The 57,107-nt window shown below is 72.0% G+C and carries 40 protein-coding genes, 1 other RNA gene and 1 pseudogene (1 of these 42 only partly in view); 30 read left to right on the top strand and 12 right to left on the bottom strand.

Annotation, left to right across the window (positions count from 1 at the left end):
- Positions 1-251: 251 nt before the first annotated feature.
- A complete protein-coding gene (locus IH48_RS0124815) occupies positions 252-1,448 on the bottom strand; it encodes a DUF7544 domain-containing protein (protein WP_030908796.1) in 1,197 nt (398 codons plus the stop codon).
- A 190-nt stretch (positions 1,449-1,638) separates the two neighbouring features.
- On the opposite strand from IH48_RS0124815, the gene mtnA reads away from it, so the two are divergent.
- The 7 genes from mtnA (at position 1,639) to IH48_RS0124780 (ending at position 10,138) form a co-directional block, all read left to right on the top strand.
- Positions 1,639-2,781: an S-methyl-5-thioribose-1-phosphate isomerase gene (mtnA, locus tag IH48_RS0124810; protein WP_030908793.1), complete on the top strand. Its 1,143-nt coding sequence runs from the start codon at positions 1,639-1,641 to the stop codon at positions 2,779-2,781.
- 15 nt (positions 2,782-2,796) lie between these two features.
- Positions 2,797-3,474 (top strand): two-component system response regulator MtrA, encoded by a 678-nt coding sequence (mtrA, locus tag IH48_RS0124805; protein WP_030908790.1) that lies wholly within the window; start codon positions 2,797-2,799, stop codon positions 3,472-3,474.
- Position 3,475: 1 nt separating this feature from the next.
- The gene (gene mtrB, locus IH48_RS0124800) at positions 3,476-5,530 is read left to right on the top strand and encodes an MtrAB system histidine kinase MtrB (RefSeq protein WP_078849995.1); all 2,055 of its coding nucleotides are present in this window, start codon (positions 3,476-3,478) and stop codon (positions 5,528-5,530) included.
- On the top strand, positions 5,520-7,370 hold the full coding sequence (locus IH48_RS0124795) for an LpqB family beta-propeller domain-containing protein (RefSeq protein WP_030908784.1): 1,851 nt from the start codon (positions 5,520-5,522) through the stop codon (positions 7,368-7,370). The genes mtrB and IH48_RS0124795 overlap by 11 nt, the downstream gene beginning before the upstream one ends.
- 75 nt (positions 7,371-7,445) lie before the next feature.
- Positions 7,446-8,183, top strand: coding sequence for a ComF family protein (locus IH48_RS0124790; RefSeq protein WP_030908782.1), 738 nt, complete (start codon positions 7,446-7,448; stop codon positions 8,181-8,183).
- 315 nt (positions 8,184-8,498) lie between these two features.
- Positions 8,499-9,188, top strand: a complete 690-nt coding sequence (gene hpf, locus IH48_RS0124785) for a ribosome hibernation-promoting factor, HPF/YfiA family (RefSeq protein WP_030908779.1) — start codon at positions 8,499-8,501, stop codon at positions 9,186-9,188.
- A gap of 188 nt (positions 9,189-9,376) precedes the next feature.
- Positions 9,377-10,138, top strand: a complete 762-nt coding sequence (locus IH48_RS0124780) for a response regulator (protein ID WP_030908776.1) — start codon at positions 9,377-9,379, stop codon at positions 10,136-10,138.
- A 25-nt stretch (positions 10,139-10,163) separates the two neighbouring features.
- On the opposite strand, the gene IH48_RS0124775 is transcribed toward IH48_RS0124780, so the two are convergent.
- Positions 10,164-11,354 carry a winged helix-turn-helix domain-containing protein gene (locus tag IH48_RS0124775; protein WP_030908773.1) on the bottom strand — a complete coding sequence of 397 codons (1,191 nt, stop codon included), beginning with the start codon at positions 11,352-11,354 and terminating at the stop codon, positions 10,164-10,166.
- 75 nt (positions 11,355-11,429) lie between these two features.
- A complete protein-coding gene (locus tag IH48_RS0124770; RefSeq protein WP_030908770.1) occupies positions 11,430-12,005 on the bottom strand; it encodes a GNAT family N-acetyltransferase in 576 nt (191 codons plus the stop codon).
- 236 nt (positions 12,006-12,241) lie between these two features.
- Between IH48_RS0124770 and secA the strand changes: the two genes are divergently transcribed.
- Positions 12,242-15,079 carry a preprotein translocase subunit SecA gene (gene secA / locus IH48_RS0124765; protein WP_030908768.1) on the top strand — a complete coding sequence of 946 codons (2,838 nt, stop codon included), beginning with the start codon at positions 12,242-12,244 and terminating at the stop codon, positions 15,077-15,079.
- Positions 15,080-15,185: 106 nt separating this feature from the next.
- On the opposite strand, the gene IH48_RS0124760 is transcribed toward secA, so the two are convergent.
- Positions 15,186-15,701 (bottom strand): Rv3235 family protein, encoded by a 516-nt coding sequence (locus IH48_RS0124760; protein WP_234434371.1) that lies wholly within the window; start codon positions 15,699-15,701, stop codon positions 15,186-15,188.
- A 287-nt stretch (positions 15,702-15,988) separates the two neighbouring features.
- On the opposite strand from IH48_RS0124760, the gene IH48_RS0124755 reads away from it, so the two are divergent.
- The 3 genes from IH48_RS0124755 to IH48_RS0124745 all read left to right on the top strand — a co-directional run bounded on the left by IH48_RS0124755 (position 15,989) and on the right by IH48_RS0124745 (position 22,672).
- Positions 15,989-16,495: a DUF6912 family protein gene (locus tag IH48_RS0124755; protein ID WP_030908762.1), complete on the top strand. Its 507-nt coding sequence runs from the start codon at positions 15,989-15,991 to the stop codon at positions 16,493-16,495.
- Between the two features lie 71 nt (positions 16,496-16,566).
- Complete coding sequence (locus IH48_RS0124750; RefSeq protein WP_030908759.1) at positions 16,567-17,238, top strand: HAD family hydrolase; 672 nt, start codon at positions 16,567-16,569, stop codon at positions 17,236-17,238.
- Positions 17,239-17,677: 439 nt separating this feature from the next.
- Positions 17,678-22,672: an NAD-glutamate dehydrogenase gene (locus IH48_RS0124745; RefSeq protein WP_030908756.1), complete on the top strand. Its 4,995-nt coding sequence runs from the start codon at positions 17,678-17,680 to the stop codon at positions 22,670-22,672.
- A gap of 562 nt (positions 22,673-23,234) precedes the next feature.
- Here IH48_RS0124745 and IH48_RS0124740 read toward each other — a convergent pair.
- A complete protein-coding gene (locus IH48_RS0124740; RefSeq protein WP_030908753.1) occupies positions 23,235-24,032 on the bottom strand; it encodes an ABC transporter ATP-binding protein in 798 nt (265 codons plus the stop codon).
- Entirely contained in the window at positions 24,025-24,948 is a 924-nt protein-coding gene (locus tag IH48_RS0124735; protein WP_030908750.1) for an ABC transporter permease, read from the bottom strand. Before IH48_RS0124735 ends, IH48_RS0124740 begins: the two co-directional genes overlap by 8 nt.
- Positions 24,949-25,075: 127 nt before the next feature.
- On the opposite strand from IH48_RS0124735, the gene IH48_RS0124730 reads away from it, so the two are divergent.
- Positions 25,076-25,684 carry a TetR/AcrR family transcriptional regulator gene (locus IH48_RS0124730; protein WP_030908748.1) on the top strand — a complete coding sequence of 203 codons (609 nt, stop codon included), beginning with the start codon at positions 25,076-25,078 and terminating at the stop codon, positions 25,682-25,684.
- Positions 25,685-25,737: 53 nt separating this feature from the next.
- Here IH48_RS0124730 and IH48_RS0124725 read toward each other — a convergent pair whose 3' ends face one another.
- From IH48_RS0124725 to IH48_RS0124710, 4 genes are all read right to left on the bottom strand, one after another.
- On the bottom strand, positions 25,738-26,709 hold the full coding sequence (locus IH48_RS0124725) for a carbohydrate ABC transporter permease (protein WP_078849994.1): 972 nt from the start codon (positions 26,707-26,709) through the stop codon (positions 25,738-25,740).
- The gene (locus IH48_RS0124720) at positions 26,706-27,989 is read right to left on the bottom strand and encodes a carbohydrate ABC transporter permease (RefSeq protein WP_030908744.1); all 1,284 of its coding nucleotides are present in this window, start codon (positions 27,987-27,989) and stop codon (positions 26,706-26,708) included. The genes IH48_RS0124725 and IH48_RS0124720 overlap by 4 nt, the downstream gene beginning before the upstream one ends.
- A gap of 70 nt (positions 27,990-28,059) precedes the next feature.
- Complete coding sequence (locus IH48_RS0124715) at positions 28,060-29,472, bottom strand: ABC transporter substrate-binding protein (protein WP_030908742.1); 1,413 nt, start codon at positions 29,470-29,472, stop codon at positions 28,060-28,062.
- Positions 29,473-29,713: 241 nt separating this feature from the next.
- Positions 29,714-32,824, bottom strand: a complete 3,111-nt coding sequence (locus IH48_RS0124710; protein ID WP_420705535.1) for an FtsK/SpoIIIE domain-containing protein — start codon at positions 32,822-32,824, stop codon at positions 29,714-29,716.
- 333 nt (positions 32,825-33,157) lie between these two features.
- On the opposite strand from IH48_RS0124710, the gene IH48_RS0124705 reads away from it, so the two are divergent.
- The 4 genes from IH48_RS0124705 to IH48_RS0124690 all read left to right on the top strand — a co-directional run bounded on the left by IH48_RS0124705 (position 33,158) and on the right by IH48_RS0124690 (position 38,504).
- Positions 33,158-34,801, top strand: a complete 1,644-nt coding sequence (locus IH48_RS0124705; protein ID WP_030908738.1) for a serine/threonine-protein kinase — start codon at positions 33,158-33,160, stop codon at positions 34,799-34,801.
- Between the two features lie 207 nt (positions 34,802-35,008).
- On the top strand, positions 35,009-36,250 hold the full coding sequence (locus IH48_RS0124700) for a serine/threonine-protein kinase (RefSeq protein WP_030908736.1): 1,242 nt from the start codon (positions 35,009-35,011) through the stop codon (positions 36,248-36,250).
- Between the two features lie 58 nt (positions 36,251-36,308).
- On the top strand, positions 36,309-37,415 hold the full coding sequence (gene prfB, locus IH48_RS0124695) for a peptide chain release factor 2 (protein WP_030908734.1): 1,107 nt from the start codon (positions 36,309-36,311) through the stop codon (positions 37,413-37,415).
- 276 nt (positions 37,416-37,691) lie between these two features.
- Positions 37,692-38,504: a hypothetical protein gene (locus IH48_RS0124690; protein WP_030908732.1), complete on the top strand. Its 813-nt coding sequence runs from the start codon at positions 37,692-37,694 to the stop codon at positions 38,502-38,504.
- A gap of 60 nt (positions 38,505-38,564) precedes the next feature.
- Here the strand turns inward: IH48_RS0124690 and IH48_RS0124685 are convergent, their stop codons facing one another.
- Positions 38,565-38,759: a hypothetical protein gene (locus IH48_RS0124685; protein WP_030908731.1), complete on the bottom strand. Its 195-nt coding sequence runs from the start codon at positions 38,757-38,759 to the stop codon at positions 38,565-38,567.
- A 281-nt stretch (positions 38,760-39,040) separates the two neighbouring features.
- On the opposite strand from IH48_RS0124685, the gene ftsE reads away from it, so the two are divergent.
- The 14 genes and pseudogenes from ftsE (at position 39,041) to IH48_RS0124620 (ending at position 55,718) form a co-directional block, all read left to right on the top strand.
- Positions 39,041-39,730 carry a cell division ATP-binding protein FtsE gene (ftsE, locus tag IH48_RS0124680; RefSeq protein ID WP_030908729.1) on the top strand — a complete coding sequence of 230 codons (690 nt, stop codon included), beginning with the start codon at positions 39,041-39,043 and terminating at the stop codon, positions 39,728-39,730.
- A 74-nt stretch (positions 39,731-39,804) separates the two neighbouring features.
- Complete coding sequence (ftsX, locus tag IH48_RS0124675) at positions 39,805-40,722, top strand: permease-like cell division protein FtsX (RefSeq protein WP_030908727.1); 918 nt, start codon at positions 39,805-39,807, stop codon at positions 40,720-40,722.
- Positions 40,723-40,791: 69 nt separating this feature from the next.
- Positions 40,792-41,970 (top strand): S41 family peptidase, encoded by a 1,179-nt coding sequence (locus IH48_RS0124670; protein ID WP_030908724.1) that lies wholly within the window; start codon positions 40,792-40,794, stop codon positions 41,968-41,970.
- 71 nt (positions 41,971-42,041) lie between these two features.
- Positions 42,042-42,521 (top strand): SsrA-binding protein SmpB, encoded by a 480-nt coding sequence (smpB, locus tag IH48_RS0124665; RefSeq protein ID WP_030908722.1) that lies wholly within the window; start codon positions 42,042-42,044, stop codon positions 42,519-42,521.
- Between the two features lie 104 nt (positions 42,522-42,625).
- Positions 42,626-43,012: a transfer-messenger RNA gene (ssrA, locus tag IH48_RS35250) on the top strand.
- Positions 43,013-43,536: 524 nt separating this feature from the next.
- The gene (locus tag IH48_RS34525) at positions 43,537-44,547 is read left to right on the top strand and encodes a hypothetical protein (RefSeq protein WP_051840510.1); all 1,011 of its coding nucleotides are present in this window, start codon (positions 43,537-43,539) and stop codon (positions 44,545-44,547) included.
- A gap of 52 nt (positions 44,548-44,599) precedes the next feature.
- On the top strand, positions 44,600-46,732 hold the full coding sequence (locus tag IH48_RS0124655; protein ID WP_030908718.1) for a bifunctional polysaccharide deacetylase/glycosyltransferase family 2 protein: 2,133 nt from the start codon (positions 44,600-44,602) through the stop codon (positions 46,730-46,732).
- Entirely contained in the window at positions 46,729-48,003 is a 1,275-nt protein-coding gene (locus IH48_RS0124650) for an acyltransferase family protein (protein WP_037843107.1), read from the top strand. Before IH48_RS0124655 ends, IH48_RS0124650 begins: the two co-directional genes overlap by 4 nt.
- 44 nt (positions 48,004-48,047) lie before the next feature.
- Positions 48,048-48,866 (top strand): annotated as a pseudogene (locus tag IH48_RS0124645) (uroporphyrinogen-III synthase); the annotation flags it as partial.
- A gap of 114 nt (positions 48,867-48,980) precedes the next feature.
- Positions 48,981-49,583 (top strand): sigma-70 family RNA polymerase sigma factor, encoded by a 603-nt coding sequence (locus tag IH48_RS0124640; RefSeq protein WP_030908706.1) that lies wholly within the window; start codon positions 48,981-48,983, stop codon positions 49,581-49,583.
- Positions 49,580-50,638 carry a zf-HC2 domain-containing protein gene (locus tag IH48_RS37515; RefSeq protein WP_051840508.1) on the top strand — a complete coding sequence of 353 codons (1,059 nt, stop codon included), beginning with the start codon at positions 49,580-49,582 and terminating at the stop codon, positions 50,636-50,638. Before IH48_RS0124640 ends, IH48_RS37515 begins: the two co-directional genes overlap by 4 nt.
- Positions 50,639-50,811: 173 nt before the next feature.
- A complete protein-coding gene (locus tag IH48_RS0124630; RefSeq protein WP_030908694.1) occupies positions 50,812-53,196 on the top strand; it encodes a HelD family protein in 2,385 nt (794 codons plus the stop codon).
- A 454-nt stretch (positions 53,197-53,650) separates the two neighbouring features.
- Positions 53,651-55,093, top strand: coding sequence for an NAD-dependent malic enzyme (locus IH48_RS0124625; protein WP_030908691.1), 1,443 nt, complete (start codon positions 53,651-53,653; stop codon positions 55,091-55,093).
- Positions 55,094-55,436: 343 nt separating this feature from the next.
- On the top strand, positions 55,437-55,718 hold the full coding sequence (locus tag IH48_RS0124620; protein WP_007382399.1) for an HU family DNA-binding protein: 282 nt from the start codon (positions 55,437-55,439) through the stop codon (positions 55,716-55,718).
- A 116-nt stretch (positions 55,719-55,834) separates the two neighbouring features.
- On the opposite strand, the gene murA is transcribed toward IH48_RS0124620, so the two are convergent.
- Positions 55,835-57,107: the 3' portion of a UDP-N-acetylglucosamine 1-carboxyvinyltransferase gene (murA, locus tag IH48_RS0124615; protein ID WP_030908675.1), read on the bottom strand. It continues 74 nt past the right edge of the window; only the last 1,273 of its 1,347 coding nucleotides appear in the window; its start codon lies beyond the right edge, outside the window; it ends in the stop codon at positions 55,835-55,837.

The following is a 57,107-nucleotide window of genomic DNA, read 5'->3' as shown; positions in this document are numbered from 1 at the left end:
GCTAAGCTCTACTGCGCCGATGGTACTGCAGGGGGGACCCTGTGGGAGAGTAGGACGCCGCCGAACAATACGTTGCAGGACCGGGGAGGCCCGCACCATTTGGTGCGGGCCTTTTCGCATTTCCTCGCCCGCTCCCTGAGTACGTCCCTGATGGCCGACAGCCCAAGAATGTCCGGTGCTGGGGGATTCCGCGCGTCAGGTGCCGCTGCTGCCACCGGGGTTGGGGCGCTGGCCGGCCGTTCAGGTCACGGTCACTGGCCCGGGATGCCGGCGGCACGCGCCAGTTCCAGGTCCAGGGCCTCGCGGCGGATGCGCCGGTCCACGTAGAGCAGGACGGTGACGCCTGCCGAGAAGGGCAGGGTGAGGGCGTTGGCGACGACCGCGCCGACGCCCGTGATGATCAGGTAGGTCCACCCGAAGTCGGGGGTGGTCCCGGAGAGCATGCCGCCGAGATCGGAGCCGCCGTCGGCGATCGTCGCGATGAGGGTGAACGGGATCGCGATGACCATCGAGACGACGAAGCTGAGCACCAGCGTGAGCAGCAGGACGCCGAAGGTGCGCCACCACGCTCCGCGTACCAGCTTCACCGAGCGCCGCATGGAGGCGATGACGCCTCCGCGTTCCAGCATCAGCGCCGGGGAGGCGAGACTGAAGCGGATCATCAGCCAGATGATCACGGCGAGTGCGGCGAGGCTGAGGAGCACGGACAGCGACACGCCGGCGTCCGAACCCGACAGGGCGCCGGGCAGGATCGCGATGGCCAGGATGGCGAAGCTGATCAGTGGCAGCAGCAGGGTCAGCCCGACGAGTTGGGGAATGCGCGGACGTGCTTCGTGCCACGCGTCGCGGAAGCTCACGTCCCGTCCCAGTACCGAGCGGCTGACGACGACGGTCAGGACGGCCGTGGTGAAGAGCGTGCCGATCAGGGTGATGCCGAGCGACACCAGCAGCGTGAGCATCGTCGACTGGAGGACGTCGGCCGTCCGGTGCAGGGTTTCCGTCGGCGTCGCGGACGGGTCGAGCTCGGGCGGGGCGGGCAGCAGGTAGCGCTGCATGAGCAGGTCGGCGACCTGGGAGACGGCCGCGACGGTGACGGTGACGCCCAGGACGGTGCGCCAGTGGGTGCGCAGTACCGACACTGAGCCGTCGAGGAGTTCGCCGATGCCGAGCGGGCGCAGCGGGATCACGCCGGGCTTGGGGGCGGTGGGCCTGCCCCAGGCGGGGCCACCGCCGGGGCCGGGTGCGCCCCAGCCCGTGGCCGGCCGCGGCCCCGGCTGTGCGGGCACGGTCCGCGGCGGGGTGGGGGGCGGGGACCACTGCGCCGGTGGCGGCTGCTGGGCGGACCATCGGCTCGGGGGACCGGTCTCCTCGCCCGCGTGCGGCGTGCCGCCCTCCTGGTCGTCGGACGGGGCGGACCCGGGCGATGCCCAGCCCGGAGTGTCGTTCACGGTCGTCCACCTCGTGGATGTGTCGTCGGGGCTCGGCGTGCCGGTGGTGTTCGGCGGTCCACCGGGAGTGCCGGCGGGCGGTTGGCAGCCATCGTGCCACGCGGTGCGGGAGCACGGGCCGGAGGGCGTATCTCCCGACGCCGGCTCTTCTCGCCTTCATTGTCATTGCCGGAGCAGGCAGACTGGGCGAATGGCTGATCAGCACGCACCATCCCCTGTCGACGCACCGCCGTCCATGGTCCCGGCGCTCCGCTGGGACGAGCCGCCCGAAGGTCCCGTGCTCGTACTGCTCGACCAGACGAGGCTGCCGGCGGAGGAGGTCGAGCTCGTCTGCACCGACGTGCCGGCTCTGGTGGGTGCCATCCGCACGCTCGCGGTGCGGGGCGCGCCGTTGCTCGGCATCGCAGGGGCCTACGGGGTGGCGCTCGCGGCCGCACGCGGGTTCGACGTCGACGACGCGGCCCAGTCGCTGGCCGGGGCGCGGCCCACGGCCGTCAATCTGGGGTACGGGGTGCGCCGGGCGCTGGAGGCGTACAGGCGCGCGCTGGACGCGGGCGGGGACCTGGCGGGCGCCGCCGCGGGCGCGCTCGCGGAAGCCAGGCGGCTGCACCTGGAGGACGCGGAGGGCAGCGCCGCCATGGGGGCCGCGGGGCTCGGTCTGCTCGACGAGTTGCTTCCCGGCGGGAACCACCGCATCCTTACCCACTGCAACACCGGCGCGCTGGTGTCCGGCGGGGACGGCACGGCGTTCGCCGTGGCGCTGGCCGCTCACCGGGCGGGCCGGCTGCGGAGGCTCTGGGTGGACGAGACGCGCCCGCTGCTCCAGGGAGCGCGTCTCACCGCGTACGAGGCGGCACGCAACGGCATGGCGTACACGCTGCTCACGGACAGTGCGGCGGGCTCGCTGTTCGCGGCAGGCGAGGTCGATGCGGTACTGATCGGTGCGGACCGGATCGCGGCGGACGGCTCCGTGGCGAACAAGGTGGGCAGCTATCCGCTCGCCGTGCTGGCCCGCTACCACCATGTGCCTTTCGTGGTGGTGGCGCCGACGACGACGATCGATCCGGACACCCGGGACGGTGCGTCGATCGAAGTGGAGCAGCGTCCTGGACAGGAGGTCACCGAGGTGATGGCACCGCAGACAGCCGGTGCGGAAGTGGTCAGCGGGCTGCCGGTGGCCCCGCTGGGGACGCAGGCGTACAACCCGGCGTTCGACATCACTCCGCCCGAACTGGTGACGGCGCTCGTCACGGAACACGGGGCGCTGTCCCCTGTGACCGGCAGTGGAATCGCGGACCTGTGTGCCAGGTCACGACCGGCAACGATTGGCTGATGGGATGATGTCGATATGAAGGGACGCGTCCTTGTCGTCGACGACGACACCGCACTGGCCGAGATGCTCGGGATTGTGCTGCGTGGTGAAGGGTTCGAGCCGTCGTTCGTCGCGGACGGTGACAAGGCGCTGGCCGCCTTCCGCGATGCCAAGCCGGATCTGGTGCTGCTGGATCTGATGCTGCCGGGCCGGGACGGGATCGAGGTCTGCCGGCAGATCCGGGCCGAGTCCGGGGTGCCGATCGTCATGCTCACGGCCAAGAGTGACACCGTCGACGTGGTCGTCGGTCTGGAGTCGGGTGCTGACGACTACATCGTCAAGCCGTTCAAGCCGAAGGAGCTCGTGGCCCGGATAAGGGCACGTCTGCGCAGGTCGGAGGAGCCGGCGCCGGAGCAGCTGACCATCGGCGACCTCGTCATCGACGTCGCGGGGCACTCCGTCAAGCGTGAGGGGCAGTCCATCGCGCTGACGCCGCTCGAGTTCGACCTGCTGGTGGCGCTGGCACGCAAGCCGTGGCAGGTGTTCACGCGAGAGGTGCTGCTTGAGCAGGTGTGGGGGTACCGCCATGCCGCCGACACCCGGCTGGTCAATGTGCACGTGCAGCGGCTGCGCTCCAAGGTCGAGAGGGACCCGGAGCGGCCGGAGATCGTGGTGACCGTGCGCGGTGTCGGGTACAAGGCAGGACCGAACTGACATGACCGGCGGCAGCACCGCGCCGAAAGCCGGGCGTCAGGGGGCCGGCCGCCGCTTCAAGGGCGGACGGCTGCTTCAGGACGCACCGGCGGGCGGCCCGGTGCTGCGCCTGGTCATCCGGCTGCTGCGGCGCCCGCTGCTGCCGGTGATGCGGCTGTGGCGCCGCAACATCCAGCTGCGGGTCGTCGCCGCGACGCTGCTGATGTCGCTCGGCGTGGTCCTCCTGCTGGGATTCGTCGTCATCGGGCAGGTACGCAACGGCCTGGTCGAGGCGAAGGAGAAGGCCGCACAGAGCCAGGCCGACGGCGGTTTCTCCGTCGCGCAGGAGAAGGCGGACGCCCAGCCGGTGCCCGGCGGCCGCGGCGGCGACGGCACGGACCCCACGGTGGTGGGGACGAACTCCTGGCGCACGGACCTGGTGGAGCAGCTGGCGAGCGGGGGGCCCGGCGCCTTCAATGTCGTGGCGCTGAGCGCCGACTCCACGCCCAAGCGCGCCCCCCGTACGTCGGGGAGCGTGGACCTGGCGTCCATACCGGACGATCTGCGGCGTGCGGTCGCGAGCGGCACCGGCGAGTTCAAGACGTACGGGAAGATCAAGTACACGGACGCGTCGAAGGACCGCAAGGCCGAGCCCGCGCTGATCATCGGCAAGCGGCTCAACGACGTCGACCGTCACCCCTACGAGTTGTACTACCTCTTCCCGCTGACGCAGGAGGAGCAGTCGCTGAACCTCGTGAAGCGCACGCTGGCGACGGCGGGCCTGTTCGTGGTGGTTCTGCTGGGCGCGATCGCGTGGCTGGTGGTGCGCCAGGTGGTGACGCCGGTACGGATGGCTGCGGGGATCGCGGAGCGGCTGTCCACGGGCCTGCTGCACGAGCGGATGAAGGTCACGGGCGAGGACGACATCGCCCGGCTCGGCGAGGCGTTCAACAAGATGGCGCACAGCCTCCAGCTGAAGATCCAGCAGCTGGAGGAGTTGTCGCGGATGCAGCGGCGCTTCGTCTCCGACGTGTCGCACGAGCTGCGCACGCCGCTGACGACGGTGCGGATGGCCGCTGACGTCATCCACGAGGGCCGTGAGGACTTCGACCCGGCGACGTCCAGGTCGGCCGAGCTGCTGGTCGGGCAGATCGACCGGTTCGAGTCGCTGCTCGCCGACCTGCTGGAGATCAGCCGGTTCGACGCGGGCGCGGCGGCGCTCGAGGCCGAGCCGATAGACCTGCGGGAAGTGGTGCGGCGCGTGATCGACGCGGCCGCGCCCCTGGCCGAGCGCAAGGGGTCGGCGGTCCGGGTCGTCGGGGACGAGCAGCCCGTGGTCGCGGAGGCCGACGCACGGCGGGTGGAGCGCGTGCTGCGCAATCTCGTGGTCAACGCCGTCGAGCACGGCGACGGCAGGGACGTGGTCGTGCGGATGGGGGCCGCCGGAGGCGCCGTGGCCGTCGCCGTGCGCGACTACGGGGTCGGGCTGAAGCCGGGGGAGGCGACGCGCGTGTTCAACAGGTTCTGGCGCGCGGACCCGGCGCGCGCCCGTACGACCGGCGGTACGGGCCTCGGCCTGTCGATCGCCGTGGAGGACGCGCGCCTGCACGGCGGCTGGCTCCAGGCGTGGGGCGAGCCCGGCGGTGGCTCGCAGTTCCGGCTGACCCTGCCGCGCACCGCGGACGAGCCGCTGCGTGGCTCGCCGATAGCGCTGGAGCCCGAGGACTCGCGCGGGAACCGGGCCCGCGCGGCCGCCGAGGTGGCGGACAGGACCGCCCGGCAGGTGGCGAACACGGCGTTCCCGGTGCGCGGCGGTGGCGCTGCGCTGCCCGGCCCGCCCGTGCGGGGCAGCCGTACGACGGCCGTCGTGGACCCCGCGGCGCTGCCCGGCAACGGGGCACGCGTGGTGGCCAGGCCGTCGGCCGAGCGCAAGCAGGACGCCGGCACGCCGCCGGCGGCGCAGGCTCCCGAGGGGGAGGCCGAGGCGGCCGGTGCGGACGGCAGCGGCGGCGAGGACTCCGGGCGGGACGCCGCGCGGAGCGCATCGGAGCGGGAGGACTCGGCTCGTGGGCGGTGACAGCCTCCGGTACGGCCGGAAGCGCACGGCAAGGCTGTCGGCATGTCTCGTCGTGCTGGCTCTCGCGCTCGCGGGATGCGCGTCCATCCCGGACAGCGGCGACGTCGAGCCGGTGAAGGTGTCGCCGCAGGACGAGTCGCAGGTGCGGGTGTACGCCGTCCCGCCGCCGCAGAACGCGACGTCCGCGGACATCGTCGACGGCTTCCTTGAGGCGATGACCAGCGACGACCCCGACTTCGCGATGGCGAGGAAGTACCTCGCCAAGGACGAGGCGGGTTCGTGGCAGCCGCAGAAGGGCACGACGGTGCTCAGCGAGGCGCCCGACCTCGAGGGGCCCGAGAAGCCGCACTCCGCCGACCAGCCGGGTCTGACCTATCAGATGATCGGCCAGGAGATCGCCACGGTGGACGCCGACCACGTCTACCGGCCGCTCAAGCCCGGCAGGTACCAGGATCAGCTGCACCTCATCCAGGAGAAGATCGGCGGCCGCAAGGAGTGGCGCATCGACGCGCTGCCGCAAGGGCTCGTGCTCGGCCAGTCCGACTTCCAGCGCAACTACCGTCCCGTCGACACGTACTTCTACGCCAGGGGCGACAACTGGCTCGTCGCCGACCCGGTCTTCATCAGGCAGCGGATAGACCCGCTGACCCGGATGGACCCGATCACGCAGGCGGTCAACGTCCTGCTCGCCGGGCCCACCGGATGGCTGAAGCCGTCCGTGGCGTCCGCCTTCCCCGCCGGGACCCGGCTGCAGAAGGGCACGAGAACGCTCCAGTTCGACGACAACAACGCGCTGACGGTGCCGCTCAACGCGGCCGCACGGCAGGTGACGCCGCTGGTGTGCAAGAAGATGGCGGCCCAGCTGTTCTTCACCCTGCGCGACCTGACGTCGACCAGGGTCGGCCAGATCGCGCTGCGCTCAGGACGTACCTCGCTGTGCTCGGTCACCGGTGACGAGGCGCAGGCCTACGAGCCGGGCAACCCGGCCGGCCAGCCCGACGACGCCTTCTACGTGGACGCGGACGGCAGGCTCGCCCGCCTGGCGCCCGACGACAAGAAGGGCAACGACGACGCCAACCTCGTCCCCGGCCCGTTCGGGCACGGTGCGGTGAAGCTCGACTCGGTGGGCGTCGCGCGCGACGAGAAGCGTGCCGCCGGCGTCGCGCAGGACGGGAAGTCGCTGTACGTCGCGTCGATCACCCACGATGCGGAGGCCGGCAGCCCGCTGGTGACCAGCCAGGGCGCCAAGGCCTCCGACCGGCTGTCCGCGCCCAGCTGGGACAGCAGGGGCGACGTGTGGGTCGCGGACCGCGACCCGGGCCACGCGCGCCTGCTCCGGTTCACGGGCGGCGCCTCGTCCGCCGAGGAGGCCACGGTCGAGGGGCTCGACGGGCGGCGGATCGAGGCGGTGCGGGTGTCGTCCGACGGCGTGCGCGTCGCGCTGCTGCTGACGAAGGGCAGCCGGACGAGCCTGGAGATAGGGCGCGTGCAGCAGAGCGGGTACGGCGACCACAAGAAGCTGGCCGTGCTCGGCCTGAAATCGGTGACACCGCAGATGGAGACCGTGACGTCGGTCTCCTGGGCGGGACCCAGCCGCCTGGTGATCGTGGGCAAGGAGGCCGGCGGCGTCCAGCAGATCCGCTTCATCCAGGCCGACGGGTCGACGTCGGACGCGTCCGTCCTGCCGGGCCTGAACCAGGTGACGGGGATCGCGGCGGGCGACAAGGACTCCAAGCCGCTGGTGGCCGACTCGGGGGACGCGGGCATCGTGGAGCTCCCGTCGGGCGGGAACTGGCAGGCGATCGTCGAGCACGGCTCCTCACCGGTCTACCCGGGCTGACCGGCCGGCCGGCTGTCCACAGGCGCTTGTCCACAGGGGTCGCGCGGCGCCTCGGAGGCCGCCAGAGTGGTTCCCGTGCTGGCGTGGTGGCGAGAGCTCGGCGGCCTGGTGCTGCCTGCGGCGTGTACGGGGTGCGGCGATCCGGGGACAACGCTGTGCGAGGCGTGCCGGCGGGCGCTGTACGGGGCACGGCCGCGCCGGGTGCGGCCGGCGTCCGGGCCCGCGGGCCTGCCGCCCGTCCATGCGGCGGCGCCGTACGAGGGGGCGGTGCGCGAGGTGGTGCTCGCGCACAAGGAGCGAGGGGCGCTCGAACTGGCCGCGCCGCTCGGCGCCGCGCTCGCCGGCGCCGTGGCGGCGGCCGTGGCCGTGCCGCGGGGTGCGCGGGGCGGCGGGCTGCTGCTCGTGCCGGTGCCCTCCACGCCGCGTGCGGTGGCCGCGCGCGGCCAGGACGCGACCCTGAGGGCCGCGAGGGCGGCGGCCGTGGCCCTGCGGCGCGCCGGACGGGCGGCCGAGGTGGTGCCGGTGCTGCGGCAGCGGCGCCGCGTCGCCGACCAGGCGGGGCTCGACCCTGGCGGGCGCAGGGCGAATCTGTCGGGGGCGCTTGAGGTCGTCAGGAACGGCCCGCGCCTGCTCGGCCGGGGGCGTGTCGTCCTCGTCGACGACGTCATGACGACCGGCGTCTCGCTGGCGGAGGCGGCTCGCGCCGTGGATGCGGCACGCCGCCGTGAGGCCGGGATCCGGGCGGTGCGTGGCGGCATGTCGGCCGCCGTGATCGCGGCGCCCCGACCGTCCTTCGAAATAAACCGGAACTGACCGGTTACTTGCGGGATTGCAGGTAACGAGGAAGGAAAAACACCTGAACGGAGGTGGCTGCCGGTACCGGGTGCCGATACCCCCCTCAGAGAGCTATGTTCGGTTGTGAGGAACGGTGAGAGCCGCGACTCGGTGAAAGCACCGCTGTGGTTCGGCGTTTTCGGAGAACCTCCGACGGGCACGGGTGGGGATCATGCCCGCGGGGGAGGAGGAGGTGAAAGTCGCCAAGTCCGAGGCTCCGGTGGCTGCCGGGGCCTGGTGCAACAAGGGGCGCCTTCGCAGCGAGGCGGGGGTGCTCCGGGAACGGAGTTCTGCGTGGACATCGTCGTCAAGGGCCGCAAGACAGAAGTGCCGGAGCGGTTCCGCAAGCACGTGGCCGAGAAGCTGAAGCTGGAGAAGATCCAGAAGCTCGACGGCAAGGTGATCAGCCTCGACGTCGAGGTCTCCAAGGAACACAACCCGCGTCAGGCGGACCGCTGCGACCGCGTGGAGATCACGCTCCGCTCCCGCGGGCCTGTCATCCGCGCGGAGGCGTCCGCGGCGGACCCGTACGCGGCGCTCGACCTCGCCACGGGCAAGCTGGAGGCCCGGCTGCGCAAGCAGCACGAGAAGCGCCACAACCGCCGCGGGGCCGGGAGGCTCTCCGCCGCCGTGGTGGCCGACCACGTGCCCGGCGTGGCGGAGTACAGCATGAACGGCGCCGCGGGGCACCAGGAGGGCGAGACCGCGGTACGCACGACCAGGATGGGGTCGCTCGAGGTGCAGGGCGACGGCCCCCTGGTGGTCAGGGAGAAGAACCACGTAGCCGCGCCCATGACACTCGATCAGGCGATGGAGGAGATGGAGCTCGTCGGCCACGACTTCTATCTGTTCGTGGACTCCGACACGAAGGAACCCAGCGTCGTCTACCGGCGCCACGCCTACGACTACGGCGTCATCCACCTCAGGACCGATCCGCTGGCGGAGCGCGAGAGCGGTGGCGCCGGCGGGGCGCTCGGCGGCTGAGCGCTCGGACGGCAGGTGTGGTGCCCCCGAGGATCTGAACGGGTTCTCGGGGGCACGCCCGTGCGACATGGTGATCCCCGCGGACGGGTCCCGGCATGGAATCATGGCAGGGCAGGCCAACGCGGCTTGGACGAGCAGCGGTTGGCCGTCACAGCGACTTGGGGCCACGGCCTTCAGGGGGAGGAACGATGGCGGAGGGCTTCGGTCCGGTACTGGGAGCGCGCGGCGCCGGAGGCCCGGTCGAGGGTGCCGAGCCCGAGGACGGCGATGACTACGGCGCTGCCGTGAAGGAGCCGATCCGGGTCCTCGTCGTCGACGACCACGCCCTCTTCCGCCGCGGGCTCGAGATCGTCCTCGCCCAGGAGGAGGACATCGAGGTCGTGGGCGAGGCCGGGGACGGGGCCGAAGCCGTGGACAAGGCCGCCGACCTGCTGCCCGACATCGTGCTGATGGACGTACGCATGCCGCGGCGCGGCGGCATCGAGGCGTGCACGTCGATCAAGGAGGTGGCGCCGAGCGCGCGGATCATCATGCTGACGATCAGCGACGAGGAGGCCGACCTCTACGACGCGATCAAGGCGGGCGCGACCGGCTACCTCCTCAAGGAGATCTCGACCGACGAGGTCTCCACCGCGATCCGTGCTGTCGCCGACGGCCAGTCCCAGATCAGCCCGTCCATGGCGGCCAAGCTCCTCACCGAGTTCAAGTCCATGATCCAGCGGACCGACGAGCGCAGGCTCGTGCCCGCGCCCAGGCTGACGGAGCGCGAGCTCGAGGTGCTCAAGCTCGTCGCCACCGGGATGAACAACCGCGACATCGCCAAGGAGCTGTTCATCTCGGAGAACACCGTGAAGAACCATGTGCGCAACATCCTGGAGAAGCTTCAGCTGCACTCCAGGATGGAGGCCGTGGTCTACGCGATGCGGGAAAAGATCCTCGAGATCCGCTGACTCCCCGGCTGTCCCGCGACGAACGTCAGGCGAGCGCGCGGGACAGCTCCGCCGCGAGGACCGGGTCGTCCACGCGCTCGATCCGCACCGTGTCGCAGCCGACCCACTCGGCCGCCTCGCGCAGCGCCTGGGCCATGGGCGCCACGGCCTTCGCACCGTCGAGCGAGACCTGCCGGGCCACCAGCGTGCTGCCGGAGCGTGCCGGGTCGACCCGGCCGACGAGCTTGCCGCCCGCCAGCAGCGGCATCGCGTAGTAGCCGTGTATCCGCTTCGGCTTCGGCACGTACGCCTCGAGACGGTGCGTGAACGCGAAGACGCGCTGGGTGCGGGCCCGCTCCCAGATCAGCGAGTCGAACGGCGACAGCAGCGCCGTTCGGTGCCGGCCGCGAACCGTGGCCGTGAGCGCGTCGGGGTCCGCCCAGGCGGGCCTGCCCCACCCCTGCACCGCCACGGGGACCAGGCCGGAGTCGGCGATGACCGCGTCGACCTGTTCCGCCTTGAGGCGGTGGTAGTCGGCGATGTCCGCGCGGGTGCCCACCCCGAGTGCCTTGCCCGCGAGCCGTACGAGGGGGCGCAGGCACTCCTGCTCGCTCAGGTCGTCGTGGAGCAGCTCCGCCGGCACGGCGCGCTCCGCCAGGTCGTACACGCGCTTCCAGCCGCGCCTGCCCGTGCACACGACCTCGCCGTACATCAGGGCGCGCTCCACGGCGATCTTCGCGTCCGACCAGTCCCACCACGGGCCGCCGTTCTTCGCCCCGCCCAGCTCCGTGGCCGTCAGCGGGCCCTTGTCGCGCAGCTGCGCGATGACCGTCCCGTACGCGCCGTCGGCCAGCTCGTGGTTCCAGTGGGGGCGGTCGCGGTAGGCACGGCGGCGGAACGCGAACAGCGGCCACTCCTCGATGGGCAGCACGCACGCCGCATGGGACCAGTACTCGAAGGCGTGCGGCACCGGGGAGGGCGCGCCGGGCGGCGCCGGGGCCCAGTAGGCCTTCTCGACGGCCTCACGGCCGACAGGGCCGAGGCGGGCGTACGCCACGAGCTCGTGCGAGCGTGCCAGCACGGAGATCGTGTCCAGCTGGACGGCGCCGAGGGCGCGCAGGACACCGCGTACGCCGCCGCGGCGGTCGGGCGCGCCGATGAATCCCTGCGCGCGCAGCGCGATGCGGCGGGCTTCGGCCGCGGACAGCTCGGTGGTCGCGGGTGGGGCGGTCGTCATGCTCGGCAATCTAGACCGCGGCACTGACAATCCCCTCCGGCAATCCCCTCCGTCCGGCGCTTCCGTCGTGGCTTTTCAGGCGCTCGCCCGCTGGGCCGGCAGGTAGGCGTGGGCGGATTCGAGCCCCAGGTCGGACGGGAGCAGGGAGCCGATCCACAGGTCCCGCAGGGTGCCGCGGCTGAGCAGGGCGGCCCGCAGCGTGCCCTCCCACACGAACCCCGCCTTCCGCGCGACGGCCCTGGACGCCTCGTTGCCCTTCTCGGCGCGCCATTCCAGGCGGTCGACGCCCTGTGCGAAGGCCCAGCGGGCGAGCGCTCCGACCGTCTCGGCGGTGTAGCCGCGGCCGCGGTGCTCGGCGGCCGTCCAGTAGCCGATCTCCCACGCCTCGGTACGAGGCTGCAGATTCGCCGCGCCGATCAGGGCGCCGCCACCGCGCGGAAAGACGCCGAAGGTGTAGACGGTGTCCGTCCGCCACCCCTCGGGGACGACCTGTTCGACGAAATACTCCGCGTGCTGTCGCTCGTACGGTGAGGGTATGGGCACCCAGCGCTGGATCTCGGGATCCTGGCAGACGGTGTGCACGGCCTCGACATCGGCGCTGACCAGCGCCCGCAGTTCGAGACGGTCGGAGCTGATCTTCAACGGGTCCATGGACCGATTGTCCTCGTCCGCCCCGGTCGCGGCTCACGATTCAGCGGCCCGCCCGGCACCTTGGAGGACGCCCGCGCGTTCTGTATGACGGGTGCCGGGCCGCCCCGTACCGCTGCGGCCCTCCCGGCGCGGGCCTGTCCTCGCTTACGATGGCCGATGCGGTCGGGCACGGCTGCCCGCGCCCGCGCCCGTACACGAACCCAGTGCCAGGCCGACCGGCAAGGAGACCAGCCTCAGTGTCCGTCTTCAACAAGCTCATGCGTGCAGGCGAAGGCAAGATCCTGCGCAAACTGCACCGCATCGCGGACCAGGTCAACTCCATCGAAGAGGACTTCGTCAACCTCTCCGACGCCGAGTTGCGCGCTCTCACGGACGAGTACAAGGAGCGCTTCGCCGAGGGCGAGAGCCTCGACGACCTGCTGCCCGAGGCGTTCGCGACCGTCCGTGAGGCGGCCAAGCGCGTGCTCGGACAGCGTCACTACGACGTGCAGATCATGGGCGGCGTGTCCCTGCACCTCGGGTACGTGTCCGAGATGAAGACCGGTGAGGGCAAGACCCTCGTCGGCACGCTGCCCGCGTACCTGAACGCGCTGGCCGGCAAGGGTGTGCACTTCATCACGGTGAACGACTACCTGGCCGAGCGCGACTCGGAGCTGATGGGCCGCGTCCACAAGTTCCTCGGACTCACCGTCGGCTGCATCCTGGCGAACATGACGCCCGCCCAGCGCCGCGAGCAGTACAACTGCGACATCACGTACGGGACGAACAACGAGTTCGGCTTCGACTACCTGCGCGACAACATGGCGTGGTCGGCGGACGAGCTCGTCCAGCGCGGGCACAACTACGCGATCGTCGACGAGGTCGACTCCATCCTCGTCGACGAGGCCCGCACGCCGCTGATCATCTCGGGCCCCGCCGACCAGGCGACGAAGTGGTACGGAGACTTCGCCAAGCTGGTGCTCAGGCTCACCAAGGGCGAGGCGGGCAACCAGCTCAAGGGCATCGAGGAGACCGGCGACTACGAGGTCGACGAGAAGAAGCGCACGGTCGCCATCCACGAGCCCGGCGTGACCAAGGTCGAGGACTGGCTGGGCATCGACAACCTGTACGAGTCGGTGAACACGCCGCTCGTCGGTTACCTGAACAACGCGATCAAGGCCAAGGAGCTCTTCAAGAAGGACAAGGACTACGTCGTCATCGACGGCGAGGTCATGATCGTCGACGAGCACACCGGCCGTATCCTCGCGGGCCGCCGCTACAACGAGGGCATGCACCAGGCGATCGAGGCGAAGGAAGGGGTGGACATCAAGGACGAGAACCAGACACTCGCGACGATCACCCTGCAGAACTTCTTCCGCCTGTACGACAAGCTCTCCGGCATGACCGGTACGGCCATGACCGAGGCCGCCGAGTTCCACCAGATCTACAAGCTCGGCGTCGTGCCCATCCCGACGAACAAGCCCATGATCCGCGCGGACCAGTCGGACCTGATCTACCGCACCGAGGTCGCGAAGTTCGCCGCCGTCGTCGACGACATCGAGGAGAAGCACGACAAGGGCCAGCCGATCCTGGTCGGCACGACCTCCGTCGAGAAGTCCGAGTACCTCTCGCAGCAGCTCAACAAGCGCGGCATCCAGCACGAGGTGCTGAACGCGAAGCAGCACGACCGCGAGGCGCCGATCATCGCCCAGGCGGGGCGCAAGGGCGCCGTCACCGTCGCGACGAACATGGCCGGGCGCGGTACGGACATCAAGCTGGGCGGCAACCCCGACGACCTGGCGGAGGCGGAGCTGCGCCAGCGCGGCCTCGACCCCGTCGAGCACGTCGAGGAGTGGGCGGCGGCGCTGCCGGCCGCCCTGGAGAAGGCCGAGGAGGCAGTCAGGGCCGAGTTCGAGGAGGTCACGAGCCTCGGCGGCCTGTACGTGCTGGGCACCGAGCGCCACGAGTCGCGCCGCATCGACAACCAGCTGCGCGGCCGTTCCGGCCGCCAGGGCGACCCGGGCGAGTCCCGCTTCTACCTGTCGCTCGGCGACGACCTGATGCGGCTGTTCAAGGCGCAGATGGTCGAGCGCGTCATGTCGATGGCCAACGTGCCGGACGACGTGCCGATCGAGAACAAGATGGTGACGCGCGCGATCGCCTCGGCGCAGTCGCAGGTCGAGCAGCAGAACTTCGAGACGCGCAAGAACGTCCTGAAGTACGACGAGGTGCTCAACCGCCAGCGCGAGGTCATCTACGGCGAGCGCCGGCGGGTCCTGGAGGGCGAGGACCTTCAGGAGCAGGTCACGCACTTCATGGACGACACGATCGACGCCTACATCCAGGCGGAGACCGTCGAGGGGTTCGCGGAGGAGTGGGACCTCGACCGCTTGTGGGGCGCGTTCAAGCAGCTCTACCCGGTGAAGGTCACCGTCGAGGAGCTCGAGGAGGACGCGGGCGACCGCGCGGGTCTGACGGCCGAGTTCATCGGCGAGTCGATCAAGGACGACATCCACGAGCAGTACGAGCAGCGTGAGAGCCAGCTCGGCTCGGACATCATGCGCGAGCTCGAGCGGCGCGTGGTGCTCTCCGTGCTGGACCGCAAGTGGCGCGAGCACCTCTACGAGATGGACTACCTCCAGGAGGGCATCGGCCTGAGGGCCATGGCGCAGAAGGACCCGCTGGTCGAGTACCAGCGCGAGGGCTTCGACATGTTCAACGCCATGATGGAGGGCATCAAGGAGGAGTCCGTCGGCTACCTGTTCAACCTGGAGGTCCAGGTCGAGCAGCAGGTCGAGGAGGTCGAGCTGCCCGCGCAGGACGCCGCCGCCGCGGACGCGGAGCCGACGTCGCTGGTCAAGGAGGAGGCGGTGGCCGCGGGCGCGCGTCCCGAGATCCGCGCGAAGGGCCTGGAGTCGCCGCAGCGCTCCGACCGGCTGCGCTTCTCGGCGCCGTCGGTGGACGGCGAGGGCGGCGTGGTCGAGGGCGAGTTCGAGCACGAACCGGCCGGCGGTCCGACGCGTTCGACGGCGGACGGCATGACGCGCGCGGAGCGCCGCAAGGCGCAGCGCGGCGGCCGCCGCCGCAAGAAGTAGGCGAAAGGTCAGGTCAGGGGCGCGCGCCGCACGGTGCGCGCCCCTGACCATGCCCGCCGTGCCGGGAGCCGTCAGGGTTTCGGGCGCCGGCGCGTGCCGGGCGCCGTCACGTGTCGCCGCGGGTGACGCGCGCGCCTCCGATCTCCACCGCCGCGCAGCGCCATCTGCGGTCAGGGCCCTGCTCGAGGCGGAAGGCCATCGCGCGTACGCGTGCGCCCGAGGCGATGCTCGCGTACGCCTCGACCACGCCCGGGCACGGCCGGAAGCCGCGGCACCGGCGCACGACGGGCCTGCGGTGTCCCGCGGCGGCGCCGAGCGGGGCACCGGGCGCGAGCCGGACGAGTTGTTCGTACGCCTCGCCCACCGTCCACCCGAGCATCCAGTGGACGGGGCGTGCGCCGCTGAGCACGGCGAGCAGGCGCTCTGCGAACAGGTCCTGCGGAGGCAGGGCGACGTCAGGGCGGCGCGCGGCGCGCCCCGCGCCAGGGCCGCGCGGGTCACGCCTGCCCGGCGGCCGCCTGGTGCCGATGACGCGCGCCGCGGCGGTGTCGCCGTCGGCCGTTCCGCGCGCGGTACGCGTGGACGCGCTCCTGCCCGGTGCCGTGCGTGTCGATGTGGTCATGCAGATCGCCCCCGTTCTGCCGCCGACCGTCATACCGGTCGGTAACTTTGTGTTGCGCCTCTTTTACGGGGAGTGATCACGCTGATGCAAGGGGTTCGTCACCGCGCGGCGGCGCGGCGACCGTCACACGGTCGAGTGAATGCGTGATGGGTGAGGGCCGGAACCGTGCGTCCGCCCGCGTCCCCGGCGCGACGCGCGGTGGACGCGGGGCCACCGGCAGCGTCACCCCCAGGGAGGACACCCGCACGTATCCTTGATGCGCCCCCGACTACGAAAGCGGTCACCCCATGCGCGTCTACGTCCCCCTGACCCTGCCCGGCCTCGCCGAGGCGCACAGGAAGGGCGAGCTGGGCCCCGGGCCGTTCACGGCCTACGCGGTGACGCCGGAGCTGCGCGAGTGGTACGTGTCCGACGACATCGAGGAGCTGGAGTACGCGGCGCTCAACCGGGCCGCCGCCGCCTCGCTGCGCGCCCTGGCCACGGATCCCGCCCTGCCCCGCCGGCGCGTGGTCGTCGCGGCCGACGTGGCCGACCGCGACGCCGAGGCCGACCCCGACCGCGGCCTCGGCGGCGGTTTCGTCGGCGAGGTCAGGATCGCCGCGGCCGTCCCGCTGTCCAAGGCCGCCGCCGTGCACATGGACGCGGACGACGCGCACGACGACGTGTCCGCGGCGGCGGCCGCGCTGGGCGCCGCGGATCAGGGCGACGACGACGCGCAGTTCACGGTCGACGGAGCCGAGGACCACGAGCTGCTCTGGTACGGCGTCCAGGAGATCCCCGGCCTGATCGCCTGACGGGCCGGGGCGGACCGGCCCGGGACCCGGGCCTGCCCCCGCTGTCAGACCCCGCGGGTACGGTTTTCGGCATGGGGAAGCCACACGCACATCTCGTCTGGGACTGGAACGGCACGCTCTTCGACGACATCGACGCGGTCCTCGGGGCGACCAACGCGTCGTTCGCGGAGATAGGCCTCGAACCGCTCACGCTTGAGCGGTACCGGGAGCTGTACTGCGTGCCGGTGCCGGTGTTCTACGAGCGGCTGGTCGGGCGGCGCCCGACCGAGGCGGAGTGGCGTGTGATGGATGACACGTTCCACCGCCACTACTCGGCACGCAGGGCCGCGTGCGGCCTCGCCGAGGGCGCGGCGGAACTGCTCGCCCAGTGGTCGCTCGCGGGCCGCTCCCAGTCGCTGTGCAGTCTCTTCGCGCACGAGGAACTGGTGCCCGTGGTGGGCGGGTTCGGCATCGACCGGCACTTCGTGCGGGTCGACGGGCGTACGGGGCCCTCGGGCGTCAGCAAGTCCGAGCAGATGGCCCGGCACGTCGAGGCGCTGGCCGCGGCCGGTGGGGTCTCCGCGGCGCACACGGTCGTCATCGGCGACGCGCTGGACGACGCGGTCGCCGCGCGGCACGTGGGCGCGCGGGCAGTGCTCTACACGGGTGGATCCAACAGCAGGGCCGGACTCTCGGCTGCCGGAGTTCCCGTCGTGGACACGCTGGCGGAGGCCGTGGAGGCGGCATACGCGCTGGTGGGGTGAGGTGGCGGCGCCGGTCATCGGGCCGGTGCGCGTGGGTGTCGACGGGGAGAGCGGGGGGAGGCGTGGCCATGGAGCGTCCGGGTCTGTCAAGGCCGGCGGTACCGTTCGTGCCGGCCGCACTGTCCACACTGTCCAAGTGTCAGCCGGGTTTTGTACACATACCGCTCGTGACGGCTGCCCCTTTCCGCGAGATAGGGTCGTTGCGTGATCAGCGCGATATGCGGAGAGGGCTCAGCCCCCTGCAAGCGCCCGGAGCGCCATGGCGGCCGGGCGATCGCTGCTTCTTGTGATCCGGGCGCGCGACCCTTTGTGGCCGATTTCGTCACGGACATCTCTCATCGCGGCATAACGTCGACCTCGACCGGAAACACCGCGTCGTGGCGTTGTGTCGGTACGTTCACCTACGTCACGCAATGGCGCGCGACAGGAGCCAGAGGACATGCAGACCAAGCTGGACGAAGCCAAGGCCGAGCTGCTCGCTCGGGCGGCAAGGGTCGCTGAAGACGGCCCGGCAGGGCAGACCGCGGGCCTGGGAGGCCAGCGGCCGGACGGCGCGGGCGCCGAGGCCGGCAGCGGCGGCGAGCCGGACCGTGACACGCTTCTCGCGTACCTCCAGCGCTACTACCTGCATACGGCGCCCGAGGACCTGGCCGACCGCGACCCGGTGGATGTCTTCGGCGCCGCGGTCTCGCACTACCGGCTGGCGGAGAGCCGGCCGCAGGGAACGGCGAACGTGCGGGTGCACACGCCGACGGTGGAGGAGAACGGCTGGACGTCGCCGCACTCCGTCGTCGAGGTGGTCACGGACGACATGCCCTTCCTCGTCGACTCGGTCACCACCGAGCTCACCCGCCAGGGCAGCGGCATCCACGTCGTCATCCACCCGCAGATCGCCGTCCGCCGTGATGTGACAGGCAAGCTGATCGAGGTCCTGCCCGAGGGCACGAAGCCCGACGGCACGGCCGACGCCGACCGGGTCCACGACGCGAACATCGAGTCCTGGATCCACGTCGAGATCGATCGCGAGACCGACCGCGACGACCTCCACCAGATCACCACCGACCTGCTGCGCGTCCTGTCCGACGTGCGCGAGGCCGTCGAGGACTGGGAGAAGATGCGCGCCGCCGCCGTGCGCATCGCCGACGAGCTGCCGGGCGAGCCCAAGGCCGCCGACCTGCTCGACGAGGACGTCGACGAGGCGCGCGAGCTGCTGCGCTGGCTCGCCGCCGACCACTTCACCTTCCTCGGCTACCGCGAGTACGAGCTCATGGACGGGGACGCGCTCACCGCCGTCCCCGGCACCGGCCTCGGTATCCTGCGCGCCGACCCGCGCCACGGTGAGGACGAGGACCACCCGGCGAGCCCCTCCTTCAGCCGGCTGCCCGCAGACGCGCGCGCGAAGGCCCGCGAGCACAAGCTGCTCATCCTCACCAAGGCCAACAGCCGCTCCACGGTGCACCGCCCCAGCTACCTCGACTATGTCGGCGTGAAGAAGTTCGACGCCGAGGGCAACGTCACCGGCGAGCGCCGCTTCCTCGGCTTGTTCTCCTCCGCCGCGTACACCGAGTCCGTGCGCCGCGTGCCCGTGGTGCGGCGCAAGGTCGCCGAGGTCCTCGACGGCGCGGGCTTCTCGCCCAGCAGCCACGACGGCCGCGACCTCCTGCAGATCATGGAGACGTACCCGCGCGACGAGCTGTTCCAGACTCCCGCCGACCGGCTGCGCTCCATCACCACCAGCGTCCTCTACCTCCAGGAGCGCCGCAGGCTGCGGCTCTACCTGCGCCAGGACGAGTACGGGCGCTACTACTCGGCGCTCGTCTACCTGCCGCGCGACCGCTACACGACCGCGGTCAGGCTGCGGCTGATCGACATCCTCAAGGAGGAGCTCGGCGGCATCAGCGTCGACTTCACGGCCTGGAACACCGAGTCCGTGCTCTCCCGCCTGCACTTCGTGATCAGGGTGCAGCCGGGCACGGAGCTCACCGAGCTGACCGACGCCGACGCGGACCGCATCGAGGCCCGGCTCGTCGAGGCCGCGCGCTCCTGGGCCGACGCCTTCTCGGACGCGCTCAACGCCGAGTGCGGCGAGGAGCACGCCGCCGAACTGCTGCGCCGCTGGGCGGGCTCCTTCCCCGAGGGCTACAAGGCCGACCACTCGCCGCGCGCCGCGGTGGCCGACCTGGTGCACCTGGAGGCGCTCGGCGAGGACGGGAACGAGTTCGCGCTCTCCCTGTACGAGCCGGTCGGCGCCGCGCCCGACGAGCGCCGCTTCAAGATCTACCGGACGGGGGAGCAGGTCTCCCTCACGGCGGTGCTGCCCGTGCTGCAGCAGCTCGGCGTCGAGGTCGTCGACGAACGGCCCTACGAGCTGCGCTGCGCCGACCGCACGCGCGCGTGGATCTACGACTTCGGCCTGCGGATGCCCGCGCCCGAGAGCGCCGGCGGGCCCCCCGCCGACGACGTGCGCACCCGGTTCCAGGAGGCGTTCGCCGCCGTCTGGACGGGGGCCGCGGAGAACGACGGGTTCAACGCGCTCGTCCTGGCGGCCGGGCTCACCTGGCGGCAGGCGATGGTGCTGCGCGCGTACGCCAAGTACCTGCGCCAGTCGGCGGCGACGTTCAGCCAGGACTACATGGAGGACACGTTCCGCCACAACGTCCACACGGCGCGGCTGCTCGTCTCGCTCTTCGAGGCGCGCATGTCGCCCGGCCGCCAGAACGCGGGCATCGAGCTCGTCGAGGCGCTCAGGGAGGAGCTGGACGCGGCGCTCGACCAGGTCGTGAGCCTCGACGAGGACCGCATCCTGCGCTCGTTCCACAGCCTGATCAAGGCCACGCTGCGGACGAACTTCTTCCAGCGCACGGAGGACGGCGGGCACCACGACTACGTGTCGATGAAGGTCGACCCGCAGGCGATCCCCGACCTGCCGGCGCCCCGCCCGGCCTTCGAGATCTGGGTGTACTCGCCGCGCGTCGAGGGCGTGCACCTGCGGTTCGGCAAGGTCGCGCGCGGCGGCCTGCGCTGGTCCGACCGGCGCGAGGACTTCCGCACGGAGATCCTCGGCCTGGTCAAGGCGCAGATGGTGAAGAACACCGTCATCGTGCCCGTGGGCGCCAAGGGCGGGTTCGTCGCCAAGCAGCTGCCCGACCCGGCGGCCGACCGTGACGCATGGCTGGCCGAGGGCATCGCCTCGTACAAGATCTTCATCTCGGCGCTGCTCGACATCACGGACAACCTGGTGGGCGGCGAGGTCGTGCCGCCGAAGGACGTCGTGCGGCACGACGGCGACGACACGTACCTCGTCGTCGCGGCCGACAAGGGCACGGCGAGCTTCTCCGACATCGCCAACGAGGTCGCCGTCTCCTACGACTTCTGGCTGGGCGACGCGTTCGCCTCGGGCGGCAGCGCGGGCTACGACCACAAGGGCATGGGCATCACGGCGCGCGGCGCCTGGGAGTCCGTCGAGCGGCACTTCCGCGAGCTCGGCCACAACACCCGGACCGAGGACTTCACGGTCGTCGGCGTCGGCGACATGTCCGGGGACGTCTTCGGCAACGGCATGCTCCTGTCGGAGCACATCAGGCTCGTCGCCGCCTTCGACCACCGGCACGTCTTCATCGACCCGACGCCGGACGCGGCGACCTCCTACGCGGAGCGCCGCCGCCTCTACGAGCTGCCGCGTTCCTCCTGGGCCGACTACGACACGAGCCTGCTCTCCGCGGGCGGCGGCATCCACCCGCGCACCGCGAAGTCGATCCCGGTCAACGCGCACGTGCGTGAGGCGCTCGGCATCGAGGAGAAGGTCACGAAGCTGACGCCTGCCGAGCTCATGCAGGCGATCCTCAAGGCGCCGGTCGACCTGGTGTGGAACGGCGGCATCGGCACGTACGTCAAGGCCACCACGGAGACCAACGCCGACGTCGGCGACAAGGCGAACGACGCCATCCGCGTCAACGGCGAGGATGTGCGGGCGAAGGTCATCGGCGAGGGCGGCAACCTCGGCCTGACCCAGCTCGGCCGCATCGAGTTCGCCCGGCGCGGCTCCGGCGGCTCGGGCGGCAAGGTCAACACGGACGCCATCGACAACAGCGCGGGCGTCGACACCTCCGACCACGAGGTGAACATCAAGATCCTCCTCAACGGCCTCGTGACCGAGGGGGACATGACCGTCAAGCAGCGCAACAAGCTGCTCGCGGAGATGACCGACGAGGTCGGCGCGCTGGTGCTGCGCAACAACTACGCGCAGAACACGACTCTCGCGGCGGCCGTCACGCAGTCCGCCAGCATGCTCCACGCCCACATGCGGTTCATGCGCCGTCTGGAGCGCGAGGGCCACCTCGACCGGGACATCGAGTTCCTGCCGCACGACCGGCAGATCCGCGAGCTGCTGAACGCGGACAGGGGGCTCACCCAGCCGGAGCTCGCCGTGCTCCTCGCGTACACGAAGATCACCGTCGCGGAGGAACTGATCGCGACGAGCCTGCCGGACGACGCGTACCTGCTGAAGCTGCTGCACGCGTACTTCCCCGCGCAGCTGCGTGACAGCTTCGCCGAGCAGATCGACAACCACGCGCTGCACCGCGAGATCATCACCACGGTGCTCGTCAACGACACCGTCAACATGGGCGGCTCGACCTTCCTGCACCGGCTGCGGGAGGAGACGGGCGCGTCCACGGAAGAGGTCGTCAGGGCGCACACAGCGGCGAGGGAGATCTTCGGCCTCGGCGCCGTCTGGGACGCGGTGGAGGACCTCGACAACACCGTCGCCGCCGACGTGCAGACGCAGATCAGGCTGCACTCGAGGCGGCTGGTCGAGCGGGCGACGCGCTGGCTGCTCGGCAACCGGCCGCAGCCGCTGGAGATCGCCGGCACGATCGCCTTCTTCTCGGACGGCGTGGAGCGCGTGTGGTCGCAGCTGCCGACGCTGCTGCTCGGCACGGAGCACGAGTGGTTCGACACGATCGAGGAGCGGATGAGCGCGGCGGGCGTGCCGAAGGAGTTCGCGACGCGCGTCGCGGGCTTCTCCTCGGTCTTCCCGGCGCTGGACATCGTGGCGATCGCCGACCGCACGGGCAAGGACGCGCTCACCGTCGCCGAGGTCTACTACGACCTCGGCGACCGGCTGCTGATCACGGAGCTGATGGACCGCATCCTCGAACTGCCGCGCACGGACCGCTGGAAGTCCATGGCGCGCGCCTCGATCCGCGAGGACCTCTACTCGGCGCACGCGTCGCTCACGGCGGACGTGCTGGCGTTCGGCGAGGACGGGGCGAGCCCGAAGGAGCGCTTCGAGGCGTGGGAGGAGAAGAACGCGGCGATCCTGGCGCGTTCACGCAACACGCTGGAGGAGATCCAGGGGTCCGACGCGTTCGACCTGGCGAACCTGTCCGTGGCCATGCGCACGATGCGGACGCTGCTGCGCACGCACAGCTGAGGCGTTCGGGGTGGGGCGTTGCGGCCGCAGACCGCAACGCCCCACCCGCGCGTGTGCGCCCCGGGCGTGTGCGCCCGCCGCGTGTGCCCGGCCGGGTGTGGGCCGCTACCCGGGGTGCCCCGGGCGTGTCGGGCAGCCGTGTCCGTGTACGTCGGGTCGCGCGCAGCGCGGCACCCACCGGGCCGCCACAGGACCCGTGCGGGTCCGGCTGGGCGTGGATCGCTGGGCAGTGCCACCCCGGGCCTCGCGCCGGCCAGGCCCCCCTTGCAGGTTGCAGGCTCGCGGATCCGGCGGGCAGGCTCGCGGGCTTCCGGACGGGTCGACGAGGCGCAGGCGCCCGGGGGCGCCTTGGACGGCCGTGCCCGTGTCCGTGCCGTGCGGGCGGGGTGACCGCCTGCCCGCACGGGGAGGGCTCGCCCTCGGGCTGCCGGGGCACGCCGCGCTGCCGGGGCGGCAGCCGACCGTGCGGAGGGTCGCTCACGGCGATGCCCCCGGGGCGCGTGCTCCGGGGGCTCGGGCGTCGTACAGCGGGCGCGGGGCCGGTGGCCCCGACGGCCACCGGCTACTTCGCGGCCGCCGGCTTCGCCTTCGGCTTGGACGCCGTGAAGCGCTCGTAGGCGTCGACCACCTCGTCCGCCGGCCCGTCCATCCGCAGCGTGCCCGCTTCCAGCCACAGTGCGCGGCCGCAGGTCTCCCTGATGGCCCTGTTGCTGTGGCTGACGAGGAAGACCGTGCCCGCCTCCTTGCGGAGCTCCTGGATGCGCTCTTTGCTGCGTGCCTGGAACTTCGCGTCCCCGGTGGAGAGGGCCTCGTCGATCAGCAGCACGTCGTGGTTCTTCGCCGCCGCGATGGAGAACCGCAGCCGCGCGCCCATGCCTGAGGAGTACGTGCGCATCGGCAGCGAGATGAAGTCGCCCTTCTCGTTGATGCCGGAGAAGTCGACGATGTCGTCGTAGACGTCCTTCACCTCGCGGCGCGACATGCCCATCGCGAGCCCGCCGAGCACGACGTTGCGCTCGCCCGTCAGGTCGTTCATCAGCGCCGCGTTGACGCCGAGGAGCGACGGCTGTCCCGCGGTGTGGATGCGGCCGGCCGACGGCACCTGGAGGCCGGCGATCGTGCGCAGCAGCGTCGACTTGCCGGAGCCGTTGGACCCGATCAGGCCGATCGCCTCGCCGCGGTAGGCGGCGAAGCTGACGCCCTTCACGGCGTGCACCTCGCGCACGCCCACCGCGGGCCGCCGCGAGACGATGCGGCTGAGCGCCGAGGTGGCGCTGCCCCTGCCGCCCTTGGCGCCGTGCACCTTGTACGTCACGTGTACGCCGTCGGCCACGACGGTCGGGATGTGTTCGTCAGCCACGTCCGTAACTCTCCTCGGCCCGCCAGAAGTAGATGAAGCCGCCGACGAAGAACAGCAGGCCCCAGCCCAGCGTGAGCGCCCACGCGTGCGGCGGGATCTGGTTCGAGTGGAAGCTGTCGATCAGCGCGAACCGCATCATGTCGATGTAGACGGCACCGGGCTGGCAGCGCAGCGCCATGACCACCCAGTCGGGGATGCCCTGGTGGCCGCTGGCGAGCTTCTCCACGCTCCACATCACGCCCGACGTGTACATCCACACGCGGATGATGAACGGCATCAGCTGGGCGATGTCGGGCGTCTTCGCGCCCAGCCGCGCCATGATCAGCGAGACGCCCGCGCAGAACAGCGACTGGCACGCCAGCGCCGGGATCGCGAGCACCCAGTGGAAGCGCGGGTACTGGCCGAAGGCGACCAGGATGATGACCAGCGCGCAGATCGAGAAGAACAGCTGCTGGAGCTGCTGGAGCACCAGCGAGAGCGGCAGTGAGGCCCGCGGGAAGTGCAGTGCGCGCACCAGGCCCTGGTTGGACGAGATGGCGCGGGTGCCGGAGGTGACCGAGTTGGCGGTGTACGTCCAGATGAAGACGCCCGTCACGAGGAACGGCACGTAGTCGGGGATGTTCCGCTTCGTGCCGAGCAGCACGCCGAAGATGAAGAAGTAGACGATCGCGTTGAGCAGCGGCGTCATGATCTGCCAGATCTGCCCGAGCTTCGCCTGGCTGTACTGGGCGGTCAGCTTGGCGGTGGCGAACGTCGTGATGAAGTGCCGCCGCGACCACAGCTGGCCCACGTACTGGGTCAGCGTGGGCCGCGCGCCGCTCACCGAGAGGCCGTGCCGGGCGGCGAGTGCGGCGAGATCCGTCTCGTTGCCCGGGGCTGGGGGAGTGGCATGAGTCGGTGCGATCGTCTGGCTCACAGGAGTCGCTTTCGACGTGAAGGGGGGTTTCACCGACGACGGAACGCTTCCGTATCGTCGCACCGCTGAGAGTACGGTCCCATTACGTCGCAACGCAACCGTAGCGTCGTGACGGTATGCTCAAGAGATGACCAACGGACCGCGTACAGCACGCCGTGTCCCCGCGGGTGCCGCAGTACTCAGGGAGGACGTGACCGACGCCATCCGCGCCGCCGTGTTCGAGGAGCTCGCGGCGGTCGGCTTCGCCAGGATGTCCATAGAGGGCATCGCGCGCCGGGCGGGCGTGGGCAAGACCGCGGTCTACCGGCGCTGGAAGTCCAAGCTCGCGCTCGTCCTCGACCTCGTCTCCGTGTTCGCCGCGCAGGGGCTGCCGGCCCCCGCCACCGGCTCCCTCCACGGCGACGTGCGCGCCCTGCTGCAGGTCGCGTCGGCGGCGCTGCGCCACCCCGTGGCGTCGCAGGTCATCCCGGACCTGCTCGTGGAGTCCGCGCGCAACCCCGAGATCGCGGACACCATCAGGGCGACGCTGCTCGACGGCCAGCAGGGCATCGCGGCGGTGATCGTCAGGGACGCCGTGGCGCGGGGGGAACTGCGCGAGGGCACCGACCCCGACACGGCGCTCGATCTGATCGTCGGCCCCCTGTACTGGCGTCTCGCCGTCGTGCGCGGGCCACTGCCCAAGGGGTACCTGGACCAGCTGGCGGCCTCGGCCGTCGCGGCGCTGCGGCACGGCTGACGGCGACCGCGCGGGCAGCGCGCCCGCGCGCCCGCACACCCGCCGCCTTGGGCCTACTTGACGGCCCCCGCCATCACCCCGGACACGAACTGCCGCTGGAACGCGAAGAACACGGCCAGCGGAATGATCATCGACAGGAACGCACCGGGCGCCAGCACGTCGACGTTGTTGCCGAACTGCCGCACCTGCTGCTGGAGCGCGACGGTGATCGGCGGGTTCTTCGAGTCGGCGAACACCAGCGCCACCAGCATGTCGTTCCACACCCACAGGAACTGGAAGATGCCGAGCGACGCGATCGCCGGGCCGCCGAGCGGCATCACCACGCGCGTGAACAGCCGTATCTCGCCGGCCCCGTCCAGGCGCGCGGCCTCCAGCAGTTCCCGCGGGATCTCCGCGAAGAAGTTGCGCAGCAGGAAGATCGCGAACGGCAGCCCGAACGCGACGTGGAAGAGGACCACGCCGAGCGTCGTCTCGAAGATGCCGATCGCGCCGAACAGCCTCGACACCGGGATCAGCGCCACCTGCACCGGCACCACGAGCAGCGCCACCACGCCGATGAACCACCAGTCGCGGCCCGGGAACTCCATCCAGGCGAAGGCGTACCCGGCGAACGAGCCGATCACGACGACGAGCAGCGTCGCGGGCACGGTGATCAGGACCGTGGACAGCAGCGAGTTGGTGATGACGTGGTTGTCGAGCAGGTTGGCGTAGTTCTCGAACGTCAGCCGGGACGGCTTCGTGAAGACCTGCCACCAGCCGCTCGACGCGATGTCGTCCGCGCCGCGCAGCGACGACAGCAGCAGGCCGATCGTCGGCATCAGCCAGAACAGGCCCACCAGGACGAGCACGGCCCGCACCGCGCCGCCGCCGAGGCGCGCCGCGACCCGGGCGGGCAGCGAGCGCTCATCGCCGCCGGGACGGCGCGCACGCCCGCGGCGGTTCGCACGCGCGGGGCGCGCCGGCCTCGCGGTGAGGGGGGAGCGGCCCGAGGGCGAGGCGCCGATCACCGGTTCCTCCGTGGTCATCGGCGGTTCTCCCTTCGCATGCGGCGGATGTTGACCAGCATCACCGGGATCACCAGCAGGAGCAGGAGTACCGCGATCGCGCTGCCCACGCCCAGGTCGGCGTCCGTGCCGAACGACGACCGGTAGAGCTGGAGCGCCAGGACGTTGGCGTCGTCCTGCGAGGAGCCCGGCGCGATGATGTACACGAGGTCGAAGATCTTCAGCACGTTGATCATCAGCGTCACGAGCACGACGCCGAGCACGGGCGCCAGCAGCGGCACGGTGACCCGCCGGAAGACCTGCCACTCGTTCGCGCCGTCGACCCGCGCCGCCTCGAGCAGCTCACGCGGCATGCCCGCGAGCCCCGCCGCGATCAGCACCATCGCGAACCCCGCCCACATCCACAGGTAGCTGCCGATGATGGCCGGCGTCACGAGGTGCGGGCCGAGCCACTCCACGCCGTCGTAGGGCTTCCTGAAGTTGGCCGCGGGCAGCTTGAGCACCGCGCCGTCCGCCGCCTTCGGCAGCGTGAACGTGCCGTCGCCCGCGGCCTTCGTGGACGCGACGACCTTGCCGCCCTTGACCGCCTCGATCTTGACGCCGGCGAGGCCGCGCTCCTTCGGGTCGATGACGTTGGGCCTGCCTCCGCCGCCCAGCGTGAAGTCCAGCCACGTCGTGCCGGTGATCGCCCCCGGCTTCCGCGCGGCGGCCCTGGCCGTCTTCGCGTCCGACGGCATCTTGCCCGGCGCCACCCCGACCAGCGGCAGCCGCACCGGGGTGCCCGCGTGCACCGGCTGCTTGGTGACGAACGAACCGCCGCCACCCGCCTTGAGCGGATGCAAGGGCAGCGGGTGCGCGCCCGGGTATCCGGCGGACTCGGCGAACGTGTCGTGCACGCCCACCCACACCGCGTTCGCCACGCCGCGCGCCGGGTCCTGCTCGTACACAAGACGGAAGATGATCCCGGCCGCGAGCATGGAGATGGCCATCGGCATGAAGACGACGAGCTTGAACGCCGTGCCCCAGCGGACCCGTTCGGTCAGGACGGCGAAGATCAGGCCGAGCGCTGTCGCGACGACGGGCGCCACGACGACCCAGATCACGTTGTTCTCGACGGCCTTGCGGATCGAGTCGTCGGTGAAGAGGGTGACGTAGTTGCCGAGCCCGGCGAAGCCGTGGCCCGACTTGTCGAGGAACGACCGGTAGACCGAGTACCCGATCGGGTACACCACGAGCGCGCCGAGCAGCACGAGCGCGGGCAGCAGGAACCCCACCGCCACGGCCTTCCGGGTGCCTGTCACGCTCTTGCGCGCCTTCCCGCCGGGGGACGCCGGCGTGCCGGCGCCCCCCGTGACCGCTGACGTCACCGCGTCAGCTCGTGAAGGCCTTGGCCGCGTCGGCCTCCAGCTTGCGCTGGGTGCCCGCGACGTCCTTCGGATTCTTCAGGAAGTCCTGGAGGTCCTTCCACTCGCCCTTGCCGGGCGTTCCGCCGAACGACTGCGGCATCGAGTCGGACATGTCGAACCGGAAGTCGTCGCCCGACGCGATCAGCGCCTTCGCGATCGACCGCTCCACGTCGTCCGGGTACGCCGACATGGGGAGCGACTTGTCGGGGGAGACGAAGCCGCCCTGCGCCGCCCAGATCTTCGCCGCGTCGGGGGAGGCGAGGAACGTCAGCAGCGCCTGGGCCCCCTTGGTGTCCTTCAGCGCCACGGCCGCGTCGCCGCCCGTGACCACGGGGGGTTTCGCGCCGACCGCGGGGAACGGGAAGATCTTCGCGTCCGTGCCGATCTTGGCCTTCGTCTGCTGGACGTTGACCCCGGCGAAGTCCGCCGCCGAGACCATGGCCGCCTTGGGCGTGTCACCGCCCGTGAAGGTCTGGGTGACGGAGGCGGGGAACTCCGTCTGGAGCGCGCCGTCCGGCCCCCCGGCGAGGGTGTTGGGCCTGCCGAAGAGCTGCCCGAGCGTCGTGAGCGCCTTCTTGACGGACGGGTCGGTCCACTTGATCTTGTGCTTGCCCAGCTGGTCGTACTTCTCGGGGCCCGCCTGCGACAGGTACACGTTCTCGAACCAGTCGGTGAGCGTCCAGCCGTCCGCGCCGCCGACCGACAAGGGTGTGACACCGGAGGCCGAGAGGGTGTCCACCGTCTTCAGGAACTGCGGCCATGTCTTCGGGACGGTGGCCCCGGCGTTCTGGAACGCCTTGTTGTTGTACCAGACGAGGGACTTGTTGGCGGCCTTGAAGTAGACCCCGTACTGCGTGCCGTCCACCGCGCCGAGGTCCTGCCAGCCCTTGCTGTAGTTCTTCGCCAGCTCGGCCTTGGCCGCGGCACCCACGGGCTTCGCCCACTTCTTCGCCACCGCCTGGTCGATGGCCCCGACCTGGGGGAGCATGGCCACGTCGGGCGGGCTGCCGCCGGCGATCTTCGTGCCGAGAAAGTTGATGATGGGATCCTGGGCGGGCACGAACGTCACCGTGGCGCCTGTGCGCTTCTCGAACGCGTCGAGGACCTTGGTGAAGTTGGCCTGCTCTGGGCCCGTCCACACCGCGGCCACCTCGATCTTCTGGCCGGTCAGTTTCGGCAGGTGCAGCCCGCTGCCGCTCTGCCCGGACGACGCGCTCGCCCCGCCGCCCGACGCCCCGCCGTCAGACGCGCTGCCGCCCGAGCCGGAGCCGCCGCATCCCGCGAGTGCCGCCGCGCCGACGGCGACGAGTGCCACCGCCGCCCGGACGCCCAGCGGTCTGTGCGCAAGATCCTTGCCTGCCGTACGAGTTGTGCGCATCGCTGCATCCCCGTCTCTCCCGTGCGCGTGTGGATCCACGCTCGGAACAGGCACCACCGCCCGACGTGCCGGCGCCGCCACGTTCCGTGCGGACCAGTCCTACGCCGGGTGTTCATGACAGGCAAGAGCGTCACCGAGCCGTACGCGGTGATCGTGATGCGCTCGTAACGCTCCAGGACCGGCAACCAACACACGGTAAAGCCTTGAGGGTTGAGTGGATGCCGGCGCCCGGTCCCGCCGGTCAGGGGTGCACGGGCGAGAGCGGGGCGACCGGGGCCGCCGCGATGGAACGCGCCGCCCGGTCCATGGCACTGGCGAGCAGCGCCAGATCCGTCGGCCCGTTGCCCAGCTCGCGCAACGGGCGGCGCGTCGGCGGATCGCCCATCCGCTCCCACTCCAGGGGCGCCACCGTCGGGCGCCGGGTCGCCGTGCGCGGGATGCGGCCCGTCACCCGGCCCGCCTGGAAGGGCGTCGCGCCGCCGTCGGGACCGACGAGGCGGCCGCGGCCCGGCGTCGGATCCTCGGGCGCGGGCGCCGTCGGCGGCGCGTCGAGCACGGCGCGCAGGCGCACCGTACGCGCCAGTTCCGTGGACGCGGTGCGGTCATGGGCGCCGGACGCCGCCAGCAGGTGCACCCCCAGCCGCTCGCCGTCGCGCGCGATCGCCTGGAGCGCCCGCATCACGGATCCGGCGGCGGGGCGCCCGGGGCTGCCGAGCGCGGGAGCCGCCAGCGCGTCCAGGTCGTCGACGAGCACGGCCAGCCGCGGCAACGGGCTGGGCGCGCGCCGCACGTCCTGCCCCGGCCGCTGCCCGCCCGGGCGCAGCCGCAGCGTGCGCGTCGCCGACAGGGGCGCGTCGCCCGGCTGCTGCTCCCCGCGCTCCTCGCGCGCGTCCCCGGCCTGCCGCGCCTCGTGCCACTGGGCGAACGAGAGCGGGCCGAGCAGCTCGGCCCTGCGCTTGAGCTCCCCGCCGAGCGCCTGCGCGAACGCACGCATCCTGACGGGATCAGAGGCCACCAGGTGTTCCGTCACATGCGGCAGCTCCGTGAGCGCGGCGAGGCCCTCTCCCCTCATGCCGCCCGCGCCGTCGACCAGCAGAAGACCCAGATCGTCCGGGCGCGCGCCCGCCGCGAGCGAGGCGGCGAGCGCCCGCAGCAGCTCCGTGCGCCCGCTGCCGGGCGGGCCCTCGACCAGCAGGTGGGGGCCCTCGCGCACAAGGTCGGCCGCCACGGGACCGCGCGGCCCCGCGCCCAGCACCACGGCGCACTCCTGGCCGGCGTCGGCCGCCCGAGCCCAGCCGGCCAGCAGCGACGCGGGCGTGGCCCGCGCGAGGCCCAGCTCGTCCAGCAGCCTGGCGGTGCGCGGCAGCTCCGCGGCGGGGCGCGGGCCCGCCGCCGCGACCGTCGTACGCAGCGGCGCGAGCGCCCGCCCGAACCGCTCGGCCCACGCCGCCGACACCGCGTCCACGACCGCGACCGTGCCCCTGCCGTCGCCGACGGGCTGCCCCGGCGCGGTGCGCAGCACCCGCAGCGCGCCCGCCACGTCCCCGCTGAGCAGCGCGACGGCGCCGCACTCGCGGAACGGCAGCGACGCCGCGCAGGCCGCGTCATAGGTGGCCGTGACGGACGAGACCGCGGACGCGGCGGGCGTCTCGGCCAGGCACAGCACATGGATGCCCGCCGCGGGACCGGCCTGCGCGAGACGCGCCGTCGTCTCGCGCAGCGCCGCGGAGCCGGGGTCGCCGTCCACGACGAGCAGCGTCCTTTGGCCGGTGTGGCGCCGGGCGGCGGCCTCGACCGCGCCGGGCTCGGCGGACGCCCAGCCGGGGCCGAGCGGCCCCTCGTCAAGCCGCCGGCTGAGCTCGGCGGCCCTGGCCGCCGCCTGCTCCCTGTCGTACGCGAGAAGCAGCCTGCAGTCCTGCCCGTGGCCCGGCCTGGCGTGCGGCAGCCAGCCGAGCCAGCCCCAGTCCGCGCGCCGCTGCTCGACGCCCAGCGCGCGATCCGTCGTGATCAGCGCGATCTCCAGCTCCGACGGCGGGTGCAGGGCGGCGAGCTGCGCCACCACGGAGCGTGCGAGGCCGACGAGACGCGCGCGCGGCCCGGCGAGACCAAGCGAGCCGGCCTCCAGCAGTCCCACCGTCACCGGCGCGTGGCGGTCTGGCCTGTCCGCCGTGCCCAGCCTGACCACCAGCGCCTGGGGATGGGAGGGGCCGCGCTCCCACAGGCGGGGCCCCGGGGCGAGAGCGGTGAGCAGCAGCTCGGCCGCGTCCGGCCACGTGGAGTCGAGGGGAGTCCGCCCTGCGGGCCGCTCGCCGCCGCGCTGGAGCGGCACGCCGACATGCGTCTCGCCGCGCCCCGCGCCCCCGCCGAACCTGCGTGCCCAGGCGCCCAGGCCGCGGCGCCTGCCGGACGCCGCGTCGTCCTGCGTGCCGTCGCGCTGGCCCGGCACATGCGGCACCTCGCTCGCGATGGCGGGGCCGGAGGGATGGGACGGGCCGGAGGAGCCGCCCTCCGGGTGGCCGTGGCCGGCCTGTGCCTGCGGTCCGCCGAACGCGTGCCCGCCGTCCTGCCCCGTGCCGCCCGGCGCGTGCGGGAGGCCGGAGCCGGGCGCGGCGGCCGGAACGCGGCGGGGCGCGGCCCCGAGCCGCTCGCCGCCGAGCTCCCGCGGATCGGCCCCGGCATGGACCCCGGCGTCCGCCGCGCGCGCGTCCCCCGGCGTCACCCGCAGGTGGCCCTCGCCGTCGGGGACCGTCGCCAGCGCCGCCTCCCGCTCGCCCACGGCGAGCGTCACCGTCGACTCGCCAAGGCGCAGCGCCGCGCCCGGCGGCAGCGGGACCCGCGACGAGCCGACCGGCGCCCCGTCGAGCGTCGTGCCGTTCGTCGAGCCGAGGTCGGCCACCGCCACGGCGCCGTCCGCCGCGAGCGTCACAGCGCAGTGCAGCCGCGACACGTCCGGGTCGTCCAGGGGCACGTCCGCCTCGGCGGAGCGGCCGATCACCACGCGGCCGCCGTGCAGCAGGTGCACCCCGCCCGCGTCCGGGCCGGCCACCACCCTGAGCTGCGCCGGCGCCCCACGCGTGAGCCCCTCGTCGGCGGCGGGCGCGCCGAGCGACAGCACCGCGCCGTCGACCAGCGGCGGGTCGCCGAGGGCCGCACGCTGCGCGTCCAGCCGGACACCGTCCGCGTACAGCGCCGCCGCGCCGGGGGCGTCGGGGCCGAGGACCGAGGTGACGAGGCCGGACGCCACCGCCGCGAGCGCCGTGCCCGCCGGCGCGGTGACGAGGACGTCGCACGCGCGCCCCGCGGCGAGGACGGTCAGCCGGATCTGCATAGCCGTCAGCGGTCCCTTCTGCACAGGGTGTCCGGCGGGTACGGCGCCCGACCGGTACGTGAGGGCATCCTCGCACCTGCCACTGACAACACGCCCGCGCCCCGGTCTCAAGTGATCTTGATTGGTCGGCTGTGCGTGCATAAATGCCTGCTTGCGATCGTGTCCCGCGCGCTCGGGACCGTGCGGCGGCAACCATCCGTGCGCTGCTCGCGTCCTCCCCGGGACGCGGCCCGCGGCCGTCACGCGCGAGGGTCACGTGCGATGACGCTCGGTGACCCGTCCGGCGGCATTAAAGTGGGCCGGAGTCCCCGGAACGCGGGACGATGCAGTGATCTCTATCAGCAGGGAGCACATGACGTGCGGCCGGTAGGCAGCAAGTACCTGCTCGAGGAACCGCTCGGGCGCGGTGCCACGGGCACCGTCTGGCGCGCTTCGCAGCGGGAGACCGCCGGAGCCGAGGCGGCCGTGCCGGGACAGCCGGGCGAGACCGTCGCCATCAAGGTACTGAGAGAAGAGCTCGCGAGCGACGCGGACGTCGTGATGCGCTTCCTGCGCGAACGTTCCGTCCTGCTGATGCTCACGCACCCCAACATCGTGCGCACGCGCGACCTGGTCGTCGAGGGCGACCTGCTCGCGCTGGTGATGGACCTCGTCGACGGCCCCGACCTGCACCGCTACCTGCGCGAGAACGGCCCGTTCACGCCGGTCGCGGCCGCCCTGCTCACCGCGCAGATCGCCGACGCGCTCGCCGCGAGCCACGCGCAGGGCGTCGTCCACCGCGACCTCAAGCCCGCCAACGTCCTGCTGAAGGACGACGGCGAGCAGCTGCACCCGATGCTCACCGACTTCGGCATCGCGCGCCTCGCGGACTCGCCGGGGCTCACCCGCACCGCCGAGTTCGTCGGCACGCCCGCGTACGTCGCGCCCGAGTCCGCCGAGGGCAGGCCGCAGACGTCCGCCGTCGACGTGTACGGCGCCGGCATCCTGCTGTACGAGCTGCTCACCGGGCGCCCGCCGTTCTCCGGCGCGACCTCGCTCGAAGTGCTCCAGAAGCACCTGAGCGAGGAGCCCCGCAGGCCCACCACCGTGCCCGAGCCGCTGTGGACCGTCGTCGAGCGCTGCCTGCGCAAGGACCCGGACCAGCGGCCGAGCGCCGTCAACCTGGCCACCGCGCTGCGCACGGTCGCACCCGGCATCGGCGTGCACGCCACGCCCGGGCAGGTGGACGCCGCCCTCGGCGTCGCGTCGCTGCTCGTGCCCGACCCGGCGCCCACGGCCGTCCCCGGCACGCCGGGCGCCGCCGATCCCACCCAGGTCCTGCCGGCGGGCGGCTCGGCCGCCGATCCGACCCAGGTGCTGCCCGGCACGGGCGCCGACGCCCCCACCAGCGTCCTGCCCGGCGCCGGCCTGCCCGGCTCCCACGATCCGGCCGCCGCCACCAACGTGATGCCCACCACAGGCGGCCAGGAGAGCCGCCAGGGCCCGCACCCCTGGCAGAACCAGCTGCGGGCCGCGCGCGACCGCAACGAGCAGACGCAGGTCCAGCCCGTCGACCCGAGCCTCGACCCGCTGCGCCACCGCCCGCACAGGCAGCAGCCCCCGCAGGGCGGCTACCCGCCCCAGCGCCAGGCTCCGGCGCCCTACCCGCAGCAGTACGGGCAGCAGCCGCAGCAGTACCGGCCGCAGTCACCGCCGCGGCAGCAGTACGCACCGCAGCCGCAGCAGTACGCGCCGCCCCGGCAGCCCGCGCCCCGCCCCGAGCCGGAGCCCAGGGCGCCGAGGAGGCGCAGCGCCAACCCGATGCACATCCCCGGCCTCGGCTGCCTCAAGGGCTGCGTGGTCGTGATCGTGGTACTGCTGATCATCGGCTGGCTCGTCTGGGACCTGACGCCCCTGCAGAGCTGGATCCACCAGGGCGAGGGCTACTGGTCGGAGATCGGCAACGGCATCTCGTCGGTCTCGCACTGGATCTCCAACATCGGCGGAGGCTCCGGCTCCTGACGGAGCCCCGGGGACGCACCGGCGTCCTCGCGTCCCCGGCGCCCCGGGCGGCGGCGGCTCTGTAGCTATGTCGATTTCCGGCACAATATCGGGGGTGATTTCCTCCCCGGAAGTGAAGATTGCCGCCGTCTTGGGCACGCAACACCCCGAAGGCCGCGTACTTTGAGGGGCGACCGAGGGGCAACGCCAGCCGCTGAGGGAGCAGTCTTGGCACGGAATATCGGCAGCCGGTACACCGCGACCCAGATCTTGGGCCGCGGCAGCGCCGGCACGGTGTGGCTCGGCGAGGGGCCCGAAGGCCCCGTCGCCGTCAAACTGCTGCGCGACGACCTCGCCGCGGACCAGGAGCTGGTCGGGCGCTTCGTCCAGGAGCGCACGGCGCTGCTCGGGCTCGACCACCCGCACGTGGTCTCCGTGCGCGACCTCGTCGTCGACGGCAACGACCTGGCGCTCGTCATGCGGCTCGTCCGCGGCACCGACCTGCGCACCCGCCTCGACCGCGAGCGCCGCCTCGCGCCCGAGGCCGCCGTCGCGATCGCCGCCGACGTCGCGGAGGGGCTCGCCGCCGCGCACGCGAAGGGCGTCGTCCACCGCGACGTGAAGCCCGAGAACATCCTGCTCGACATGGAGGGGCCGCTCGGTCCCGGCGGCGCGCACCCCGCGCTCATCACGGACTTCGGCGTCGCCAAGCTCATCGACACCCCGAGCCGCACCAAGACCACCCGCATCATCGGCACGCCCGACTACCTGGCACCCGAGATCGTGGAGGGCCTGCCGCCGCGCGCCGCCGTCGACATCTACGCGCTGGCCACCGTCCTCTACGAGCTGCTGGCCGGCTTCACGCCCTTCGGCGGCGGCCACCCGGGCGCCGTGCTGCGCAGGCATGTCACGGAGACCGTCGTACCGCTGCCCGGCATCCCCGAGGAGCTGTGGCAGCTCCTCGTCCAGTGCCTGGCCAAGGCGCCCGCCTCCAGGCTGCGCGCCTCGGAGCTCGCCGCGCGGCTGCACGAGGTACTCCCGCTGCTCGCCGGCATCCCGCCGCTCGACGTCGACGAGCCCGGCACCGAGCACGAGGAGCCCGAGCGGCAGGACACCGCCCGGGAGACGGCCGCCCCCGGCGGCGACGAGCCGCGAAGGCGCGGCGCGGTGGCCCTGGTCCCGGGCGCGGCGCCGGACTCCAACCGCGACACCCACACCAGCATGCGCGTGCCCGCGCCCGACGAACTCGCGGGCGGCGCCCGCGGCACGGCACGCGTCCCGCGCGCGCCCGGCAGCCCGCGCCCCGGCTCGGCCCGTAGCCACAAGGCGGCCGCCGTGCGCAAGCGCCGCGTCACGCTCGGTGTGGGGGCCGGGGTGCTCGCGGTCGCGCTGGGCCTCGGCGGCTGGTTCGCGGTCGGCGACGGCACCAGCCCGCAGGACGCGAAGCAGTCCACGCAGCCGGCGCCCTGAGCCTGCGCCGCAGTACGGCGGGAGAGCCGGGGGCCGGGCAGCGGTTACGCTTGGACGCGTGGCAGTCGTGGATGTATCCGAAGAGTTGAAGTCCCTCTCCTCGACCATGGAGTCGATCGAGGCCGTTCTGGACCTCGGCAAGAAGAGGGCAGACATCGCTGTGCTCGAGGAGCAGGCCGCGGCGCCGTCCCTGTGGGACGACCCGGAGGCAGCGCAGAAGATCACCAGCCGGCTCTCCCACCTGCAGGCCGAGGTCCGCAGGACCGAGGCGCTGCGCGGCCGCATCGACGACCTCGAAGTGCTCTTCGAACTGGCGGCGGACGAGGACGACGCGGATACGCGCGCGGAGGCCGAGACCGAGCTCGACGCGGTGCGCAAGGCGCTGGACGAGATGGAGGTCCGCACGCTCCTGTCCGGCGAGTACGACGAGCGCGAGGCGCTCGTCAACATCCGCGCGGAGGCCGGCGGCGTCGACGCGGCGGACTTCGCCGAGCAGCTCCAGCGCATGTACCTGCGCTGGGCGGAGCGGCACGGCTACGCCACGGAGGTCTACGAGACCTCGTACGCGGAAGAGGCCGGCATCAAGTCGACCACGTTCGTCGTCAAGGCCCCGTACGCGTACGGCACGCTCTCGGTGGAGCAGGGCACGCACCGCCTGGTCCGCATCTCGCCGTTCGACAACCAGGGCCGCCGCCAGACGTCGTTCGCGGGCGTCGAGGTGCTGCCCGTCGTCGAGCAGAGCGACCACGTCGAGATCGACGAGTCCGAACTGCGCGTGGACGTCTACCGCGCGTCGGGCCCCGGCGGCCAGGGCGTCAACACCACGGACTCCGCCGTGCGCATCACGCACATCCCGACGGGAATCGTCGTCTCCTGCCAGAACGAGCGCTCGCAGATCCAGAACAAGGCGAGCGCGATGAACGTCCTCCAGGCGAAACTCCTCGAACGCCGCCGCCAGGAGGAGCAGGCCAAGATGGACGCGCTCAAGGGCGACGGCGGCAACTCCTGGGGCAACCAGATGCGTTCGTACGTCCTGCACCCGTACCAGATGGTCAAGGACCTGCGCACGAGCCACGAGGTGGGCAACCCGCAGGCCGTGCTCGACGGCGAGATCGACGGCTTCCTGGAATCAGGAATTCGCTGGCGCAAGCAGCAGGAGAACTAGAACTCACGCTTTGTCGACAAGGGAACTGCCGTTTCGGAAGCGGCAGTTCCTTTTCATGTCACGATTACGTCGGGACGTCCCGGACAACCAACGCATTCGCGGCCATCGCAGACGCAACGGCCTTGACGCGTATATGGAAACTCGGAAAGCTGACGCGTGGCATGCGTAATTCTGGGGCGCGTGTGACCGGGGGACAGGCGAAGACGCGTACTCCCCGCGGCCGCTGCCCTGGGCGCTGCGCCCATGACGACTGAATTACTTGGGGGTACCAGGCAGATGACCAAGAAGACGCGTGTCCGCGTGGCACGTATCGCCGCCGGCGCGGTGATCGTCGCCGGCGCGTCGCTGACCGCCGCGGGGGCTGCGCAGGCCGCCGGCGTCGGCGTGGACGTTGGCCCCGTCAAGGCGAACGTATTCCTGCCGCAGGGTGAGCAGGGTACGGGTGGACCCGACGGTGTCAGCCAGGGGCAGTCGGGTGAGACCGGTACGAACGGTGCTCCCGGGACGACGGGTGAGACCGGTACGAACGGTGCTCCTGGCACGACGGGTGAGACCGGTACGAACGGTGCTCCTGGCACGACGGGTGAGACCGGTACGAACGGTGCTCCCGGCACAACGGGTGAGACCGGTACCAACGGCGCCGGTGGGAACCAGAACGGCGGCGCGGTCGGCGGCGGTTCCAGCAACGGCAGCGGGAACGGCGGGTCGTCCACGGACGGCAACGGCGGCTCCGCCGCCACCGGCGGTGGCTCCACCGGGTCCACCGGCTCGACCGGGTCCTCGTCGGCCACCGGCGGCTCCAGCGCCACCGGCGGCTCCGCCGCCACCGGCGGGAGCGTCAACACCTGCACCGTCGACCTCGACAGCGTCAAGTGCGCCGACAACACCAGCCCGGACAGCGTCGGCAACAAGCCGGCCGAGCAGAGCGCCGGGACGTCGCAGCTCGCGGAGACCGGGTCAGGGGACACCACGTTCCTGATCCTCGGCGCCGCGACCATGATCGCGGGTGGCGTCGGCTTCCGCTTCCTGCCGCGTCTCGCGAGCCGGAACACGGCCGCCGGACCCACGGCAGACCATCGGGACCGGTGACACGGAAGGGCCCGGGCGGCAACAAGCCGCCCGGGCCCTTCTCCCGTCTCTACGGGTCGCTCAGGCCGGCTGGTAGGCCGCCACGAGCGCCACCGCCGCCATCAGCAGGACCACCACGGTGAGGATCGCCGCCAGGCTCAGCCCGCCGAAGGGGCCGCTCTGCTGGAGCCGCTCACGGTTGGCCCTGCACACCGGGCACCTGCCCTCGCTGACAGGACCCGCACAGTTGGCGCACACCAGTCTGTCGTAGGTCATGCGCTCTCCTCCTCCACCGCGCGGCGGAGCCGCCCACCACTCACCGGTTACTTCTCCGCCCAACGCCCAGGGAAACGCATCCGTTCCCCCTACCATCGTGCCAGGTTCCGGCCGTTTCGGCGCGCCCGACCGGGTGCCTGGCACGGCCGCGTACGGTCCGTGAACGAGCGGAAGCCGGGCGTATCCGTGACAATTCGGCCAACGCAGGACGCGGACTGCGCGCACATACCCGGTTCGCGTAAGGTCACGCACACCTACTCCCGGCCGACCCGTGGTGCATCGTGATCCGATTCGACAACGTCTCCAAGTCCTATCCCAAACAGAACCGTCCCGCGCTGCGGGACGTCTCGCTGGAGATCGAGAAGGGCGAGTTCGTCTTCCTCGTCGGTTCCTCCGGCTCGGGCAAGTCGACCTTCCTGCGCCTCGTGCTGCGGGAGGAGCGGGCGAGCCACGGCATGGTGCACGTCCTCGGCAAGGACCTCGCGCGCCTGTCCAACTGGAAGGTGCCGCAGATGCGCCGCCAGCTCGGCACCGTCTTCCAGGACTTCCGGCTGCTCCCGAACAAGACCGTCGCGCAGAACGTGGCGTTCGCCCAGGAGGTCATCGGGCGCCCGCGCGGCGAGACGCGCAAGTCCGTGCCCCAGGTGCTCGATCTCGTCGGGCTCGGCGGCAAGGAGGACCGCATGCCGGGCGAGTTGTCGGGTGGTGAGCAGCAGCGCGTCGCCATCGCGCGCGCGTTCGTCAACCGGCCGATGCTGCTGATCGCGGACGAGCCGACCGGAAACCTCGACCCGCAGACGTCCGTCGGCATCATGAAGCTGCTCGACCGGATCAACCGCACGGGCACGACCGTGGTGATGGCCACCCACGACCAGAACATCGTCGACCAGATGCGCAAGCGCGTCATCGAGCTCGAGAAGGGCCGGCTGGTCCGCGACCAGGTCCGCGGCGTCTACGGCTACCAGCACTGACGCACCGCGCACTGACGTGGCGCGGGCCCCGGTGGACCGCGCGAAGCAACGAGGCACACAGCTGAAAGGACGCCATGCGCGCCCAGTTCGTCCTGTCGGAGATCGGCGTCGGTCTCCGTCGCAACCTCACGATGACCTTCGCCGTCGTCGTCTCCGTCGCCCTGTCGCTCGCGCTCTTCGGCGGCGCGCTGCTCATGCGCGAGCAGGTCAGCACGATGAAGGACTACTGGTACAACAAGGTCAACGTCTCCATCTTCCTGTGCAACAAGGGGGACGCGCAGAGCGACCCCGCGTGCACGAAGGGTGCCGTCACCGATCAGGAGAAGGCCTCGATCAAGGCCGACCTGGACAAGATGGGCATCGTGCAGCACGTCTACCACGAGTCCGAGGACGAGGCGTACAAGCACTACCAGCAGCAGTACGGCAAAACCGCCTACGCGTCCTCTATCACGCCGGACCAGATGGAGGAGTCGTTCCGGGTCAAGTTGAAGGACCCGCAGAAGTACAAGGTCATCGCGACGGCCTTCTCAGGGCGGGACGGCGTGCAGTCCGTGCAGGACCAACGCTCCATCCTGGAGAACCTGTTCTCGCTGATGAACGGCATGAACGTCGCCGCGCTCTGCGTGATGGCGCTGATGCTGATCATCGCGCTGATGCTGATCGTCAACACCGTCAGAGTGTCGGCGTTCAGCCGCAGGCGTGAGACGGGCATCATGCGCCTCGTCGGCGCGTCGAGCTTCTACATCCAACTGCCGTTCATCATGGAGGCCGCGTTCGCCGGGCTGATCGGCGGCGTGGTGGCCTGCGGCATGCTGATGCTCGGCCGCTACTTCCTCATCGACGGCGGCCTCGACCTGCAGCAGAAGATGCAACTGGTCAAGTTCATCGGGTGGGACGCGGTCCTCACGAAGTTGCCCCTCGTCCTCGCGATCGGCCTGCTGATGCCCGCGGTGGCCGCGTTCGCCGCGTTGCGCAAGTATCTGAGGGTGTGACAAGCACCCTGTGTGTTTCCTGGGCCAAGGCCCCGTCGTGACGCGGGGGTTGTCCTAGACTCAGGCGCCATGTCGGGTTCCGTGCCGCAGCGTCCATGGCCCCGCGGATTCGGCCGCGGGGCGGCTCTGACGTTGGTCTTCGTGGGGGTGCTCGGGACGGCCGCCGCCACCGACTCCCTTCCCGGGTCCGGAGCTTCCCGCGAGGCGCGCCCTCGACCCGCCGCGGTGACGCTCGACGGCGGCACGGTCGCGAAGGCGGCCGCGCGCGCGATCGCGCGCGGCGACTCGGGCACGGACGCCGCCCAGCAGGTCGTCAGCCGCAGCGGTGACCGCTGGAGCACCGTCTACGACAAGGACGAGTACGAGGAGTTCGAGCAGGCGCTGGACGGCCGGTACACGGGCGTGGGCGTCGGCGCGCGGCGTACGGCCGACGGGCTGCTGGAGATCACCCGCGTACAGCGTGGCGGCCCCGCGCAGCAGGCCGGCGTACGCCCGGGCGACGTGCTCAAGTCCGTCAACGGGCGCAGCGTGACCGGCCTCCCCGTCACCGAGGTCATGGGGATGCTGCGGGGTGACTCCGCGGGCTCCCGCGCCGCGGCCCCCGGCAGCGCGGTCGCGCTCGGCACCGAGCGGGACGGCCACCGCGCCTCGCGTTCCGTGCGCAGGGCCAGGCTCGACGCGCCGTCGGTGTCCGTGTCCGCCCTCCCGGACGGCGCGCGCCGCATCGCGGTCGAGTCGTTCACCCGGGGCACGGGGGACGACGTGCGGCGGGCGGTGCGTGACGCGCCGCGCGGCGCCGGGATCGTCCTCGACCTGCGGGGCAACGGCGGCGGTCTGGTGTCGGAGGCCGTCAAGGCCGCGTCCGCGTTCCTCGACGGCGGCCTCGTCGCCACGTACGGCATGAACGGGCGGCAGCACGCGTTGTACGCGGAGCACGGCGGCGACACCGAGCGGCCCGTGGTGGTGCTGGTGGACGGCGGCACCATGAGCGCCGCCGAGTTGCTGACGGGCGCGCTGCAGGACAGGGGCAGGGCGGTCGTCGTCGGGTCGAGGACGTTCGGCAAGGGGTCCATCCAGATGCCGACGACGCTCCCGGACGGATCGGTCGCCGAGCTGACCGTGGGGCATTACAGGACGCCCGCGGGGCGCGCGGTGGACGGCCGGGGCATCACGCCGGACCTGGTGGTGGCGGACGGCGCTCAGGCACGTGCCGAGACCGTGCTGACCGGTCTGGGCGCAGGGGCCTGAGCGGGCGGGCCGGGCGGCTCCTGAGCAGGACGGCAAAACGGGTTGCACCGTAGTGAGAAAATGGCGGGACTATGGCTAAGGAAAAAGGGCGCAAGCTGATCGCGCAGAACAAGAAGGCGCGGCACGACTACCTGATCCTCGACACGTACGAGTCGGGGCTCGTGCTGACGGGGACCGAGGTGAAGTCGCTGCGCCTGGGGCGGGCGTCCCTGGTCGACGGATTCGTGCAGATCGACGGGCACGAGGCGTGGCTGCACAACGTGCACGTGCCGGAGTACAGCCAGGGCACGTGGACGAACCACTCCGCGCGGCGCAAGCGCAAGCTGCTGATGCACCGGATGGAGATCGACAAGCTGGAGTCCAAGGCACAGGAGACCGGGCACACGATCATTCCGCTGGCCCTGTACTTCAAGGACGGCAGGGCGAAGGTCGAGATCGCACTGGCCAAGGGCAAGCGGGAGTACGACAAGCGGCAGGCGCTGCGGGAGAAGCAGGACCGCAGGGAGACGGACCGCGCCGTCTCGGCCGTGCGCCGTCGCCAGCGGGGCTGACTCGCCCGTTCCGGGGAATGCGCTGGCACGCGACGGCGTTGATCCCGTACGATGGGCGACACAGCCCCAGCCAGGACGTGTGGGGCTGATTGAAAAATCAACATGGGGATGATCGGTTTCGACAGCGGCTGTCGAAGCAGGGGAAGCGAGCCGAGGAAGCGGCAATGATCTCGTAAACCATATGTCGCAAACAATAATCGCCAATTCCAAGCGCGATTCCTCCGCCTTCGCCCTTGCTGCCTAATTAGCAGCTAGCGAAGACTCCGCGGAGTGTCAGCCCGGGGGTGTTCCCGACCCGGATCCTGGCATCAGCTAGGGGACTAAACCTGCTCGCCCGGTCACGGGGTGGGTAGGGAAACCAAACAGTGACTGAGCCCGTCGGAGACTTGTCCACGTGATCTCCGGGGCTGAGAAAATCGTAGTGGACTGCGCTCGGAGAAGCCCTGATTCCGCACCGTTGGACGCGGGTTCGATTCCCGCCATCTCCACGATTCCCATGTGGGCCAAGGCCCCGCCGCCGAACAGGCAGCGGGGCCTTCGCCATGTCCGGACGCGGATCGGGGGCGTGCCGGGGTGCGCGCAGGGGGCGCGCGGCCGGCCGACCGCCGCCACGACCGTCCGATCAGTGACACTCATCCACGAATTTTCCAGCGATGTCGGACACCTTCCCTCTACTCTGTGTCTATACCGTATGGCTCTCAGTCGCCACCCTGGCAAGGCAAAACACCTGATCAGAGTGGGTGAGGTCGGGAAAGCGGAATGGTCTGAACCACTCCGTGCGGGGTCAAGATCGCTGGAAAGGCGCCTACCGGACGCCGGTAAATCTCGCAAGCGGAAGTACGTATGACCGTACTGTGCGCTACATTCATGGCCCGGATGCAGGGAACAGGGGGCGCTCGGCTGGGTGGGGGCCCGGTCGACGGCATTCCGGCGAGCCGTGCGCGCACCCCGGAAACATCAGTGGGGGATGTGCCCAACAGTGGAGAACTGGCGAGAAGACGCCCTTTCCGGGCGTATGCACGAACCGGACGATGTCACCGTCGAAATCGACGGACTCGGCCGCAGGAAAAATGAACTCACCGACGTGACGACACCGTTGGAAAAGGCCGGCGCAGAAGACGCGGAAAAGGAACGGCAACGGGGCGGTGGAGGCCCCGTCTTCGTCGACGCCAGCGGCCGCAGGAGCAGGAAACTCAGGCGTGTCGGCTGGGGCGTCGCGGCCCTGTGCGCCGCGTACGCGGTCACGTTGATCGCGGCGCTCGCCGGCGGCGGATCCACCGCGCCGCTGCTGAACATACCCGGCGTCCCGGGCCTGGCCGACCGGGGAAAACCGGCGCACACGGTCACCACGGACCCCTCGGCGAGCGCGCACGCCTCGCCCGGGTCCGGCGCTCCAGGACCCGTCCCCTCGGTGACCGACGCGAACGGCCACGTCGTGGCCGTCCCGGCCGCTACGGGCGGCGGCGCCACCGGGCACGCGGGCAAGCCGGCGTCCGGCGCGTCCGACGCGGCCGCGACCGGCACCGGCGGCGGCGTGTCCGCCGCGACGGCCGGCGGCGCCGCGGGAAGCACCGGCAAGGCCGGTGGCGGCGCCGCCGCAGGCACCGGCGGCTCGACGGCCGGCGGCACCCGTGCCGGCGGAACGGGCGGAACGGGCGGGACGAGCGGGACGAGCGGGACCGCGGGGTCCGCCAGCACCGGCGGACAGTCAGGCTCTGGAGCCACGGGAACGACGAGCGGCGCGGGCGGCGCCGGGGGCGCCACCGGCGCGACCGGTACCACGGGCGGCACATCGGGAGGCACGGGCGCCACCACGGGCTCGGGCGGCGACACCACCACGGGCGGCACCGGAACCACCGGCACCACCGGCACCACCACAGGCTCCGGCACCACGGGGGACACGGGAACGACCGGCGCCCAGAACCCGCCGGGGACATCGAACCGGGCGGCGGGCAGCGCGGCGGGCACAGCGGGCGGCGCGGCAGGCAGCGCGCCGAGCGCGGCCCCGTCAGAGAGCGCGGTATGACATGGCCGCCTCCCACGGCCGCGGCACGAAACGCGGCAGACCCCGCATGCCCATGCGCTACGCCCTGCCCGCCCTCCTGCTCCTCGTCATGGCCGGCATGCTGCTCGTGCGCGGCTACGTGTACAGCTCGTTCGTCCCCGACCACCGCGTCAGGCCGCCCGCCGCGACCAGCCACGTCCCGGAGCGCATCCTCGACGGCGGCCCCGTCATCGACGCGCGCGACACATCGAGACCGGCCAAGTCGCTGCGGATACCGGACAGGACGATCGTCCTCACCTTCGACGACGGTCCCGACCCGAAGTGGACGCCGAAAATCCTCGACATCCTGAGGAAGCACGGCGTCAACGCCACGTTCTTCATCACCGGCACCAACACCTCCCGCAATCCCGGCATCGTCAAGCGGACGGTGGCCGAGGGCAACGAGGTGGGCGTCCACACCTTCGACCATCCCGACCTCTCCTACCTCAAGGCCCCCACCATCAAGCGCGAGCTGTCCCAGACGCAGTTGGCGATCGAGGGCGCCGCGGGCATCAGAACCGCACTCTTCCGGCCGCCGTACTCGTCGTTCGCCGACGCACTCGACAACAAGTCCTGGCCGGTCATGCGGTACGTCGGCAGCCTCGGCTACATCGGCGTGTTCGACACCGTCGACAGCGAGGACTGGCAGCTGCCCGGTGTCGAAAAGATCATCGACAACGCCACGCCCAGGCACGGCAAGGGAGCCGTCGTGCTGATGCACGACTTCGGCGGCGACCGCAGCGAGACGCTCAAGGCACTGCCCCGCTACATCGACCTGATGCGGTCCAGGGGCTACCGGTTCAAGACGGTCACGCAGGCCCTCGGCGCGCCCAGCGCCCAGACACCCGTGCGCGGCACGGAGAAGCTGAAGGGCAAGGCGTTCGTCGCGGCCGTCACCGTCTCGGACAACGTGACGAAGGGCCTGATCGGCTGCATCGCGTTCGTCGGCGTGCTCGTCGTCGGCCGGTTCGCGCTGATGCTCGTCCTCGCCTTCGTCCACGCGCGCCGCACCCGCAGGCGCGAGCGCGGCGGCGGCGCGCCACCGCCCCTCGCGGAGCCGGCGACGGTGCTCGTGCCCGCGTACAACGAGAGCAAGTGCATCGCGAACACCGTGCGTTCCCTCGGGGGCAGCGAGCACCCCATCGAGGTCATCGTCATCGACGACGGTTCCACCGACGGCACCGCCGACATCGTCGAGGGGCTGCGGCTGCCGAACGTCCGCGTCATCAGGCAGCACAACGCGGGCAAGCCCGCCGCGCTGAACAACGGCATCCGGCACGCCGGGTACGGCATCGTCGTGATGATGGACGGCGACACCGTCTTCGAACCGTCCACGGTGGGTGAGCTGGTGCGGCCGTTCGCCGATCCCGCCGTCGGCGCCGTCTCCGGCAACGCCAAGGTGGGCAACCGGGACTCGCTCATCGGGGCGTGGCAGCACATCGAGTACGTGATGGGATTCGGCCTCGACCGCCGCATGTACGACCTGCTGCGCTGCATGCCCACCATCCCGGGCGCCTGCGGTGCGTTCCGCATGGAGACGCTGCGGCAGGTCGGCGGGATGAGCGACGACACGCTCGCCGAGGACACCGACATCACCATGGCCGTCCACCGCAAGGGCTGGCAGGTGGTGTACGCGCCGGAGGCCCGTGCCTGGACCGAGGCGCCGGACAGCGTGCGGCAGTTGTGGTCGCAGCGCTACCGCTGGTGCTACGGCACGATGCAGGCGATGTGGAAGCACCGCAGGGCGGTCGTCGAACGCGGCCCCTCCGGGCGGTTCGGCCGCGTCGGGCTCCCGTTCGTCGCCGCGTTCATGGTGGTCGCGCCGCTCCTCGCGCCGCTGATCGACCTGTTCCTCCTCTACGGGCTGGTCTTCGGGCCCACCGGGAAGACCGTCGCGAGCTGGCTCTCGCTGCTCGCCATCCAGCTGGTCTGCGCCGTCTACGCGTTCCGGCTCGACCGGGAGCCGATGCGGCACCTCATCGCGCTGCCGCTGCAGCAGCTCCTCTACCGGGTGCTGATGTACGTGGTGCTCGTGCAGTCCTGGGTCACCGCGCTGACCGGCGGCCGGCTGCGCTGGCAGAAGCTGCGCCGCTCGGGCGTCGTGGCGTCCGCGCCCGCCGTGACCGCGCGGCGTGACCGCGCCGAAGACAGGAGACCGGTCGCATGAGCACCCCGTACGCGGGCACACCGCGGCTGCCGGGGCCGGCGCGCCACCGCGCGGGGAGCGGTGGGCCCGTCGCGACACAGCCCGCGCTACAGCCACCCGCGGAGACCGCCCCGGGCACGGCTTCCGCCGGCGGTGGCAGGGACCGCTACCTCGACACGCTGCGCGCCATCGCGCTGGTGCGCGTCGTCGTCTTCCACATCTTCAGCTGGACGTGGCTGACGATCGTCTTCCCCTCCATGGGCGTCATGTTCGCCCTCGCCGGGTCGCTGATGGCCAGGTCGCTGTCGCAGCGCGGCGCGACCCGCGTCATCAAGGGCCGGGTGCGGCGCCTGCTGCCGCCGATGTGGGTCTTCGGGCTGTTCGTCGTGGGGACCCTGCTGTACGCGGGCTGGCACCCGTCGCGGCACGGCGGCGGGATCACCGGCATCGTCTCCGTGCTCAACTGGATCGTCCCCGTCGGCGCTCCGCCGTACCCGGACCCGGCCGCGCACCCGTGGGGCTGGCTGGACTCCAGCTGGGCCGACCAGGCGGCGGGTCCGCTCTGGTACATCCGCGCCTACCTGTGGTTCGTGCTGGCGTCACCGCTGCTGCTCAGGCTGTTCCGCAGGGCGCCGTGGGCGGCGCTCGCCCTGCCGCTCGTGCTGTGCGCGGTGTGCTCGACGGGGATCGTGACGATCCCGGGCGAGACCGGCGAGGCCGTGACGGACTTCGCCACGTACGGCGCGTGCTGGGTGCTCGGGTTCGCCCACCACGACGGCCTGTTCCGCGGGATCCCGCGCTACCTCACCGTCTCGTGCGCGTCGTTCATGATGGCGGCCGGCCTGTGGTGGGCGTCGGGGCACCTGACGTCGGAGGGGTGGAACCTCGACGAGATACCGCTCGGCCAGGCGCTGTGGTCGCTCGGGTTCGTGACGATCCTGCTCCAGGTCTCGCCGTCGTGGAAGCGCCTTCCCGACCGGCTGGCCAGGTTCGACCCGTTGATCACCCTGGCCAACAACCGGGCCGTGACGATCTACCTGTGGCACAACCTCCTGATCATGGTCACCTTCCCGATCATCGACCAGGCGTGGAACATCCCGGGGATCGACCGGTTCGGCAGCGAACTCGACGCGTCCTACTCGGTGCTCTCGCTGGTGCTGGTGTGGCCACTGCTCGCGGCGGCGATCGTGCTGCTCGGGTGGTTCGAGGACCTGGCGGCGAAACGCCGGCCGCGTCTGTGGCCGGACGGACGCACGCGCAGAATGGGACGCGGAACGGCCCGAACGGGCTGAACGGGCTGGTAGTACGTGCACGACGCGACGGGAAGAGGTACGGCATGGCGGAGCGTGACGCGCCCCTGGCGGGGTTCACCGTCGGCGTCACCGCGGCGCGGCGCGCCGACGAGCAGGCGGCGCTGCTGCGGCGCCGCGGCGCCCGCGTCGTGCTCGCGCCCGCCATGCGGACCGTGCCGCTCGCCGACGACACCGAGCTTCGCGCCGCCACCCGCGCGCTGCTCGATGCCCCGCCCGACACCGTCGTCGCCACCACCGCGGTGGGCTTCCGCGGCTGGCTCGAGGCCGCGGAGGGCTGGGGTGAGGGCGGTGCGCTGCTGGAGCGGCTGCGCGGCGCCCGGCTCTACGCGCGCGGGCCGAAGGTGACGGGCGCGGTCCGCGCCGCCGGGCTCAGGGAGGAGTGGGCGCCCGCCTCCGAGTCGCTGGCCGAGGTGGTCGACCGCCTCGTCGCCGAGGGCGTCGACGGCCGCCGCGTCGCACTGCAACTGCACGGCGAGTCCATGGCGGGGTTCCGCGAGGCGCTGGCCGAGGCGGGCGCCGACGTCGTCGCCGTCCCCGTCTACCGGTGGCTGCCGCCGCTCGACCCCGTACCGCTCGACGACCTCATCGAGCGTGCCGTCGCCCGCGAACTGGCCGCCGTCACGTTCACCAGCGCGCCCGCCGCCACGTCCCTGCTCGCCAGGGCGGCGGAGCGCGGCGCGCTCGAAGGGCTGCTCGGCGCGCTGGGCCGGGACGTGCTCGCCGCGTGCGTCGGCTCCGTCACGGCGGCGCCGCTGCGCGAGCGCGGGGTGGCGACGCGCGAACCCGAGCGGGCCAGGCTCGGGCCGCTCGTCCAGCTGCTCTGCGACGAACTGCCGGCACGGCCGCCCGCTGTGTGACGGATCACCCGCGTTTTCCGCTCGTCGGTGAGCACGGCGCCGCCCGCGTCCGTACTGAACGGTGTGGGCAGCCGAGGAGGACTCGACCGGGAGGTACGCGTGCGCGAGGATGCCGCCGTGGCCGACGACCCTCCGAGGCGGGACAGGCGCCGCGGCGACCCTCCGCGCACCGGGCGCGGCCGGCGCGCGCTGACCGCACCGGACGAGGAACTCGTGCGCGCCCTCTACCGGGAGCATGCGGGTCCGCTGCTCGCCTACGTGCTGCGCCTGGTCGCGGGCGACCGGCAGCGCGCCGAGGACGTCGTGCAGGAGACGCTCATCCGCGCCTGGAAGAACGCCGGCCGGCTGGGCGGCGCGACGGGATCCGTGCGCCCGTGGCTGGTCACGGTCGCACGCCGGATCGTCATCGACGGGCACAGGAGCCGGCAGGCCAGGCCGCAGGAGGTCGATCCGGCACCGCTCGAGGTGATGGCGGCGGACGACGAGATCGACAAGGCGCTCCGGCTGATGACGCTCTCGGACGCCCTGGACGCCCTGACGCCCGCTCACCGTGAGGTACTGGTCGAGACGTACTTCAAGGGGCGGACGGTGGGTGAGGCGGCCGAGAGGCTCGGCATTCCCAGCGGGACCGTGCGTTCGCGGGTGTTCTACGCGCTGCGGTCCATGAAGCTGGCGCTTGAGGAGAGGGGGGTCTCGGCATGACGGCGCACGGTGGCCGCGGCGCGCACGCGGACGGGCGCGATGACGGTTCGGCGTACGAGGCGCACGAGGCGCACGAGGCGTACGAGGCGCACGAGGCCGTGGGCGCCTACGCCCTCGGGATCCTCGACGCGGAAGGCGCCGCCGCCTTCGAGGAGCACCTGGCGGGCTGCCCGTTGTGCGCGGACCGCCTGGAGGAGCTCGCCGGGATGGAGCCGGTGCTGGCACTGCTCGCGGACGAACCGGCAGGCCCGGACGAGCCCGATGACCGCCGCGCACCCGGTGCGGGCGGGGGAGGCGTGGGACCGGCGGCGCCCGAAGGCCTGCCCGACCGGGCAGACGGCGCCGCGCCCGGCGGCCCGCCGCGTGAAGACGGTGCGGAGCAGGGCCACGGCCCCGCAGGGCACGGCCATGCTCGGGCGGTAAGCGCCGCCCGTCCTGGGCGCGGTGCCGACGCATCCGCTCGCGGCGGGCCGCCGGACGAGGCACCCCGCGCATCCGTCCGTCCGGAGCCGTACCTGCTCGACCGGCTGGTCGACGAGGTGGCGGCGCGGCGCGCCGGGCGCAGGCGGCGCGGTTACTACCTGGCGGCGGTCGCCGTCGTGCTGATCGCCGGGGGCCCGGCCGCCGCGCTCATCGCCACCGCGCAGGACGGCGCCCCGGCCACCGCCGGGAGGGACCGATCACACACGGACGACGCCGACCTGAAGGCGGTCTTCGAGTCGATGGAGACCAAGCACGCCGCCACCGACCCCGCCACCGACGTCAGCGCGACCGTCGCGCTGCGGCCCGAGCCGTGGGGCACCAGCGCCATGGTCGAGCTGAAGAACGTCAAGGGCCCGCTCAGCTGCCACCTCGTGGCCGTGTCCAGGTCGGGCGACCGGCAGGTCGTCTCGTCCTGGGCGGTCCCCGCGTCCGGCTACGGCGCGCCCGCGGGGACCGGCGGCGCCCGGCAGCCCCTGTACGTGCTCGGCGGTGCGGCCCTGCGCCCCGGGGACATCGACCACTTCGATGTGACGACGCTCGACGGGAAGCGGCTCGTGCGCGTCCCTGACTGACACCGGCGTCCGCTTTCGCGTACGGTTGACGGCTCTCGTCGCACGTCACGAAGGGGGCCCGGGTGGCCGCGCAGGATGCCGCTGTCGATTCCGCCGGAGCCGCGGGGCGGTCAGGACCCGAGCCGGGTGCCGCAGGGCCCGGCTCGGGGCAGGACTCCGCGCGCGCCGGTGAGATCGAGAGCGAGCAGGACCATCTCGACCGCGTCTACCGCCGTCTTGAGGAGAAGATCCACGAAGCCGAGTTCCTGATGGCCGACGCGGCCAGGCGCGGCCACGTGGGCACGCCGGGCGCGCTCGCCGAGCGGGACGCGCAGGTCTTCAGGGCGGGGGTGCACCTGACGCGGCTGAACAACGAGTTCGAGGACTTCCTCTTCGGCCGCGTCGACCTGCTCGCGGGCAAGGACGGTGCGAAGGGCCCCGACGGCGCGTACACCTCGGTCGAGCCGGCGGACGGCGCCGTGGAGCCCGACGGCACCGCGCGCATCGCCGAGACCCTGCACATCGGCAGGATCGGCGTGCTGGACGCCGAGTACGCGCCGCTCGTCATCGACTGGCGCGCGCCGGCCGCCGCCCCCTTCTACCGTGCGACGCCCGTCGACCCGGGCCGGGTGGTGCGCCGCCGCGTGATCCGCTCCAAGGGCCGCCGCGTACTGGGCGTCGAGGACGACCTGATGCGGCCCGAGCTGACCGCCACGCTGGACGGCAAGCCGCTGCCCGTCATCGGGGACGGCGCGCTGATGGCCGCGCTCGGGCAGGCGCGCGGCCACACCATGCGCGACATCGTCTCCTCCATCCAGGCCGAGCAGGACATGGTGATCAGGGCGCCCGCCGCGTCCGTCACCGAGGTGTCGGGCGGTCCCGGCACCGGCAAGACCGCCGTGGCGCTGCACCGCGCCGCCTACCTGCTCTACCAGGACAGGCGGCGCTACGCGGGCGGCATCCTCGTCGTCTCGCCCACGCCGCTGCTCGTCGCGTACACCGAGGGCGTGCTGCCGTCGCTCGGCGAGGAGGGCCAGGTCGCGATCCGCGCGCTCGGCTCGCTCGCCGAGGGCGCGGAGGCCACCGCGTACGACGACCCCGCCGTCGCGCGCGTCAAGGGCTCCGCGCGCATGCCGCGGCTGCTGCGCAGGGCCGCGCGCGGCGCGCTCGAACCGGCGCCGGGCGGGCGCGGCGGGCAGGACGTGCCCGGCCGGCCCACGCTCGACGACGCGGCGGCTGCCGCCGATGAGGCCGCCGACGACACGGGCCCCAGGGTCCGCACGGACCTGCTGCGCGTCGTCGCGTTCGGCCGCCGCCTTGAGCTGGACGCGGACGCGCTGCACCGCGTCAGGCAGGCCGTGCTCGGCGGCACCGCACCCGTCAACCTGCTGCGCCCGCGCGCCCGCAGGCTGCTGCTCGACGCGCTGTGGGCGCAGTCGGGCGCGGCCTCGCGCGCCGACGAGTACGTCTCGCGCGGCGACGCGGAACTCGCCGCCGAGCTGCGCTCGGGCTTCGACGAGGACGTTTCGTCCGAGGACGCGTTCGCCGCGTTCCTCGACGCGTGGTGGCCCGAGCTCACGCCCCGCGCCGTGCTGGCGGCGATGGCCGACGAGCGGCGGCTGGCCCGCTGGGCGCGCCGCATCCTCACGCCGGGCGAGGCCCGCCGCCTCGCCCGCTCCCTGCGCCGCGTGGGTCCTGACGGCACGGGACCGCTCTCCGTCCACGACGTTGCGCTGCTCGACGAGCTCGACGCGCTGCTCGGCACGCCGCCGAGGCCGCGCAGGCAGCACAGGGAACTCGACCCGCTCGACGCGCTCACCGGCCTCGAAGAGCTCATGCCGCAGCGCGAGGAGACCCAGCGCGAGCGCGCGGAGCGGCTGGCGGCCGAGCGCACCGAGTACGCGCACGTCATCGTGGACGAGGCGCAGGACCTCACGCCCATGCAGTGGCGGATGGTCGGCCGCAGGGGCAGGGCGGCGACCTGGACGGTCGTGGGCGATCCCGCCCAGTCCTCCTGGCCCGACCAGGAGGAGGCGGCCGCCGCGCGCGAGGAGGCGCTGGGCCGCAGGCCGCGCCGCCGCTTCACGCTGACCGTCAACTACCGCAACCCGGCCGAGATCGCGGAACTCGCGGCGAAGGTGCTCGCGCTCGCGCTGCCCGGCGCCGAGGCGCCCGCCGCCGTCCGCTCGACGGGCGTGCGGCCGCGGTTCCGCGCGGTGCGGGGCCCGTCCGACGAGGCGCTCGCACAGGCCGTGCGCGAGGAGACCCGGCTGCTGCTGGACAGCGTCGACGGGACAGTGGGCGTGGTCGCGTCGATGGACCGGCGCGAACAGGCCGCCGAGTGGGTCGCGGGCCTCGGCGAGCGGGTCGTGGCGCTCGGCAGCCTGGAGGCGAAGGGACTCGAGTACGACGCGACGGTGCTGGTGTCGCCGGCGGAGATCGCGGACGCCTCACCGGCCTCGGTCGGCCTGCGGGTGCTGTACGTGGCGCTGACCCGCGCGACGCGGCAGCTGACGGTCGTCTCGACGCACCGGGACGCTCCCGACGACCAGGGGGTCCCCGACCTGCTGCGCGACTGATGCGGACAGGCCCGAACGGAAAACCCCCAGCGGGAAGCCCCAGCGGAAAGCCTCAGCGGAAGAGTCCCGGCGGAAAAGTCCCAACAGGGCGCGTCTCGGGGGAAGACTGGGCGGGGGTGGTTTGTTAGCCTGTATACGGCACCGGCCCGATCCAAGCCCCCGGGCCCAACCATAGTCGCTTCGAGCGACCACTTGCCGCGAGGCGAGCATGGCGGGTCGGTGTCGCTGAACGTAGGACGGGCCCTCACCGTGAAGCGGTGGGGGCCCGCCGCTTTTGCCGCCACCGGCTCATCCCCGTCCTCCCCCCACTGTTACGCTCCGCATGATGGAAGTGTCTTTCCGAAAGGGTCGGCTTTAGCCGTTACCGAGTGGTAGGTGCGACCATCTGAAGGATTCCGCCCGGTGTCCCCCGGCGGAAGGGCACAGCGGCTCAGTGAAAGCAGAGGAACCCGCCATGGCAACGGCGCCTAGCGTCTCGTACTCGATGACGGTCCGTCTTGAGGTCCCGGCCAGTGGCACGGCGGTCTCGCAGCTCACGACGGCGGTGGAGGCGTCCGGCGGGTCCGTGACGGGCCTCGACGTGACCGCGTCGGGCCACGAGAAGCTCAGGATCGACGTCACGATCGCCGCCAGCTCCACCGCGCACGCGGACGAGATCGTCGGCAAGCTCCGCGGCATCGAGGGCGTCGCCATCGGCAAGGTGTCCGACCGTACGTTCCTCATGCACCTCGGCGGCAAGATCGAGATGCAGTCCAAGCACCCCATCCGCAACCGCGACGACCTCTCCATGGTCTACACGCCGGGTGTGGCACGCGTCTCCATGGCCATCGCGCAGAACCCCGACGACGCGCGCCGCCTGACCATCAAGCGCAACACCGTGGCAGTCGTCACCGACGGCTCCGCCGTCCTCGGCCTCGGCAACATCGGCCCCAAGGCCGCGCTCCCCGTGATGGAGGGCAAGGCGGCCCTGTTCAAGCGGTTCGCCGGCATCGACGCCTGGCCGCTGTGCCTCGACACGCAGGACAGCGACGCCATCGTCGAGGTCGTCAAGGCCATCGCGCCCGGCTTCGCCGGCATCAACCTGGAGGACATCTCCGCGCCCCGCTGCTTCGAGATCGAGGCCCGGCTGCGCGAGGCCCTCGACATCCCGGTCTTCCACGACGACCAGCACGGCACCGCGATCGTCGTCGTCGCCGCGCTCACCAACGCGCTGCGTGTCGTCAACAAGAAGTTCGAGGACGTCCGCGTGGTGATGTCGGGTGCGGGCGCCGCCGGCACCGCCATCCTCAAGCTCCTCATGGAGGCGGGCGTCAGGCACGCGGTCGTCGCGGACATCCACGGCGTCGTGCACGCGGGACGCGAGGACCTCGTCGACGCGGCCCCCGAGTCCCCGCTGCGCTGGGTCGCCGACAACACCAACCCCGAGCGCGTCACCGGCACCCTCAAGGAGGCCGTGGCGGGCGCGGACGTCTTCATCGGGGTCTCGGCCCCGAACGTGCTGGACGGCTCCGACGTGGCCGGCATGGCGGACGGCGCGATCGTCTTCGCGCTCGCGAACCCGGACCCCGAGGTGGACCCGGCGATCGCCCGCGAGACGGCCGCCGTGGTGGCCACGGGCCGCTCCGACTTCCCCAACCAGATCAACAACGTGCTGGTCTTCCCCGGCGTCTTCCGCGGCCTGCTCGACGCGCAGTCGCGCACCGTCAACACGGAGATGATGCTCGCCGCGGCCGCCGCGCTCGCCGATGTCGTCACCGAGAGTGAACTCAACCCGAACTACATCGTGCCGTCGGTCTTCAACGACAAGGTCGCGGGCGCCGTCGCCGGCGCGGTCCGCGACGCGGCGAAGGCCGCCGGTGTGACAGTGGACACCTCCACGGACGCCACTCAGGCCTGAAACAGGCCCCACGCGGCCCGTACGCCCGGCGCGTCGCGCGTCGGGCGTGCAGGTTGCCCCGTCTAGGGTGGCGGACCATGACCCCCCGCCGCCCCATGGGCGGCTTTCCGTGTGACGGCGGGGGTATCGGATTGGCTTTCCCGCCGCTGGTGGGGGCAGGATGCAGTCACAGGGACTCGGTCCTGGGGAGACCTGATACTCCCTGGGACGACGTTTCGGGGACACCCCCACGGGGCGCGAGGGTTCTCGAAAGAAGGCCCGGGTCCGGGGAGTGTCCGAGGGCCCTGGCAGCATCGGCTTCGATCTCACGCCTCACAGGCAAGAAGAACACGGGAGTAAGAACATGAACCGCAGTGAGCTGGTGGCCGCCCTGGCCGACCGTGCCGAGGTGACCCGCAAGGACGCCGACGCCGTTCTGGCGGCTTTCGCCGAGACCGTCGGCGAGATCGTCGCCAAGGGTGACGAGAAGGTCACCATCCCCGGCTTCCTGACCTTCGAGCGCACGCACCGTGCCGCTCGTACCGCGCGCAACCCGCAGACCGGCGACCCGATCCAGATCCCGGCCGGCTACAGCGTGAAGGTCTCCGCGGGCTCCAAGCTCAAGGAAGCCGCCAAGGGCAAGTAGTCCTCGCGACGGTCCTGCCCCGCAGGACGGCGATACGGCAAGACACAGGCGGCCTCCGCAACGTCGGAGGCCGCCTGTGTCGTCGCCCGGGCCGGCGGCCCGGGCTGCTGCCGCCGTCAGCTCAGCGGGCCGCCAGGCAGCTCCACCTTCGCGCCCAGCTCCGCGAGCTTGTCCATGAAGTTCTCGTAGCCGCGGTTGATCAGATCGATGCCGTGCACGCGCGACGTGCCCTGCGCCGCGAGCGCCGCGATCAGGTACGAGAAGCCGCCGCGCAGATCGGGGATGACCAGGTCGGACCCCTGCAGCCGGGTCGGCCCCGACACGACCGCGGAGTGCAGGAAGTTGCGCTGGCCGAAGCGGCAGTGCGAGCCGCCGAGGCACTCGCGGTAGAGCTGGATGTGCGCGCCCATCTGTCCAAGCGCCGACGTGAAGCCGAGCCGCGACTCGTAGACCGTCTCGTGCACGATCGACAGCCCTGATGCCTGCGTCAGCGCCACCACCAGCGGCTGCTGCCAGTCCGTCTGGAAGCCCGGGTGCACGTCCGTCTCCAGCGCGATCGACTTCAGCGAGCCGCCCGGGTGCCAGAACCTGATGCCCGCGTCGTCGATCTCGAAGGCGCCGCCGACCTTGCGGAACGTGTTGAGGAACGTCATCATCGAGCGCTGCTGCGCGCCCCGCACGTAGATGTCGCCCTCCGTGGCGAGCGCCGCCGACGCCCAGGACGCCGCCTCCAGGCGGTCGGGAAGCGCCTGGTGGTTGTAGCCGCCCAGGCTGTCCACGCCGGTGATCCTGATCGTCCTGTCGGTGTCCATCGCGATGATGGCACCCATCTTCTGCAGCACGCAGATGAGGTCCTCGATCTCGGGCTCCACCGCCGCGTTCGACAGCTCGGTGACACCCTCGGCGAGCACCGCCGTCAGCAGCACCTGCTCGGTGGCGCCCACCGACGGGTACGGCAGCCGTATCTTCGTACCGCGCAGCCGCTGGGGCGCCTCCAGGTACTGGCCGTCGGCCCGCTTGTCGATCGTCGCGCCGAACTGGCGCAGCACGTCGAAGTGGAAGTCGATCGGCCTGCCCCCGATGTCGCAGCCGCCGAGCCCCGGTATGAAGGCGTGGCCGAGCCGGTGCAGCAGCGGGCCGCAGAACAGGATCGGGATGCGCGAGGAACCGGCGTGCGCGTCGATGTCCGCGACGTTGGCGCTCTCCACGTGCGTCGGGTCGAGCACGAGCTCGCCCGGCTCCTCGCCGGGCCGCACGGTCACCCCGTGCAGTTGCAGCAGTCCGCGCACCACGCGCACGTCACGGATGTCCGGCACGTTGCGCAGCCTGCTCGGCGCGGCGCCGAGCAGGGCGGCGACCATCGCCTTGGGCACGAGGTTCTTCGCGCCG

It is taken from the genome of Streptomyces sp. NRRL F-5126 (assembly GCF_000721265.1).
Taxonomy (GTDB): Bacteria; Actinomycetota; Actinomycetes; order Streptomycetales; family Streptomycetaceae; genus Streptomyces.
This window is presented reverse-complemented; position numbering and strand designations above follow the sequence as displayed.

Bases quoted from the DNA above. Each gene is read 5' to 3' on its own strand.
- mtnA (WP_030908793.1), top strand. From the start codon at position 1,639: ATGGCTGATCAGCACGCACCATCCCCTGTCGACGCACCGCCGTCCATG.
- mtrA (WP_030908790.1), top strand. From the start codon at position 2,797: ATGAAGGGACGCGTCCTTGTCGTCGACGACGACACCGCACTGGCCGAG.
- mtrB (WP_078849995.1), top strand. From the start codon at position 3,476: ATGACCGGCGGCAGCACCGCGCCGAAAGCCGGGCGTCAGGGGGCCGGC.
- IH48_RS0124780 (WP_030908776.1), top strand. From the start codon at position 9,377: ATGGCGGAGGGCTTCGGTCCGGTACTGGGAGCGCGCGGCGCCGGAGGC.
- IH48_RS0124775 (WP_030908773.1), bottom strand. From the start codon at position 11,354: ATGACGACCGCCCCACCCGCGACCACCGAGCTGTCCGCGGCCGAAGCC.
- IH48_RS0124770 (WP_030908770.1), bottom strand. From the start codon at position 12,005: ATGGACCCGTTGAAGATCAGCTCCGACCGTCTCGAACTGCGGGCGCTG.
- IH48_RS0124760 (WP_234434371.1), bottom strand. From the start codon at position 15,701: ATGACCACATCGACACGCACGGCACCGGGCAGGAGCGCGTCCACGCGT.
- IH48_RS0124755 (WP_030908762.1), top strand. From the start codon at position 15,989: ATGCGCGTCTACGTCCCCCTGACCCTGCCCGGCCTCGCCGAGGCGCAC.
- IH48_RS0124750 (WP_030908759.1), top strand. From the start codon at position 16,567: ATGGGGAAGCCACACGCACATCTCGTCTGGGACTGGAACGGCACGCTC.
- IH48_RS0124745 (WP_030908756.1), top strand. From the start codon at position 17,678: ATGCAGACCAAGCTGGACGAAGCCAAGGCCGAGCTGCTCGCTCGGGCG.
- IH48_RS0124730 (WP_030908748.1), top strand. From the start codon at position 25,076: ATGACCAACGGACCGCGTACAGCACGCCGTGTCCCCGCGGGTGCCGCA.
- IH48_RS0124725 (WP_078849994.1), bottom strand. From the start codon at position 26,709: ATGACCACGGAGGAACCGGTGATCGGCGCCTCGCCCTCGGGCCGCTCC.
- IH48_RS0124715 (WP_030908742.1), bottom strand. From the start codon at position 29,472: ATGCGCACAACTCGTACGGCAGGCAAGGATCTTGCGCACAGACCGCTG.
- IH48_RS0124690 (WP_030908732.1), top strand. From the start codon at position 37,692: ATGACCAAGAAGACGCGTGTCCGCGTGGCACGTATCGCCGCCGGCGCG.
- IH48_RS0124685 (WP_030908731.1), bottom strand. From the start codon at position 38,759: ATGACCTACGACAGACTGGTGTGCGCCAACTGTGCGGGTCCTGTCAGC.
- ftsX (WP_030908727.1), top strand. From the start codon at position 39,805: ATGCGCGCCCAGTTCGTCCTGTCGGAGATCGGCGTCGGTCTCCGTCGC.
- IH48_RS0124670 (WP_030908724.1), top strand. From the start codon at position 40,792: ATGTCGGGTTCCGTGCCGCAGCGTCCATGGCCCCGCGGATTCGGCCGC.
- smpB (WP_030908722.1), top strand. From the start codon at position 42,042: ATGGCTAAGGAAAAAGGGCGCAAGCTGATCGCGCAGAACAAGAAGGCG.
- IH48_RS34525 (WP_051840510.1), top strand. From the start codon at position 43,537: ATGCACGAACCGGACGATGTCACCGTCGAAATCGACGGACTCGGCCGC.
- IH48_RS0124655 (WP_030908718.1), top strand. From the start codon at position 44,600: ATGCGCTACGCCCTGCCCGCCCTCCTGCTCCTCGTCATGGCCGGCATG.
- IH48_RS0124650 (WP_037843107.1), top strand. From the start codon at position 46,729: ATGAGCACCCCGTACGCGGGCACACCGCGGCTGCCGGGGCCGGCGCGC.
- IH48_RS37515 (WP_051840508.1), top strand. From the start codon at position 49,580: ATGACGGCGCACGGTGGCCGCGGCGCGCACGCGGACGGGCGCGATGAC.
- IH48_RS0124625 (WP_030908691.1), top strand. From the start codon at position 53,651: ATGGCAACGGCGCCTAGCGTCTCGTACTCGATGACGGTCCGTCTTGAG.
- IH48_RS0124620 (WP_007382399.1), top strand. From the start codon at position 55,437: ATGAACCGCAGTGAGCTGGTGGCCGCCCTGGCCGACCGTGCCGAGGTG.